Origin of the sequence: Corynebacterium crudilactis (genome assembly GCF_001643015.1) — a bacterium.
Taxonomy (GTDB): domain Bacteria; phylum Actinomycetota; class Actinomycetes; order Mycobacteriales; family Mycobacteriaceae; genus Corynebacterium; species Corynebacterium crudilactis.
Genome location: NZ_CP015622.1, coordinates 1,672,475 through 1,730,145 on the forward strand (window position 1 = coordinate 1,672,475; position 57,671 = coordinate 1,730,145).

49 protein-coding genes and 7 tRNA genes (1 of these 56 cut by a window edge) are annotated in these 57,671 nt (G+C 51.9%); 13 read left to right on the forward strand and 43 right to left on the reverse strand.

Going from position 1 to position 57,671, the window contains the following annotated elements:
• Positions 1 to 90 precede the first annotated feature (90 nt).
• The gene (locus tag ccrud_RS07865; RefSeq protein ID WP_066565896.1) at positions 91 to 507 is read right to left on the reverse strand and encodes a prepilin peptidase; all 417 of its coding nucleotides are present in this window, start codon (positions 505 to 507) and stop codon (positions 91 to 93) included.
• 36 nt (positions 508 to 543) lie between these two features.
• On the reverse strand, positions 544 to 849 hold the full coding sequence (locus ccrud_RS07870; RefSeq protein WP_066565897.1) for an ArsR/SmtB family transcription factor: 306 nt from the start codon (positions 847 to 849) through the stop codon (positions 544 to 546).
• Positions 850 to 903: 54 nt separating this feature from the next.
• On the opposite strand from ccrud_RS07870, the gene ccrud_RS07875 reads away from it, so the two are divergent.
• Genes ccrud_RS07875 through ccrud_RS07885 form a run of 3 tightly spaced genes read left to right on the forward strand, consistent with a single transcriptional unit; the run spans position 904 to position 3,744 of the window.
• Positions 904 to 1,998, forward strand: coding sequence for a FecCD family ABC transporter permease (locus tag ccrud_RS07875; RefSeq protein ID WP_066565899.1), 1,095 nt, complete (start codon positions 904 to 906; stop codon positions 1,996 to 1,998).
• Between the two features lie 19 nt (positions 1,999 to 2,017).
• Positions 2,018 to 2,989 (forward strand): ABC transporter substrate-binding protein, encoded by a 972-nt coding sequence (locus ccrud_RS07880; protein WP_066565901.1) that lies wholly within the window; start codon positions 2,018 to 2,020, stop codon positions 2,987 to 2,989.
• On the forward strand, positions 2,986 to 3,744 hold the full coding sequence (locus tag ccrud_RS07885; RefSeq protein WP_066565905.1) for an ABC transporter ATP-binding protein: 759 nt from the start codon (positions 2,986 to 2,988) through the stop codon (positions 3,742 to 3,744). Before ccrud_RS07880 ends, ccrud_RS07885 begins: the two co-directional genes overlap by 4 nt.
• A gap of 214 nt (positions 3,745 to 3,958) precedes the next feature.
• On the opposite strand, the gene ccrud_RS07890 is transcribed toward ccrud_RS07885, so the two are convergent.
• From ccrud_RS07890 to aspS, 7 genes are all read right to left on the reverse strand, one after another.
• The gene (locus ccrud_RS07890) at positions 3,959 to 4,783 is read right to left on the reverse strand and encodes a shikimate dehydrogenase (RefSeq protein WP_066565908.1); all 825 of its coding nucleotides are present in this window, start codon (positions 4,781 to 4,783) and stop codon (positions 3,959 to 3,961) included.
• A gap of 17 nt (positions 4,784 to 4,800) precedes the next feature.
• Positions 4,801 to 5,970: an endolytic transglycosylase MltG gene (gene mltG / locus ccrud_RS07895; protein ID WP_066565910.1), complete on the reverse strand. Its 1,170-nt coding sequence runs from the start codon at positions 5,968 to 5,970 to the stop codon at positions 4,801 to 4,803.
• A complete protein-coding gene (ruvX, locus tag ccrud_RS07900; RefSeq protein ID WP_066565916.1) occupies positions 5,967 to 6,515 on the reverse strand; it encodes a Holliday junction resolvase RuvX in 549 nt (182 codons plus the stop codon). The genes mltG and ruvX overlap by 4 nt, the downstream gene beginning before the upstream one ends.
• 222 nt (positions 6,516 to 6,737) lie before the next feature.
• A complete protein-coding gene (gene alaS / locus ccrud_RS07905) occupies positions 6,738 to 9,404 on the reverse strand; it encodes an alanine--tRNA ligase (RefSeq protein ID WP_066565917.1) in 2,667 nt (888 codons plus the stop codon).
• 114 nt (positions 9,405 to 9,518) lie between these two features.
• Positions 9,519 to 10,898 carry a replication-associated recombination protein A gene (locus ccrud_RS07910; protein WP_066565918.1) on the reverse strand — a complete coding sequence of 460 codons (1,380 nt, stop codon included), beginning with the start codon at positions 10,896 to 10,898 and terminating at the stop codon, positions 9,519 to 9,521.
• 64 nt (positions 10,899 to 10,962) lie between these two features.
• The gene (locus ccrud_RS07915) at positions 10,963 to 12,162 is read right to left on the reverse strand and encodes a phosphotransferase family protein (protein ID WP_066565922.1); all 1,200 of its coding nucleotides are present in this window, start codon (positions 12,160 to 12,162) and stop codon (positions 10,963 to 10,965) included.
• Positions 12,163 to 12,356: 194 nt separating this feature from the next.
• Positions 12,357 to 14,168 carry an aspartate--tRNA ligase gene (aspS, locus tag ccrud_RS07920; protein ID WP_066565927.1) on the reverse strand — a complete coding sequence of 604 codons (1,812 nt, stop codon included), beginning with the start codon at positions 14,166 to 14,168 and terminating at the stop codon, positions 12,357 to 12,359.
• Positions 14,169 to 14,410: 242 nt separating this feature from the next.
• Between aspS and ypfJ the strand changes: the two genes are divergently transcribed.
• Positions 14,411 to 15,292: a KPN_02809 family neutral zinc metallopeptidase gene (ypfJ, locus tag ccrud_RS07925; protein ID WP_425394192.1), complete on the forward strand. Its 882-nt coding sequence runs from the start codon at positions 14,411 to 14,413 to the stop codon at positions 15,290 to 15,292.
• A 72-nt stretch (positions 15,293 to 15,364) separates the two neighbouring features.
• On the opposite strand, the gene ccrud_RS07930 is transcribed toward ypfJ, so the two are convergent.
• From ccrud_RS07930 to ccrud_RS07940, 3 genes are all read right to left on the reverse strand, one after another.
• Complete coding sequence (locus ccrud_RS07930) at positions 15,365 to 18,013, reverse strand: SNF2-related protein (RefSeq protein ID WP_074025476.1); 2,649 nt, start codon at positions 18,011 to 18,013, stop codon at positions 15,365 to 15,367.
• Between the two features lie 372 nt (positions 18,014 to 18,385).
• Complete coding sequence (locus tag ccrud_RS07935) at positions 18,386 to 20,245, reverse strand: YhgE/Pip family protein (protein ID WP_066565928.1); 1,860 nt, start codon at positions 20,243 to 20,245, stop codon at positions 18,386 to 18,388.
• Positions 20,245 to 20,895, reverse strand: a complete 651-nt coding sequence (locus tag ccrud_RS07940) for a P-loop NTPase family protein (protein WP_066565930.1) — start codon at positions 20,893 to 20,895, stop codon at positions 20,245 to 20,247. The genes ccrud_RS07935 and ccrud_RS07940 overlap by 1 nt, the downstream gene beginning before the upstream one ends.
• A 112-nt stretch (positions 20,896 to 21,007) precedes the next feature.
• Here ccrud_RS07940 and ccrud_RS07945 point away from each other — a divergent pair, with 112 nt between their 5' ends.
• From ccrud_RS07945 to ccrud_RS07960, 4 genes are all read left to right on the forward strand, one after another.
• Positions 21,008 to 21,607 (forward strand): TetR/AcrR family transcriptional regulator, encoded by a 600-nt coding sequence (locus tag ccrud_RS07945; RefSeq protein ID WP_066569722.1) that lies wholly within the window; start codon positions 21,008 to 21,010, stop codon positions 21,605 to 21,607.
• Positions 21,591 to 22,307, forward strand: coding sequence for a hypothetical protein (locus ccrud_RS07950; protein ID WP_066565932.1), 717 nt, complete (start codon positions 21,591 to 21,593; stop codon positions 22,305 to 22,307). Before ccrud_RS07945 ends, ccrud_RS07950 begins: the two co-directional genes overlap by 17 nt.
• A gap of 97 nt (positions 22,308 to 22,404) precedes the next feature.
• The gene (locus ccrud_RS07955) at positions 22,405 to 23,520 is read left to right on the forward strand and encodes a CE1758 family FMN-dependent luciferase-like monooxygenase (protein ID WP_066565934.1); all 1,116 of its coding nucleotides are present in this window, start codon (positions 22,405 to 22,407) and stop codon (positions 23,518 to 23,520) included.
• A 25-nt stretch (positions 23,521 to 23,545) separates the two neighbouring features.
• Positions 23,546 to 24,226 carry an FMN reductase gene (locus ccrud_RS07960; RefSeq protein WP_066565935.1) on the forward strand — a complete coding sequence of 227 codons (681 nt, stop codon included), beginning with the start codon at positions 23,546 to 23,548 and terminating at the stop codon, positions 24,224 to 24,226.
• Between the two features lie 234 nt (positions 24,227 to 24,460).
• Here ccrud_RS07960 and ccrud_RS07965 read toward each other — a convergent pair whose 3' ends face one another.
• From ccrud_RS07965 to ccrud_RS07975, 3 genes are all read right to left on the reverse strand, one after another.
• Positions 24,461 to 26,149 carry a glycerol-3-phosphate dehydrogenase/oxidase gene (locus ccrud_RS07965; protein ID WP_066565939.1) on the reverse strand — a complete coding sequence of 563 codons (1,689 nt, stop codon included), beginning with the start codon at positions 26,147 to 26,149 and terminating at the stop codon, positions 24,461 to 24,463.
• Between the two features lie 69 nt (positions 26,150 to 26,218).
• The gene (gene hisS, locus ccrud_RS07970; RefSeq protein WP_066565942.1) at positions 26,219 to 27,508 is read right to left on the reverse strand and encodes a histidine--tRNA ligase; all 1,290 of its coding nucleotides are present in this window, start codon (positions 27,506 to 27,508) and stop codon (positions 26,219 to 26,221) included.
• Positions 27,509 to 27,580: 72 nt separating this feature from the next.
• On the reverse strand, positions 27,581 to 28,222 hold the full coding sequence (locus ccrud_RS07975; RefSeq protein ID WP_066565943.1) for an MBL fold metallo-hydrolase: 642 nt from the start codon (positions 28,220 to 28,222) through the stop codon (positions 27,581 to 27,583).
• Between the two features lie 128 nt (positions 28,223 to 28,350).
• Between ccrud_RS07975 and ccrud_RS07980 the strand changes: the two genes are divergently transcribed.
• From ccrud_RS07980 to ccrud_RS07990, 3 genes are all read left to right on the forward strand, one after another.
• A complete protein-coding gene (locus ccrud_RS07980) occupies positions 28,351 to 29,193 on the forward strand; it encodes a peptidylprolyl isomerase (protein WP_066565944.1) in 843 nt (280 codons plus the stop codon).
• A 447-nt stretch (positions 29,194 to 29,640) separates the two neighbouring features.
• The gene (locus ccrud_RS07985; RefSeq protein WP_066565946.1) at positions 29,641 to 30,174 is read left to right on the forward strand and encodes a putative Ig domain-containing protein; all 534 of its coding nucleotides are present in this window, start codon (positions 29,641 to 29,643) and stop codon (positions 30,172 to 30,174) included.
• Positions 30,175 to 30,379: 205 nt separating this feature from the next.
• Positions 30,380 to 30,640, forward strand: a complete 261-nt coding sequence (locus ccrud_RS07990; RefSeq protein WP_066565948.1) for a hypothetical protein — start codon at positions 30,380 to 30,382, stop codon at positions 30,638 to 30,640.
• 80 nt (positions 30,641 to 30,720) lie between these two features.
• On the opposite strand, the gene ccrud_RS07995 is transcribed toward ccrud_RS07990, so the two are convergent.
• The 11 genes from ccrud_RS07995 to ccrud_RS08045 form a co-directional block, all read right to left on the reverse strand.
• Positions 30,721 to 33,003, reverse strand: coding sequence for a RelA/SpoT family protein (locus ccrud_RS07995; RefSeq protein ID WP_066565950.1), 2,283 nt, complete (start codon positions 33,001 to 33,003; stop codon positions 30,721 to 30,723).
• Between the two features lie 33 nt (positions 33,004 to 33,036).
• On the reverse strand, positions 33,037 to 33,591 hold the full coding sequence (locus ccrud_RS08000) for an adenine phosphoribosyltransferase (protein ID WP_066565953.1): 555 nt from the start codon (positions 33,589 to 33,591) through the stop codon (positions 33,037 to 33,039).
• 3 nt (positions 33,592 to 33,594) lie between these two features.
• Positions 33,595 to 35,196 carry an ABC transporter substrate-binding protein gene (locus tag ccrud_RS08005; RefSeq protein ID WP_066565954.1) on the reverse strand — a complete coding sequence of 534 codons (1,602 nt, stop codon included), beginning with the start codon at positions 35,194 to 35,196 and terminating at the stop codon, positions 33,595 to 33,597.
• Positions 35,197 to 36,220: 1,024 nt separating this feature from the next.
• The gene (gene secF, locus ccrud_RS08010; RefSeq protein WP_066565955.1) at positions 36,221 to 37,417 is read right to left on the reverse strand and encodes a protein translocase subunit SecF; all 1,197 of its coding nucleotides are present in this window, start codon (positions 37,415 to 37,417) and stop codon (positions 36,221 to 36,223) included.
• A 2-nt stretch (positions 37,418 to 37,419) separates the two neighbouring features.
• Positions 37,420 to 39,345, reverse strand: a complete 1,926-nt coding sequence (gene secD, locus ccrud_RS08015; RefSeq protein WP_066565957.1) for a protein translocase subunit SecD — start codon at positions 39,343 to 39,345, stop codon at positions 37,420 to 37,422.
• Positions 39,346 to 39,589: 244 nt separating this feature from the next.
• Positions 39,590 to 39,970 carry a preprotein translocase subunit YajC gene (yajC, locus tag ccrud_RS08020; protein WP_066569724.1) on the reverse strand — a complete coding sequence of 127 codons (381 nt, stop codon included), beginning with the start codon at positions 39,968 to 39,970 and terminating at the stop codon, positions 39,590 to 39,592.
• Between the two features lie 48 nt (positions 39,971 to 40,018).
• Entirely contained in the window at positions 40,019 to 41,110 is a 1,092-nt protein-coding gene (gene ruvB / locus ccrud_RS08025; protein ID WP_066565958.1) for a Holliday junction branch migration DNA helicase RuvB, read from the reverse strand.
• Between the two features lie 6 nt (positions 41,111 to 41,116).
• The gene (ruvA, locus tag ccrud_RS08030) at positions 41,117 to 41,737 is read right to left on the reverse strand and encodes a Holliday junction branch migration protein RuvA (protein WP_066565961.1); all 621 of its coding nucleotides are present in this window, start codon (positions 41,735 to 41,737) and stop codon (positions 41,117 to 41,119) included.
• A gap of 30 nt (positions 41,738 to 41,767) precedes the next feature.
• Entirely contained in the window at positions 41,768 to 42,424 is a 657-nt protein-coding gene (ruvC, locus tag ccrud_RS08035) for a crossover junction endodeoxyribonuclease RuvC (RefSeq protein ID WP_074025481.1), read from the reverse strand.
• Positions 42,425 to 42,566: 142 nt separating this feature from the next.
• Positions 42,567 to 43,322 (reverse strand): YebC/PmpR family DNA-binding transcriptional regulator, encoded by a 756-nt coding sequence (locus ccrud_RS08040; RefSeq protein ID WP_066565962.1) that lies wholly within the window; start codon positions 43,320 to 43,322, stop codon positions 42,567 to 42,569.
• Between the two features lie 265 nt (positions 43,323 to 43,587).
• Positions 43,588 to 44,436: an acyl-CoA thioesterase gene (locus ccrud_RS08045; RefSeq protein ID WP_066565968.1), complete on the reverse strand. Its 849-nt coding sequence runs from the start codon at positions 44,434 to 44,436 to the stop codon at positions 43,588 to 43,590.
• A 104-nt stretch (positions 44,437 to 44,540) separates the two neighbouring features.
• Here ccrud_RS08045 and ccrud_RS08050 point away from each other — a divergent pair, with 104 nt between their 5' ends.
• Entirely contained in the window at positions 44,541 to 45,026 is a 486-nt protein-coding gene (locus tag ccrud_RS08050) for a DUF3817 domain-containing protein (protein WP_066565970.1), read from the forward strand.
• A gap of 337 nt (positions 45,027 to 45,363) precedes the next feature.
• Here the strand turns inward: ccrud_RS08050 and ccrud_RS08055 are convergent, their stop codons facing one another.
• From ccrud_RS08055 to ccrud_RS08130, 16 genes are all read right to left on the reverse strand, one after another.
• The gene (locus ccrud_RS08055) at positions 45,364 to 45,825 is read right to left on the reverse strand and encodes a hypothetical protein (RefSeq protein WP_245670196.1); all 462 of its coding nucleotides are present in this window, start codon (positions 45,823 to 45,825) and stop codon (positions 45,364 to 45,366) included.
• Between the two features lie 248 nt (positions 45,826 to 46,073).
• Positions 46,074 to 46,538 carry a hypothetical protein gene (locus ccrud_RS08060; protein WP_066565976.1) on the reverse strand — a complete coding sequence of 155 codons (465 nt, stop codon included), beginning with the start codon at positions 46,536 to 46,538 and terminating at the stop codon, positions 46,074 to 46,076.
• Position 46,539: 1 nt separating this feature from the next.
• Complete coding sequence (locus ccrud_RS08065; protein WP_066565978.1) at positions 46,540 to 47,625, reverse strand: glycosyltransferase family 4 protein; 1,086 nt, start codon at positions 47,623 to 47,625, stop codon at positions 46,540 to 46,542.
• Positions 47,626 to 48,573 (reverse strand): phosphatidylinositol mannoside acyltransferase, encoded by a 948-nt coding sequence (locus tag ccrud_RS08070; protein ID WP_066565980.1) that lies wholly within the window; start codon positions 48,571 to 48,573, stop codon positions 47,626 to 47,628.
• A 30-nt stretch (positions 48,574 to 48,603) separates the two neighbouring features.
• Entirely contained in the window at positions 48,604 to 49,263 is a 660-nt protein-coding gene (gene pgsA, locus ccrud_RS08075; RefSeq protein ID WP_066565982.1) for a phosphatidylinositol phosphate synthase, read from the reverse strand.
• Positions 49,263 to 49,871 (reverse strand): ATP adenylyltransferase, encoded by a 609-nt coding sequence (locus ccrud_RS08080; protein ID WP_483772853.1) that lies wholly within the window; start codon positions 49,869 to 49,871, stop codon positions 49,263 to 49,265. Before ccrud_RS08080 ends, pgsA begins: the two co-directional genes overlap by 1 nt.
• A 37-nt stretch (positions 49,872 to 49,908) precedes the next feature.
• The gene (gene thrS / locus ccrud_RS08085) at positions 49,909 to 51,969 is read right to left on the reverse strand and encodes a threonine--tRNA ligase (RefSeq protein WP_066565988.1); all 2,061 of its coding nucleotides are present in this window, start codon (positions 51,967 to 51,969) and stop codon (positions 49,909 to 49,911) included.
• A 231-nt stretch (positions 51,970 to 52,200) separates the two neighbouring features.
• Positions 52,201 to 53,424 carry a Dyp-type peroxidase gene (locus ccrud_RS08090; RefSeq protein ID WP_066565990.1) on the reverse strand — a complete coding sequence of 408 codons (1,224 nt, stop codon included), beginning with the start codon at positions 53,422 to 53,424 and terminating at the stop codon, positions 52,201 to 52,203.
• 25 nt (positions 53,425 to 53,449) lie between these two features.
• Positions 53,450 to 54,013 carry a copper chaperone PCu(A)C gene (locus ccrud_RS08095; protein WP_066565991.1) on the reverse strand — a complete coding sequence of 188 codons (564 nt, stop codon included), beginning with the start codon at positions 54,011 to 54,013 and terminating at the stop codon, positions 53,450 to 53,452.
• A 21-nt stretch (positions 54,014 to 54,034) separates the two neighbouring features.
• On the reverse strand, positions 54,035 to 54,655 hold the full coding sequence (locus ccrud_RS08100; RefSeq protein ID WP_169816470.1) for a copper resistance CopC family protein: 621 nt from the start codon (positions 54,653 to 54,655) through the stop codon (positions 54,035 to 54,037).
• Between the two features lie 410 nt (positions 54,656 to 55,065).
• A tRNA-Gly gene (locus ccrud_RS08105) sits at positions 55,066 to 55,138 on the reverse strand.
• Between the two features lie 33 nt (positions 55,139 to 55,171).
• Positions 55,172 to 55,246, reverse strand: a tRNA-Val gene (locus ccrud_RS08110).
• 10 nt (positions 55,247 to 55,256) lie between these two features.
• Positions 55,257 to 55,327 (reverse strand) — tRNA-Cys (locus ccrud_RS08115).
• Positions 55,328 to 55,372: 45 nt separating this feature from the next.
• A tRNA-Gly gene (locus tag ccrud_RS08120) sits at positions 55,373 to 55,445 on the reverse strand.
• A 33-nt stretch (positions 55,446 to 55,478) separates the two neighbouring features.
• Positions 55,479 to 55,553: transfer RNA gene (locus tag ccrud_RS08125), tRNA-Val, on the reverse strand.
• 33 nt (positions 55,554 to 55,586) lie between these two features.
• Positions 55,587 to 55,659: transfer RNA gene (locus ccrud_RS08130), tRNA-Gly, on the reverse strand.
• Positions 55,660 to 56,004: 345 nt separating this feature from the next.
• On the opposite strand from ccrud_RS08130, the gene ccrud_RS08135 reads away from it, so the two are divergent.
• A tRNA-Val gene (locus ccrud_RS08135) sits at positions 56,005 to 56,079 on the forward strand.
• Positions 56,080 to 56,173: 94 nt separating this feature from the next.
• Here the strand turns inward: ccrud_RS08135 and ccrud_RS08140 are convergent.
• Positions 56,174 to 57,671 carry the 3' portion of an SLC13 family permease gene (locus ccrud_RS08140; RefSeq protein WP_066565992.1) on the reverse strand. The gene runs 8 nt beyond the window's last position, so 1,498 of the gene's 1,506 nt are visible here — the last part of the coding sequence; its start codon lies off the right edge, out of view — the gene reads right to left on this strand; it ends in the stop codon at positions 56,174 to 56,176.

Genomic DNA, 57,671 nt, shown 5'->3' on the forward strand with positions numbered 1-57,671 from the left:
GCAACAACCCCAAGCACATGGCTTGGGGTTGTTGCATTACCAGACCAGGCTATCGAGGGAACCTGCTTAAGAACAGCTAACTACCAAAATCTATCCACAAATAACAAGGGCACACGCACTCGCCACAACCATGCTTGGCCCATGGGGAACAGAACCAGGTCGCTTAATCTTTCCCATGATTACCAAAATCGCACTGACAAGGGCAGAGATTAGTGATGCACCCACAATTGTGAAGAAGACTGCTGATATCCCCCAAGACATCACTACCGTGCCTAATCCGAGCGCGAATTTAATATCTCCCCCACCTATACCTCCAACTAATACGGCGGTTACAAAATAAATTCCGGCCCACAACAGCCCGCCCAGAATCCACGTTGGATCAACCACCAAGGCCCAGAGGGTAATCACTGCTGCTCCAGGCAGGGTGAGAAAATCTGGTAACCGTCGCTGTCTGATGTCATAAATACTTAAAATCACGCACCATAACCCCACTATAAAAATCCCCATATGTAGTTTGACTGGCCAACACACGGTTTGGTTCCCTCAATGGCGGTGGGTGCCCCCAAGCTGATGAAGCAACGTGTGGGTTGTGGCGTCGACAAGCTTGTACCTTGTTACGCGCCCTTCCTTGAAGGACTCCACCACGCCGTTTTCTGCAAGCAGTTGCAGCGCGGCGGATGCCGTGGGCAGGGTAACTCCGACGGCTCCGGCAAGCTCCGAGACAGTCGCTTCTCCGGGACCGTGATAGTGCAGTGCCAGCAGGAGACGCAATCGTGTGCGATCGCCCAGCAATTTGAATTTTGGCGCCCACTCATCAGCAAGCTGCAGGAGATGAGACTGGTGCTCCATAAGTAATCTCTTTCGCTAATAGTCAAACAATCATTTGAGTGTTAGTGTTTTCTCATGCTTCACACGGCACGCAAACAGCGTGGCACCCACACGAGCTTCCACGAACTTGGACTCAATACTAGTCGGCGTAGGGCAATTAACTGGACACTGGCACTCAGCGTAGTGCTGCTTTTCTCCATGTTCTGCGGAGTTCTCATTGGTGCCACTGGCACCTCAGCAACATCTACCTGGACTGTGATTAGCCACCACCTATTTGGCAGCCCTCTCAACGGTGCACATGCAGTTTCTTTAGATGCCATCATTTGGGATATTCGCACTCCCCGAGTGATGTTGGCCGCAGCCGTGGGAGCAGGGCTGGCTATAGCTGGCGCAATCATGCAGGTACTCGTACGCAATATGCTGGCAGATCCCTATATTCTTGGCGTAAATTCCGGCGCAAGCTGTGGCGCTGCGGCAGCACTTCTGTTCGGCGTCGGAGCAGGATTCGGCGACTATGCTCTACAAGGCAGTGCATTTTTAGGTGCACTGGTGGCCTCTGCACTGATCTTTTTCGTGGCTAAATCAGCAGGCCGCATTTCTTCCACACGACTGCTGATGTCTGGTGTCACTATTGGCTATATGCTCTCTGCTGCCACCAGCTTTTTGATTTTCTCCTCAGATTCCGCCGAAGGTAGCCGCTCTGTCATGTTTTGGCTATTGGGATCTTTAGGATTGGCAGCTTGGAATGGTCCGATGGCGATTATCTTTATCATCGTGGGACTTACCTTGGCCTTGCTCATGCTGATGGGACCACAACTAGACGCGTTAAACTCCGGTGATGAAACAGCACTAACCCTAGGAATTTCCCCAGACCGGCTGCGCATTTTCCTTCTCATCGCATCCTGTTTGCTTGTTGGATCCATCGTTGCGATGGCTGGCAGTATCGGATTCATTGGCCTCGTGATCCCCCATTTAGCCAGGCGGCTTGTCGGCGGGAAACACCGTCTCATGCTTCCGATTTCCGCAATTATGGGTGCGATCTTGCTTATTTGGGCAGATATCGCAGCACGCACACTTCTTGCTCCACAGGAAATCCCCATCGGCATTATCACCGCACTCATCGGCGCACCTTTTTTGTTGATCTTGGTCCGCCGCATGCACTCTGCTTAAGTTTTTTAGAAAAGGAAACATGCGTAAATTTCTCTCGCCCTTAGCTGTCCTTCTAGCACTTGGGTTAACATCTTGTGGCACAGAAACTGCCCCTGCCCCACACATGTCAGGTCAAGGCATTGAGGTTGAAAACTGCGGAAACTCTTATACCTTTGATCAGGCGCCAGAACATATTGCACTGATGAAAAGCGCAGCCGTACCCACCCTTGATGCCTTGGGGGTGCTTGACCAAGTCGTGGCAAAAGCAGGTGCCTTTCCACAAGGATATTACGATGCTGAATTGGAAAAACGTGTGGAAAAAATTCCCACGTTATCCGATAAAATCGATGCCAGTGGACATGTACTTATCTCCAAAGAAATCGTCGTTGCTGCCAATCCAGATATCGTTCTAGGTGAAACAGACACCATCAATCGAGCGTCCATGGCGGCATCCAACGTTCCAGTTCTAGAAGAACCAGTTTTCTGTGGTGCCCTCACAGGTGATGTGAGTTTTGATGATGTCTGGTCTCAAATTTCCACCTATGGAACTGTCTTTGATCGTTCTACCGAAGCAGACGCATATGTGGCTGAACTTCAAATCCGAGTAGCAGATTTAGAGGCACGCGTGATTGATTCCGATAAAACCGTGGCAGTTCTCTACCCCACCATCGGAGGAGGTGTCACCTATGCCTACGGACGCGGATCTATGGCTAATCCGGTGGTGGAAAAAGCTGGATTACACAATGTTTTTGATACTCAATCCGAGCGTATTTTTGAAGTCACTGCAGAAGAACTAATTGCTAGAAACCCTGATTACATCATTGTGCTGCACAGTGATGGCGATCCCGCAGATGTCGTGGCAGAAATAGGACATCTACAAGGCTCTGCGGCGCTTAGCGCTCTACAGGAAGGCAAAGTTTTGCCCATGCTGATGAATTTTGCAGAACCCCCAACTCCCCTGGCTGTTGATGGCTTTGAGCAGGTTATTAACTTTGTAGAAACGCATCCATGATTAAAGCAACGAATCTGTACCACAGCTTCGGCGACTCCGTGGTTATTGATGGCGTCTCCCTGCTTCTTCCTGAAAAAGGAACCGTCAGTTTAGTTGGCCCAAACGGCAGCGGCAAAACCACGCTGTTGCGCACCCTCTATGGTGCACTGCGCCCAACAGAAGGAGACATACAGGTTGATGGTGTGGAGCTTGCTCGGATTCATCGCAAAGAGATCGCAAGAAAAATGGCGGTAGTTATCCAAGAACATGATTCCGATCTGCCCATGACAGTGGCTGATCTGGTGTTATTGGGCAGGCTCCCCCACCAAAAGATGTTTGCGGGCCAATCTGAAGAAGATCAACGGTTAGTAAAAGAAGCGCTCCTTCGTGTCGGCGCCCTGCATTTAGCCAACCGACAATTTGCTGCACTTTCCGGCGGCGAACGTCAACGCGTGCTCATTGCCCGTGCCCTAGTACAAGATGCCACACACATTTTGCTTGATGAGCCCACCAACCACCTAGACATCCGCTACCAACACGAGGTGCTACATCTCATCCGCGAACTTGCCACCAGTGCTGTGATTGTCCTTCACGATCTCAATCTTGCCGCCACCTACAGCGATCACATTATCTTGTTGGATAACGGAAAAGTGGTCACTCAAGGCTCCCCTTCTGAAGTCTTGACACCAGAACATTTAGAACCGGTTTACGGTGTCCAGGTGGATCGTTTTGATCTTGGCGAAGACATACATCTGCGTTTCACAAGGAAAGTGTAGAGGTCTGGGCAAAAACTAAAGAGCGACTTCACAACAACGACTTCTTACCTTCGACTTCTCGTGGTCGACTTCAGTCGGGTTTTTCGAAAACCATAGTGAAGTCGAATATGAGAAGTTGAGCTCGAGAAGTCGAAAGGGCGAAGTCGAACTTAAAGTCCCGCGAATCCCCAGATCACTAAAGCCCCGCGAAGAACCAAACACTAAAAGCAGACAGCTAGTCCGAGATGCTCAAAGATTCCTCTAGTGCTTTTCGCATGGCATCGCGTGGTGCTTCTTTGCCGGTGTATTGCTCAAATTGACCATAAGATTGGTGTGCCAACATCACGTGTCCGCCGACTGCTGGGAAGCCAGCAGCGCGGGTGGTTTCGACCAATGGGGTTGGCCATGGATCATAAATCACATCGAGGACTGGAGCGATTGCCAAGCTCTGTTCGTGGCCTGCAATAGCTGATGATGGAACAGTTGAGATCACCACATCGGCATTTGTGGGGGCTGCGCTGATGGGGGCGTAAGACAATGTGGTGGGGGTGGCGTCGAAAAGCGCTTGTAGTTCGCTGGTGCGATCTGAGCGGTTAAGCACCGTGATATGTGCAACCCCTGCTTCGATAAGGGTCCAGATGGCGGGGCGGGCGGTGCCGCCGGAGCCGATGACTACGGCGTACTTTCCGTTAAGGGAAGTGCCATCCAGCAACTCGCCTAGGGCCCCTTTGATGCCATCAACATCGGTGTTATCTGCGCGCCAGCCTTCATCGGTGCGCACCAAGGTGTTGGCGGATCCGATGGCACGTGCACGGTCGGTGACCACATCTGCAAAATTCAAGGCTGCGAACTTTGCCGGCATGGTGACCGAAAACCCGCGGTAGCTCTCATCTACACCGGAGACAATGCCCTCAAGCATCTCTTCTGTGCATTCGAAGCGATCATATGCCCACTGATCTAATCCGAGTGCCACATAGCCTGCATTATGCAGGACTGGTGATTTGGAGTGTTCAATGGGAGAACCCAGAACTGCTGCCCGGTGCGTAATATGAGAGCCCAATTTCTATCCTTTAATCTCTATCGGTTGCTATCGAGAACACCACTGTTGAGTGCGTGTGCAATGTCCTCTTCATGTTGTTCAAAGGTGTCATTGAATACGGTGGTGCCATCAGTATCAATGGTGACAAAGTACAGCCAATTTCCTTCAGCTGGGTTTTCCATGGCTTGAAGTGCCTCAGTGGAGACCGCGGCAATTGGGGTATGTGGCAATCCGTCCATGGCGTAGGTGTTCCATGGGGTGACTGTTTGGCGGTCCTCGTCGGTGGTGGCAACTTCTTGCTCCGAGAGTCCGTAGTTCACAGTGGAGTCGAACTGAATCTGCATTGGCTCTGCAAGGCGGTTCAAGATCACACGAGCAACCTTGTCAAAATCGCCTGCTGGTGCTTCGCGCTCAATCAAGGAGGCTGCAGTAAGCAATTCATAAGGCGTTAGGCCAATCGCATCGGCGCGACCAGTGATATCAGTATCAGTGAAATGTTGCGCGGAACGCGTAATCAGATCAGTCAGAATTGCCTGCGCATCATTGCTTGGATCGACCACGTAACGACCAGGCATGATCAGGCCTTCAAGGCGTTTTGGATCATTTCCACGTGCTTCTACTGCTGCGATTGCCCACTCCGGAACACCCAATTGTGCTGGTGGAACGGTGGATGCAACCTGCTGAAGATCCTCAACTGTAATGCAGTTAGCAGAACCTTCTGTGCATGTTACTGCGGTAATTTGGGAGTACACACCAAGACGAGTGCTTCCGCCGACCACAGTGACATCCATCAATGTTGCGCCACCGTGGATATCAAGCAAATCCACTTGATTATTTGGATCAAGCAAAGCTGAAACCGCGGCGGCAGCATTCATTTGTTCTTGCAAACGGTAAAATCCCGGCTGGACGCTGCCTGCATTCGGGTTATTATTGGCCGCAGTTTGGAAAGCCGAGTTGGTGGCTACGATATCGCGTTCTTCCAGCTCTGGTCCAAGTTGTGAGATTGAGGAACCTTCAGGGATTTCCACCAATTGGATTACGCCGTTACCTGCGCCCTCATAGTCATGTGGGGTGCGGTTTGATGTTGCTACACCGATGTAAATGATGGCGCCAATGATAAGAATAAGTGAAGCGATAGTCACGGAGATAAACCGTTGGCGTCGCTTTACATAGACGGGTTCCATCCGGCGGTTTCGGATTTGAGTCATCCTGGGAAGTTTCCCTTCTCGTCGAAATCTATGGTGTCTGTGGATTCAGGTTCCGTTACTCGAGTACGAGCATCCAGCCACGTTTGGAGGATTTCTACAGCGGCAGCTTGATCAATGACTTTGCGTCCTGCTTTTTCGCTTACCCCTGATGCGCGCAAGGCTTGCGTAGCTACAACGGTGGTGAGGCGTTCGTCGCCAAGCCTTACCGGAATATTTTTTCCAGCATTTTTGAGGCGGCGACGCACACGAAACGCGATCTCTTTTGCATGTTTTACGCTGGCGGAACCATTTCCTTGCAGGTCTGTGGGTAAACCTACGATGACTTCTACAGCGTTGTACTGTTCAACCAGTTCAATCAACCGATCAACATCGGCCAAATCTGGGCCTTTGAAACCAGTTTCCCGAGGCACTGTCTCCACGGGCATAGCGAGGCGGGCATCACGATCAGAAGCTGCCACACCGATACGCACGGTACCGACATCTAAACCAAGGCGCCGGCCTGGGCCTGGATCAGCGTGACCGGGTATATCGGCGGAGACCTTCATATAAAATTCGCTAGCCTTTCATTAAAAACTGGTTAAGTAAATTATGTGTTGCAACGCACAAAGACAAATTTAGCCTTTAAGCCTAGACAATGGGGCGAAGACACGTCTGAGCGTGATTGATTAACGCAATCAGTACGATTGGCTCTAAAGCCTACAATGCCGGGATTCTCTGAATGAGAGAACCCCGGCCATGTAAAGATCAACCGAAATTAATCTCGGTGATTATAGTGCTTCGATCTCAGCACGGACTGCACCAAAGCCAGCTTCCAAACCTGCAATGGTAGCGCCGGAGCCTTGAGCAAGATCAGCCTTACCGCCGCCACGTCCGTCGATGTAGGAGCCAATGAGCTTAACCAAGTTGCCGGAGTGAGCGCCCTTTGCCACAGCTGCCTTGGTAGCTGCTACAACAAATGGGACCTTGCCAGCGTTATCGGAAGCAAGCACCACAACGCCCTCGCGGGCACCGAGCTTATCCTTCAAGGTGGTTGCGATGGTGCGCAGGTCACCAGCGTTGGTGTTGTCCTTGACGCGCAGCAGCAAAGTGCTCACACCAGAGATGTCTTGAGCGTTGTTCAAAAGATCAGCGGTCTGTGCCATCAGCTGCTGGCGGTGCAGAGCTTCAATTTCCTTCTCTGCAGCCTTGAGCTTGTCTACCAATGCAGCAACGCGCTCGGGAAGCTCATCAGAAGAAGCCTTCAGGGAGCTTGCCAGACCTTCTGCCAACGCACGCTCCTTGGAGAGGTAGTTGAAGGAGTTCAGGCCGGAGTAAGCCTCGATGCGGCGGACACCAGAACCAATAGAAGACTCGCCCAACAGTGTTACTGGACCAATCTGAGAAGAGTGATCCACGTGGGTACCACCACAAAGTTCCATGGAGAATGGTCCACCGATTTCCACCATGCGCACGGTGCTGCCGTAGTTTTCGCCGAACAGTGCCATAGCACCCATTGCCTTGGCCTCTTCGAGGGAGGTTTCCATGGTGTTGACAGCCCAGTCAGTATCCACAGCCTCATTGGTGATGGCCTGAATCTGCTCCACCTGTGCTGGAGTCAGCTGATCAGTGTAGTTGAAGTCAAAACGCAGGTAGCCTGGCTTATTCATGGAACCAGCCTGCACCGCAGTTGGTCCAAGAACCTGCCGCAAAGCGGCATGGATCAAGTGGGTTGCGGTGTGTGCCTGGCGTGCAGCATGGCGCCATTGCTTATCGACGCTTGCTACTACTTCATCACCAACCGCGAGTCCACCGTTTGCCACAAGAGCCTTGTGCACCCACAGCTTCTTGCCGATCTTCTGTACATCGTGGACATCCAACACGGTCTCACCAAGAAGGATCTGACCGCGATCGCCTAGCTGTCCACCAGATTCTGCATACATTGGTGAGTGATCAAGGATAACCTCAACCTCTTGGCCTTGCCTAGCCTCAGAAATCTTAGCGCCATCAGCAAGCAAACCAAGCACCTTGGACTGGGAATCCAATTCCTCAAAACCAGTGAAGACAGTTGGGTTGTTATCAACCCATTCGCGGTAGATGCTCAAGTCAGCGTGTCCGTGCTTCTTTGCCTGGCTATCAGCCTTAGCGCGGGAACGCTGCTGCGACATGAGGGAGTCAAAGCCCTCAACATCGACCTCAAGGCCAGCTTCTGCCGCCATTTCCAAAGTCAGATCAATTGGGAAGCCGTAGGTATCGTGCAGTGCGAATGCCTGTGCACCAGCAACAGTGGTAGAACCTGCAGCCTTGATGGAGGTTGCTGCTTCTTCGAACAGATGGGTACCGGAGACCAGAGTCTTCAAGAACGCACGCTCTTCAGTCACTGCAACGCGCATGATGCGCTCACGGTTCTCGGCGATTTCTGGGTAAGACGGAGTCATGGTGTCCATGATCGTGTTCATGAACTGCTCCATGGTCTCACCGGTTGCACCGAGCAGGCGTGCAGAACGGATAATACGGCGGATCAAACGGCGCAGGATATAACCGCGGCCTTCGTTGCCTGGAGTAACGCCATCCAGAATAAGCATCATGCCAGTTCGGGAATGGTCAGCGATCACGCGGAAACGGATATCTGCAACGTTATCGGAACCGTACTTGGTGCCGGTCAGTGCCTGTGCCACATCGATGACTGGGCGCAGCAGGTCAGTTTCGTAGACGTTTTCTACGCCCTGCAAAATGCACGCTACGCGCTCCACACCCATGCCGGTGTCGATGTTCTTCTTTGGCAGATCACCAAGGATTTCAAAGTTATCCTTGCTGATACCCTGGCCGCGTTCCTTTTCCATGAAGACCAAGTTCCAGATCTCCAGGTAACGGTTATCATCAGCAGCTGGGCCACCTTCTTTACCGTACTTCTCGCCACGGTCATAGTAGATCTCAGAGCATGGGCCACACGGTCCTGGAACACCCATGGACCAGTAGTTATCAGCCATGTCCAAACGCTGAATGCGCTCTGCTGGGACACCGATCTTCTTCTCCCAGATCTCTGCTGCCTCGTCATCATCAAGGTAAACAGTGACCCACAGGCGCTCTGGATCTAGGCCATAGCCGCCCTTGTCAACAGAGTTGGTCAGCAAACCCCAAGCATGAGCAATAGCGCCCTCCTTGAAGTACTGGCCGAAGGAGAAGTTACCTGCCATCTGGAAGAAAGTGTTGTGACGGGTGGTGATGCCCACTTCTTCAATATCCAGGGTACGGACGCACTTCTGGATAGAGGTAGCGGTGCCGTTAGCAAAAGGTGGGGTTTGTTGTCCCAAGAAATATGGCTTGAACGGAACCATACCTGCGTTCACGAAGAGCAGGTTAGGGTCATCGAGAATCAGTGACGCACTAGGTACCGCCTGGTGGCCGGCATTGACGAAGTGATTGGTGAAACGCTCCCTGATCTCATGGGTCTGCACAGCGGTATCCTGCCTTAGAACTTCTCGAATTGTTTTAGCGCATGCAAAAAACACACGCCTAAATTGGTCTGTTGGTAACTTTACCCGCCATCACTAGGCGTTGAGCAACCCGGGTTACTTGGTACCACGGATTATGCGGCGGAGTCTTCCAATATACTCTGTAATCCGCTTTTCTCCGCCGTGGGATGTGGGCTGATAATACACTCGGTCACGCAGCTCTTCAGGGAGGTATTCCTGGCGTACCACTCCCCTGGAATCATCATGCGGATAGAGATATCCCACAGCATTGCCCAATTTTTTAGCACCTTCATAATGCCCATCCCGCAAATGAGCAGGAACAGTGCCAATATGCCCCTGTTTCACATCGCTTAACGCAGCATCCATCGCGGTAATCACGGCATTTGATTTAGGGGCAAGCGCCAAATGGATTGTTGCCTGCGCCAAGTTGATGCGAGCTTCCGGCATACCAATTAATTGCACAGCTTGAGCAGCTGCAATGGCTACTTGCATAGCGGTGGGATCAGCCATGCCAATATCTTCACTGGAATGCACCACCAAGCGGCGAGCAATAAACCGTGGATCCTCACCCGCATCGATCATGCGGGCTAAATAGTGCAAAGCTGCATCCACATCTGAGCCTCTAATAGATTTAATCCAGGCACTGACCACGTCATAATGCTGATCACCATCACGGTCATAGCGCACCACTGCCCGGTTAACATTGGCCATCACTGTCTCAATGTCTAGCTCATCGCCATCACCCACTGCTTCTGCCGCGGCTTCAATATAGGTCAAACCACGGCGCGCATCTCCCCCGGCAAGAAGTACCAGCTGATCAATTGCTTCATCCGATGCAGTGATGCGCCCAGCCAAGCCCCGTTCATCTTCTAAAGCTTTGGTGAGCACAGTTTTAATATCTTCATCGCTCAATGATTCCAATTGAAGTATCAACGAGCGCGACAGCAACGGAGAAACCACTGAGAAAGAAGGATTTTCTGTAGTTGCGGCGACAAGTAAAACTATCCGGTTTTCCACTGCAGATAACAAAGCATCTTGCTGAGTTTTGGAAAACCTGTGAACCTCATCGATAAACAACACAGTGCGTTGGCCTAATTGAAGGTCCAAACGAGCACGCTCAATGACAGCGCGGACTTCTTTTACTCCAGAAGACAGCGCGGACATTGCCACAAAACGATCACCAGCTGCTGCAGAAATCAGCGACGCAATGGTGGTTTTTCCCGTACCTGGAGGGCCATACAAAATAACCGAGGCATCTCCTGATCCCTCGATGAGCCGACGCAATGGTCGCCCCTGCCCCAATAAATGTTGCTGTCCAACAACCTCATCTAAATGCCGAGGCCGCATACGAGCCGCAAGCGGAGCATGTCCGCCTGGGTGGAAATACTGCGCAGCAGCTTTTGAATTACTCACGCTGCTGGAGTTGCCTGCGGATCCCGGTGTTTCGGGTGTGTCAAAAAGTGAATCCTGGGCCATAGTGGACAGGTTAGTCGCTTGGACTAAAAACCCAAGCAACTAGCTCTTGCCTAATCCCATTTAACTAGTCCCGTTTAATAAACAGGCGCACGGCATCATCTGCGAAGCGAGCAACTTCTGGGAAACGTGCATCCAAGCCACGAGCAGCGAATCTTTGCAAAGCTTCAAAAGTTTCATGTAGATCCTGCTGAATCAACACATCGTCTTCAATAGGTCCCTGAACTATTAAGCCATCAAGATTAGAAAGATCAAGCGTAGTGCTTCCGTCTTCAGAGACATGTAGCAGGTTCAGCATGCCGCTAATGGAACCAAGCTTCATGAACGCCACGCTAGATAATGCCCAGCCGATCAATGCTGTCACAATACGAGCCTGCAGGCGTTCCTCGTTGTTAACATTGGGCCAAATTCCTCGCACTTCTTGGACCCACGCTTCGATGAGTTCATCAACTTCATCATCAGAAATAGGGCTGCTGAAAATAAACTGCGGGAAGCCGGCAATCACGCAGGCAACATCAAAGGTGGCATCCCTAAAACCAGCGACTTCATAGTCTAAGAAATGGGTGCGCTCAGCGACAATGATGTTGTCAGGAGACAAGTCAAAAGGAGTAAAAGCACGGTGACGGCCAGTAATCAGGCGACGTTTAGCAACTCGCGCAAATTCTTCCACTACTTCTGGGACGACAACGCCAGCATCAATAAGAATCTTCTTGCCCACATCGATAGCAGCCGGTAGTAATCTATCGCGGTTTTTCTGCATCTCTGCGGTAGCTGGGTATTTTGCCAGCATGCGGGTGAGCAAAATATTAAAGTCATCTTCGCGGTCTGCGGTAGCGGCATGCAAACTGCCCAAAGATTGTCCAAGGTTACGCAGAATCTGCATGCGTTGATCCCCTGTGCGCTGGTTTAAGAGCTCTGCAAAGGTATCGCCGTTGCCAGAATCTGAGATCACAATGATGCGCTGATCAATATCATGCGCCAAAATGACTGGCCCTGGACGGACATCTTCAGATAAAGAGGTAGTGAATTGATAAGACACAATTTCACGGAGCAAGGCTGAATCATCAAAGACATCATCAGTGCTCGGCACGTATTTTAAGACGACGGAACGCTGTTGGAGGAATGGGGAGTTTGCCACTCTAGCGCGCAGCACTGCTGAGGTGCCAGAACCGCTCAGCTGCTCCACATCAGAAAGTGTTTGTACACCGCCGTAGCGCTTAGACAGCAGGTCTTCTGCAATCGCAACAATTTCTTCGTGGCTCAGCATGGGCTTTCTCCTTATTACATCCGCCAACAAGCGTTGAACAGGACCCCTTGGTTTACCTGTTCTTCTAACTCCCGATTAACAATCAATGAACTTGATTGCCGGGCAGCTAAACTTTCCTCTTTCTATGGTACAGAGCACCATAGAAAGTAGGGGTGATTTGAATAACTTCACCCCTACTATTTACCTTTTGCTATTTAAAGCGCAGGTGCCTCAGCTTGCGCTTCAGCCTTTGGCTTTGGCTTAGCATCGATTCCGGCTTCCTTACGCTGCTGTGGAGTAATAGCGGCAGGAGCTTCAGTCAGTGGGTCAATTCCGCCACCGGACTTAGGGAATGCAATGACGTCACGGATGGAGTCGAAGCCACCCAGCAGGGAGACAATGCGGTCCCAACCAAATGCGATTCCGCCGTGAGGAGGAGCGCCGAATGCGAAAGCGTCAAGCAAGAAGCCGAACTTCTCACGTGCCTCATCGCCGGAGATGCCCATGACCTCGAAAACGCGTTCCTGGATGTCACGCTGGTGGATACGGATGGAACCGCCACCGATTTCGTTGCCGTTGCAGACGATGTCGTATGCATAAGCAAGTGCTTCACCTGGGTTGGTGTCAAAGTTGTCCAGGAACTCTGGCTTTGGTGAGGTGAATGCGTGGTGTACTGCGGTCCACTTGGAGTTACCCAGTGCAACGTCACCGGATGCGGTGGCATCTGCTGCTGGCTCGAACATTGGAGCATCGACGATCCAGGTGAAAGCCCAGTCGCCTTCCTTGATCAGGTCAAGCTTCTTGGCGATCTCGCCACGAGCTGCACCGAGCAGTGCGCGGGAAGACTTGGTATCGCCTGCCGCGAAGAAGATACAGTCGCCTGGCTCTGCGCCAACGTGTGCAGCAATGCCAGCGCGCTCTGTCTCGGTGATGTTCTTAGCAACTGGTCCAGCAAGCTCGCCATCTTCGCCAACGAGGATGTATGCAAGGCCCTTTGCGCCACGCTGCTTTGCCCAGTCCTGCCATGCATCAAGCTGACGACGTGGCTGGGATGCGCCACCTTTCATGACAACTGCACCGACGTATTCGTTCTTGAATACGCGGAAAGAGGTCTCCTGGAAGAACTCGGTGCACTCGGTGATTTCAATGTCGAAGCGCAGGTCTGGCTTATCAGAGCCGTAGCGACGCATGGCATCTGCGTAGGTCATGCGTGGGATTGGAGAGGTGATCTCGTATCCGATGAGCTTCCAGACCTCGGTGAGGATCTGCTCAGCTAATGCAATGACATCGTCTTGATCAACGAAGGACATTTCTACGTCGAGCTGGGTGAACTCCGGCTGGCGGTCTGCACGGAAATCCTCATCGCGGTAGCAACGAGCGATCTGGTAGTAGCGTTCCATGCCTGCCACCTGCAGCAGCTGCTTGAACAGCTGTGGGGACTGTGGCAATGCGTAGAAAGTGCCTGGGCGCAGACGAGCTGGAACCAGGAAGTCACGCGCGCCTTCTGGGGTGGAGCGAGTCAAGGTTGGAGTCTCGATTTCAGTGAAATCGTGGTTGTCCAGCACGGTACGTGCAGCCTTGTTCGCAGCAGAGCGCAGGCGCAGTGCGTTAGCCTGAACTGGACGACGCAGGTCCAGGTAGCGGTACTTCAAACGGGTCTCTTCGCCGACTTCACCAGCAGAGGAGGAATCCTCGATCTGGAATGGAAGTGGCGCGGACTCGTTGAGTACCTCGAATTCAGTGACAGAAACTTCAATGTCACCGGATGCCAAGTTAGGGTTCTGGGAACCTTCTGGACGCTCTTCGACAACGCCAGTAATACGAAGGACGAATTCGCTGCGCAGTGCGTGTGCACGCTCAGCTACATCCTCATTACGGAAAACAACCTGGGCAATGCCAGTACGGTCGCGAAGATCGATGAAGATCACGCCACCGTGGTCACGGCGACGGTTGACCCAGCCGGTCAGGGTAACTGACTGGCCTGCGTTTTCTTTACGAAGCTCGCCTGAGAGATGAGTGCGCAGCACGTTGGTGGAAGTCCTTCCGCTTGATTTGATCAGTCCTTAGGTTTCTGGAGCCTTAAAAATACACATTGAGCGCATAAAGACCGAGTTTTGAGTCCAGAAACAGACAACACACGCATTGTACCCGCCGTTGGGTTCGCCTTAAACCTTGAGTGGTTTAAATAAGTCCGCAGATTTTCAAATGCTTCCATTTTGTTACGTGCAAAGTGCTCTGTTTTACTACCTAATGTGCCATGATTTCATTCATGACGTTTCGTGGAGATGTAACTCGATCAGGCGGAAGCGCCCGCAAAAGTGGCGGCGGCCGTGGTATGGCAGTCGGAGGCGGCATCGGTGGCCTCCTCATCGTTGGTCTTTTCTTGTTGCTCGGTGGAAACCCAGGCGAGATTGATCAAATCCTCGGTGGAGATCAAGGCCAGGTGGAATCCGGTGAGGCTGGCAATTTTGATCATTGCCAGACTGGTGAAGATGCCAACACCAATGATGATTGCCGTTTGTACTACACCAGCTTCTCCGTGAATGAGATGTGGGCTGAAGTGCTTCCTGCACAGGCTGGCATCGAATATGTTGAACCAACCTTGTCCCTCTTCCAAAACACCACGCAGTCCGGTTGTGGCGCGGCTTCTGCAGCCACCGGCCCGTTCTATTGCCCTGCTGACCAAGATGCTTATTTTGATCTGACTTTCTTTGAGCAGATGCGCCAATTCGGTGCGGAAAATGCTCCGCTCGCCCAGATGTACATTGTGGCGCATGAGTACGGCCACCATATTCAAAACCTGGAAGGCACCCTCGGCCTGTCCAACTACAACGATCCAGGCGCTGAGTCTAACGCGGTCAAGATAGAACTGCAGGCAGATTGCTACGCAGGTATCTGGGCAAACCACGCCGATAAGGGCGCGGATGCCATGCTCGAGCCCATCACTGAATCAGAGTTGGACTCCGCGCTTACAGCAGCAAGCGCTGTGGGCGATGACAATATTCAAAAGCGCTCCGGTGGCGAAGTCAATCCAGAGAGCTGGACCCACGGTTCCTCACAGCAGCGCAAAGACGCTTTCCTCGCCGGCTACAACACCGGCCAGATGAGCTCCTGCGATTTCCTCCAGCGAGGCGCATACCAAGACGCTTAAAACATTGCTTTTCGACGCTTGACCCCAACCGTCAATATCACCGGCCACCCAACTTATGGGATGGCCGGTTTTTTATTTATCTGTTATGCCTAAACGTGCGCGTTCCTCATCAATAACACGTGCTGCTAATTGGGATTCGGTGATATCCACAGCATCGGGAATCTCTGCAGTTTCAGAAAGTCTTGCATAGACATCAAAGATATGGGTCTTGCCTGCCAAGATTACCAGCATCCGTTCATCGGCAGTTTCATCACCGATAAGGCGATGGACTTGCACGGTGGCGGTTTGTCCCATGCGGTGCACTCGTGCGACAGCTTGTTGTTCGATGGTGGGCTTTACTTGGGGTTCACAAATAATACACAAAGATGCCGATTGAATATTCAGTCCAACTCCCCCGGCAGTAATTTGTGCGATGAGGGCGGAGCCAGGCTTCGATTGGGATAAGGCGTCGACAAGCTCTTGGCGCTTGGTGGCTGGCACCTCGCCGGAAATGCGGCCGACCACCCGCTCGCCGAGGTGGTTTTCCAGCTCATCCAGCACGTCGAGGAAATAGGTAAAGATGAGCGCTTTGCGGCCATGTTCTTCCGCTTCATCAAGAAGTTCGAGGATGCGTTGCATTTTTGCAGACGCGCGCCGGGGCGCTGGTGAGAGCATGGCAGAGCGGCGCATACCCATCCAACTCCCCTGCCGAACTTGTTCATCATAGGCACTGCGGTCTTCTGCAGTGAGATCAATCCAATCAATGGAATCGGTACGCTCAGGAAGTTCGTCAAGCACATCAGCTTGATTTCTGCGCAAATACGCGGGCGCAATGCGTTCGCGGAAGTTCTCCGCCTGCATTTTAGCCATCCCGCGAGTAATCAGATCGGGCTGGATATAGCGCACCAAATTAACAAATTCCTCTACCTTGTTTTCCAGTGGCGTACCTGTCATCAACAAGGCGTAAGGCGCGGCATCAATGAGTCGGCGCAAGGCTTGAGTGCGTTTGGTCGCCGGGTTTTTAATCATGTGCGCTTCATCAGCAATCACCAAGCCTGGCGAGGGAATGTCCATAGCGCGAACGCCGTCGTAGGTGCAGACCGCAATGCCGTTGGTTTCTGACCACGCGTTGATCGCCTGTTGTTTGTTGTCTCCGTGGGCGATGAATACCGGGAGGTTGGTAAAGCGGGTGCATTCGCGTGTCCAGTTGACGATGACGGAGGCGGGTACGACGACGAGGGTGCGGAAGTCTTTTTCCGTGGCGCTCAGGTGTGCTGCGGTGGAGATGGCTTGGACTGTTTTGCCGAGTCCCATGTCATCGCCGAGAAGCACTTTCTTTTGAATGATGGCAAAACGTGCGCCGAAGGATTGGTATCCGCGGAGGTGCAGGTCGGTGATGTGAGTTTTGTTAAGGGTGAGTTCTCTAATTTTTTGGAGGGTAGTGGCGTCGAGGAGTTCATCGGCGCCCTCGATGTCTCTGCCCAGCAGTGTGGAGAGCAAGCCTTGGTAGTGCGCTGGGCGGGTGAGGTAGTCATCCCAGATGTCTGCGGGTGGGGTGGTGATTGTTTGTGGGTGGAAGAGGTTGGGGTTGGCATCTACCCACCGCAGATCATCGGTGAAGTGGTTGAAGTCCTCAGTTGCTGGGTTGATGACGATATAGGGATCAATGCTTGGTGGGATGTGTTCTACATAGTCAATGACACGGCTGCGGCGAGCGCGTTCTTCGGGCGTGATGGCTTCGGTTTGATCAAAGCGGGCCAGCACGTTTATCAAACGCATGGCGGGCGTGGTGGGTTCTTCACCGATAGTGGAGGTGTGTTGTCGGCTCAGTGCTTCTTGTTTCAGGGTTTCAGCTGCCGCTTTCATGCGTTGTGCGGTTTGCTGGCCAATACCTTGCACAGTGGTGAGGATGGACGTGTGGGTTTTCAGCACATCGGCAACAGTTACTACCCGAATGGACTCAAGTGATCCGAAGCGAAGCCTGTGATCAGTGACAGTGCGGAGCGCATCAATGGGGAGTTGTTCTAGAAGTATCTGAACGCGGAGCTCATTGATGGATCCCAGGAGCTTTTCAGCTTCTGCCTTGAGTCGATATTCCGAGTTGGGATCTTGGGCATAGCGTTGGACTACCCGGCGCGCCTGAGCAAGGGTTGCACCGTCCCAGGTGTCAAAGCTGGGGTGTGTCAGGTCTAGAGCTGTGGCGAGCAGGTGTTGCGCGTGTTCTATATAGCGCTCCCCTGTTCCGTGGATCCCGGGTAATACTGCAACACCTTGTTGTTGGCGGGTATGCGCGGTACCGGCGCCTTCGAGTATTCGAGAGACAACACGTGTGGCTTCTGCGTTCTCATCGAGTTTGACCATGAGGTCAAATGCGGCTTGATCACCCGCTTGGACTTTGGCGGGGTTGAAAAGTCTGCGGAACATGCCGCCTTGGCCTTCGTTGATGGTGCTTACAAGGCGTGGAAGCACGGCAGTAGACGCGATGAAGTCTGTGAGGGTTGCTTGTGTATTAAGGCCCTCGAGGAAGACGGTGACGTAAAGGTTGTCAGGCCAGGTGATATTGCGAGCTGGGATCAGATAAGTATCTATCCCCAGTGTTCCTTTATCGCCTATTCGGACTGCGCTGGGTGCTTTGAGGAGCCGAAGCAGATGGTTTGCTTGTTCAGCAAGCCCAATGGTGTGTTGTGCTCTGTTGAGTAATCCAGATATTTGTGCCCGGTCCATAGCGTTTGATTGTGCCATTAACCCATATAGACCGGGGCGGAAGGAAGAAACTTAGATGTTGAGTTCTGGGGCAATAAGAACATCACGATTGCCGGTATCACCTCGCTGGGGATTCGATTATCCCTCTATACACATCGGTTACACTTCAATTAATCATTAAGCCCGCACCAGTACTCCTGGGCGCGGGCTTAATACCTTTCTAAGCATGACATTGCCTCGACAAGGCTGCTCATGAAAGGGACCATCCGATCCAGCAACCTCCACGAATAACTGGAGTTCCCTTACATCACGAAATAACCTACAATTCCAACCAACATGGCCGGCCCTCCCTTTTCACGGGGATATGGGCCGGTTTTTCCATTTCAACGCTGATGACTCTGCATGAGCATCTTAGATGTTGAGTTCTGGGTGGTAGTCCTTCATCCGGAGCACTTTGTTTGTTCTATTGGCCAGGGTGGAGATGGTGAACATGAGTACCCAAACGAAAAGAAGTACCCAGATTGCTTGCATAAAGCGGGGGTCTGCGGATGGTGTCTGATTGAAGATCATTTGGCGCAGGAGGTTGACTGCGTAGGTGATGGGGTCATAGGTGTGAAACCAGGTGAAAAATGCTGGTTGTGTTTCTGGAGGGTAGAGGCCTCCGGAGGCAACTAGCTGGAAGGACATCATGATGATGGAGAGTACTCGTCCGGCAGATGGTCCGGCGAGGTTATTGAACATGTGGGTAATCGAGATAAACACCCAGGAGATGCCGACCATGGAGAGCCAGAGTCCCACGGGGTGCGCAGGTGCCAGGTCCAGGAAGAAGTAAAGCACTACCCACATGATGGTTGCTTGTCCCAGTCCTAGAACAGCTGCTGGCAGATAACTTGCCAAGGTGCTGCGGAAGCCGCCCATGCGAGAGTCAAGTGCACGTCGGCTCAGAGGATGCAGGAGCATCCAGGTCACGGTGGCGCCCATGAAGAGTCCTACCACCATGAAAAATGGGGCAAGTCCGATGCCAAAGAGCGGAGAGATATCCCCTGCTTGTTGTGTATCAACTGGGGTGGTGATGGTGGTGTCTGCACCATCGGCAAATGCGGGGACTTGGCCTGCGCCATCGCTAAGTTTCAGCGCGAGCTGATTGGATCCTTCATCGAGCTGTACGGTGCCATCGCGCAGTGCTTGTGCACCCACAACAAGCTGCTGGGAGCCTGTGGCTAGCTGGCTTGTGCCATCTGCGAGGGTGCGGGCACCAATGCTGAGTTGGCTGGAACCATCTTTTAAGGTGCTTAAGCCTGTGGCTAGTTGCTGGGATGCACTGACTGCTGAGTCCACACCGGAACGGTAGGTGCTAGAGGGATCAGAGAGTTCAGAGGCGATGGTGGCAGCGCCATCGCGCAGGGTAAGCAGCTGAGTATTGATATCGGGAACAAGTGCGGTCAGCGGTGCGACTTGATCCACCAGTTGACCAACTCCATCTGATACTTGGGTAGCACCTTGGCCTAGTTGGTCAGTACCGGCGGACAGGCCGGTCAGGCCGTCGGCAAGCGTCTGGCTGCCTGAAGCTGCGGAGGCAAGGCCGGTGTCGAGCTGGCTGGCGCCGTCGGCAAGCGATTGCGCTCCGGTATTGGCACTGGCGATGCCCTCACTCAAGGTGACTGCGCCATCAGCAAGCTGGACAGCGCCTTCATTGGCGGAACCCAGGCCATCACTGAGCACGGTCGCGCCATCGGCTGCTTGGTTCATGCCCTCGCCGATGGTGGAGAAACCAACGAGCATATTATCCACGATGCGTACGCCAAACTCGGAGTCCATCGTGTTGACTACTTGGTTGACCACCTGATTGCCCAGCATGGAGGCGATGAAGCCATTGCTGTTGTTAAACACGGCATTCACCGTGGCAGGTGCCGGAGAATCGCTGGTGACACTAGCGATGGAATCACTGAAATCTTGCGGGATCTCAATGCCAAAATAGTAGGTGCCATCATTAATACCCGCACGGGCTTCTTCAGCGCTGACTTCAATGAACTTGATATTGTCCTGCTCCAGGAGATTTTCCACGACCTGCGCGCCGGCATCAAGCTCTCCCTCATCCACATTGACCACAGCCACGGGTAGCTTAGACAGCCCGCCAATCGGGTCATAGTACGCGGAGACAAACACACCGCCGAACAACAACGGCAGCAGCATGACCACAACAAAGCCCAAAGGCGGGAGTTTTCCCCGGCCAAAGCGCTTTAATTCAGAACCAAAATGTAGAAATGCCATTAGTTTCTCGCCCCCGTGACGGTGTGTGCGATATCTGCCAGGCCATCGCTATCTGGATTGGTGGACACAATCACCACAGGCAGCTCGCGTGAGAGGTCTTTGAGTGCGCGCACAATATCCGTGCGCACCTCCATGCTGCGCACCTGGTCGGGATCATCCACAACCAGCAGTTGCGCATCCGGCCGCGACAATAGCGCCAGCGCAATGCGCAACTTAAAGCGCTCCAGCACGCTGAGCTCACCAATAAGGGTTTGCGGATTCAGGTTGAGGCCAAGCTGCTTTTCGACGTCCACCCACCGCCCGGCATCATCAATGTCGCGGGGCACCATCAGGTACCAGGGGCTTGACCACGCGAGGTGTTCACGCACAACGGTGCGCACGCTCACGAGGCGTTCCAAAGAGTCAATTTCTGTCACACCGGCCAACGCGATGTGTTTAGCCAAACCCGAAGCTTTGGTTGGGGCGCCATGCAGCTCAATGCTTCCGGTGGTGGCACGCATGCGCCCGGATAGCACCAAAGAAAATGAGCTAGATTGCGATTCACGCCCAGTAACAAGCATGGTGAGACCGCTGCCAGGGGCAATCTCAACATCAGCGAACGCAGTGCCACGAATGGAGAGCCCGGAGCTTCTCAAAAAAGGGGTATTCATGTATCTTCTTCCGTAAGTGGAGGAATTACTATCAGTTAACGGAAGTTATTCTAAGACCACAACCACCCCCGCTGTCAACTAAAAGACTTTTAAAGCCATGAAGGGCACCGCCATGAGAGCAGATGCACGTAAACGCCGCGAACACATCATCACCACAACATGCGAGCTCTACCGCACCCACCACCACGATTCACTCACGATGGACAACATTGCAGAAGCTGCAGGCGTGGGCATTGCCACCCTGTACCGCAATTTCCCCGACCGCTTCGCCCTAGACATGGCCTGCGCCCACTACCTGTTCACCGTGGTGATCTCCTGGCAAGAACAAGCCATCAACACTTTCCCCACCAACCCGGCGCGCGTGTGGACCTCCTTCAACCAGACCCTTTTCGATAAAGGTTTAGGCTCTCTGGTCCCAGCATTAGCCCCAGAATCACTAGATGAGTTACCTGAAGATATCTCCGCGCTTCGCCAAACCACGGAAGACAATATCGCCACACTCATTGGGCTAGCGAAAGAGCAGGGATTAGTACACGCCAATATCACTCCAGGCACATACATTCTCGGATTAATTACTATTTCCCGCCCACCGATTACCGCCCTCGCCACTATCTCCACTAATTCTCACGCCCCATTACTGGGTCTTTATCTCTCTGGCCTGAAGCATGGCGCGATGGCAACTAGCATCGGGAAACATGACGAACACCCCTGATTTAGCAGTATCTTTTTTAGCCGCCTTCAATGACATCGAAGCTCATCTCCGCATACAACTGCGAGCCAAACGCTCCGATAGTTTCCGGTGGATGGTGCGCATTGCCGAGAAACAGCACCTGATCTCCAAGGAACATGCTGAAACGCTCGATGCTTTTGCCGAACTGCGCAATGCCATTAGCCACGGCCAATACAATGATCTACGCCCGATCGCCGATCCCCGCCCCGACACGGTAGAAGCCATTGAGAAGATCCGCTCGCTTCTTCTCAATCCACCTATAGCCCTAGATGTCTTACCTGAGCAGAAAGTACAGTCTTTCCGGCTGAATGATCCAATCAATAAAGCTCTAGACATTGTCCGCACAACAGAGATCTCCCAGTTTCCCATCTATGACGGATCTGAATATGTGGCACTGCTAACCACCAACACGATCGCCCGCTGGGTCGCTTCCGATCTACATGACAACGCACAACTTGATGCGCGCTCCATTAAAGAAGTGCTGGACTATGCAGAATCTTCTGACACGGCAGTCTTTTTACCGCGAACCTCAACAGCCCAAGAAATTATCGACATCATGACAGGACCCAAGCTCCCCTGGTCAGTGATCTTGACGGAGCACGGTAAACAACATCAGAAACCACTGAGGGTTGTCACCGGCCGAGACATGCGCGCCCTATTGGAATTGCTCAAGATTTACTAGTAAACAATGACAGGTTTTGTTGACACGTACACTAAATAATGCTAGTTTGGTGACATATCAACAACTTACTTAATTAGTTAATGAGAAGGAACACACCATGCAATTCGGAATTTTCACCATTGGCGATGTCACAGTAGACCCAACCACCGGCAAAGCTCCCACAGAGGGTGAACGCATCCACGCGATGACCCAAATCGCACTTAAGGCAGAAGAAGTTGGCCTTGATGTCTTTGCTACCGGCGAGCACCACAACCCACCATTTGTACCTTCCTCCCCAACTACTCACCTGGCCTACATTGCAGCCAAAACCGAAAAGCTTCTCCTCTCCACCTCCACCACACTGATCACCACCAATGATCCAGTAAAAATCGCTGAAGATTATGCCTTCCTCCAGCACCTTTCCGGTGGTCGCGTTGATCTTATGATGGGCCGTGGCAACACCGGACCTGTTTACCCATGGTTTGGTAAAGATATCCGCCAAGGCATCCCACTAGCTATTGAGAACTACCACCTTCTCCGCCAGCTATGGCGTGAAGATGTCGTCAACTGGCAGGGTAAGTTCCGCACACCGTTGCAGGGTTACACCTCTACCCCAGCTCCACTTGATGGCGTGGCACCATTCGTCTGGCACGGTTCTATCCGTTCCACTGAAATTGCAGAACAGGCTGCCTTCTACGGTGATGGCTTCTTCCACAACAATATCTTCTGGAACAAAGAACACACCGCGCAAATGGTTAACCTCTACCGCCAGCGCTTCGAGTTCTACGGACACGGCCAAGCAGACCAAGCCATCGTCGGCCTTGGTGGCCAGGTCTTCATTGGAGACAGTGAAGAAGAAGCAAAAAAGACTTTCCGCCCATACTTCGACAACGCACCTGTGTACGGACATGGACCTTCCCTCGAAGACTTCTCCAGGCTTACTCCACTAACAGTGGGCACTGCGGAACAAGTTATTGAACGCACCATGGAATTCGCCGATTGGGTGGGCGATTACCAGCGCCAGCTCTTCCTCATGGACCACGCCGGCCTCCCACTCGAGATGGTCCTCGACCAGATCGAACGCTTGGGCCGCGATGTTGTCCCAGAGGTACGCCGCCGCATGGAAGAGCGTCGCCCCGACCACGTGCCATCTAACCCGCCAACCCACCAGAGCTTGAAGTCCAACCGGAACAGCCCACACTTCCAGATCAACCCCGGCCAGCCCGCAGAATAAGCTAGATATCAACTAAGGAGACATAATGCGAAAACTCACAGTTGTTACTGCAGGCCTATCCAACCCCTCTACCACCCGCACAGTAGCTGACCAACTAACAAAGGCAGTCCAAACAGCAGTATCGGCGCGAGGTGAATCCCTCGATATCGAAGTCATTGAAATCAGAGATCTCATCTTCGACCTCGCCACCTCATTTACCAGTGCAGGTATGAGCTCTCCCGCGCTAGATGCTGCAAAGGAGCGCCTGGCCAACTCAGATGGCTTGATCGCAGTTACCCCGATCTTCAGCGCAAGCTACTCCGGCATTTTCAAAATGTTCTTTGATGTTCTAGACCCTAAAACCATCGTTGGTTTGCCCACCATCATCGCAGCATCCGCCGGAACAGCGCGCCATTCTTTGGTACTCGATCACGCCATCCGCCCACTGTTCACCTACCTTCGCGCAGTGGTAGTGCCCACAGGTGTATTTGCGGCCACCGAAGATTTCGGCACCGAAGCCGGCGCAGACTTTGAGCGCCGCGTCAACCGTGCTGCTGGCGAACTAGCCACCCTCATGCTGCAGGATTACTCCAGCGTTGAGGGACTGGGAGGCGCAACTGCCAACCAAGACGCCGGACTCTCCTACCGCCGTACCACCGGTGTGGCACCAGGAGAAAACTTCAACAGCTTTGCGGATCTGCTCAAAGGCCACGACGGCAACGGATAGCTCCAACTATGCACACACCCCTCTCAGTCGCTCAGACGAGCATCTAGGAGGGGCTCTTTTTTGGGGTGTTTGCGACTGTTGGGAATCTGGTGCGAAAATCCGTTCCAAATGCCTGGCGGTCCGCGAAAATGGAACGAAGATTTGCACCAAACTGTCAGCGGGATGCAAATTTTCGTTCCATTCCGAAGGCGGATTCAGATTTGGAACGAGAATTTGCATCCATACCCCGGCGCGTTAGCGATACGGCTTTAACACACCCTGAATTGCATCTTGCGTGGCGAGATAGTGCTGGGACTGGGCGTCGATAAGCGTATTTGACCACCCGGTGGCCTCTGCCATGACCTGCGCCGTCGCACGTACGGCCTCTGGTTTTACATATCCCAGCGTGCCGAGCACGATGCGGCGATCAAGCACATCAGCCAGATCGACGGCCGCTTCCTCGGCGACAGCAAAAATAACCTGTGCCGCGATATCAGGGTGGGCAGGGTCGAGCCGGCGCCCCAGGTGCGGTTGCTTTGCGACGAGATCCAGCACTTTTTCATGCTCAGTTCCATACAGTCTGGCTAGATGAACCCGGATATCTTCATCCAGGTCTAGCTCAGGGTGGCTGCGCAGCGCTGACTCAAAGGAATCTGCGACGGAGTCATAGGCCCCGAAAGAGGTGCTCAGGGGTAAATATCTGGAATCGAAATGCCGTAGCGGTGGCAAAACGGCAGCTTGGTGCTCCACGATATGTTCAATGACTTTATAGCCCATCACACGCGAGGTGGTCCACTTGCCTCCAGAGACAGACACTAATCCGTCAATGCCGACATCGGCGTGGTCGGAGATATCGAAACGACGCGAAGAAGTATAAGTATCACTGCCATTGTCCACGAGCGGACGTACACCGACGAGGGTAGAAACAATCTCGCTGCGATCTAGTGGTGTGGCCCGTACAGAGTCAATGGTTTCTAAGAGCAGATCGATATCGTGTTCATCAGCTACGGCATCATCGGCATCGCCATCAATCATGGTGTCGGTGGGGCCAATAAGGGTGCGTCCCATCCACGGATTCACAATGACGTGTTTGCCGTTTTTACCGCGCACAAACACGCCACTTTGACTGCCTAAATCCCCCGTAAGCAAATGCACGCCCTTGGATTGCCGCACTTTAATGTTGGTAACTTCTGCCAGATCTCCCAATGCTTGTGCAACCCAGGGACCCGCAGCATTGATCACCACTGGCGCATACACTTCCCGCGTGGTGTTGCTGAGCTGATCGGTGATCTCTACGCCCTTGACGCGACCTTCCTCCTCGTTCCGGAGAATGCGGGTGACTTTGGCATGGTTAATTGCCGTACCGCCATCGGCAGCAAAAGCCTTGATTATCGCCAATAAGAGACGCTCTGCGTGCAGATTTAAGGTGTCATCGTGTCGCCACGCACCTTTAAGCCCTTCCGGATCCAACCACGGTACTTCCTTGAGGAGAGCTTTTTTAGGAATCCACCGAAAACGCGGCGAATGGTTTTCCTTCGATTGCCCCTGGTTACGCTGCCACGCCATGGTTTCATACAGCGCAACACCGGCGCCTAATACGGGAGCCTTCGGCTCTGACCACTCAAAAGCCGTGAGCATAAAGCTCCGCGGTGTCACCAAATGAGGTGCTGCAATTCCTAAATACCGGCGCTCTTTTACAGCTTCTTGCACCACACCAAAATCATATTGCTCCAAATAGCGCAGTCCGCCATGAATCATCTTGGAGGTTGTGGAAGAGGTTCCCGAAGAAAAATCCTTCGCCTCAAACATCACGGTACGAAGCCCGCGACCTGCAGCATGCCGAGCGATTTGCACGCCGGAAATGCCACCACCAATCACAATGACGTCATACTGATCACGAAGCGGAGGGCCAATCCTGCGGGAATCAAAGTGTGGGCTCGTCATTTAGAAAAGCCTAATAGCAAAACCGTCAACCCACAGTGTGAGTTGACGGTTTAAATTTCTCTTAGTTATTTAGGCAAGTTTGCCCTGCAAGAAGGTCACAACCTCATCGAGTGCGATATCGTGCTGTTCGTGTGCACGCATATCCTTCACTGCGATGGTGTTGTTTTCTAGCTCTTGTTCACCAAGCACCAAGGTGTAGAGCGCATTGGAACGATCCGCACCCTTCATGGCACCCTTCAGTCCACGGTCGCCATAAGACATATCGGTAGCAATACCAGCGACACGCAGCTTGTTCACAATCGCAGCAAGAGCCTTCTTGGCGTCCTTGCCCAGTGGTACGCCATACACATCAACGCGGCGCTCAGCGCCAACGGTAACGCCCTCGGTTTCCAGTGCCAGCATGGTTCGATCCACGCCGAGGCCATAACCAATGCCGGAGAGATCCTGTCCGCCAAGTTGAGCCATCAGCCCGTCATAGCGGCCACCGCCACCGATGCCGGACTGTGCGCCCAAACCATCGTGGACAAACTCGAAGCAGGTCTTGGTGTAGTAATCCAGACCGCGCACCATCCGTGGGTTGATGACATACGGCACACCCATATCATCAAGCAAGCCAGTGACAGTCTCAAAGTGCTCACGGCAATCAGCATCCAAGTTATCCAGCATCAATGGTGCATCTGCAGTCATTTCCTGAACTTCTGGACGCTTATCATCCAACACGCGAAGTGGATTGATCTCAGCACGCTTGCGGGTTTCCTCATCTAAAGGAAGCGCAAAGAGAAAATCCTGCAGCTTTTGGCGGTATGCAGGACGGCAGTTGCGATCACCCAAGCTGGTGATCTCCAGGCGGAATCCGGTCAGACCAAGGCTGCGGTAAGAACGATCAGCCAATGCAATGATCTCTGCATCAAGTGCTGGATCATCCACACCAATAGCTTCTACGCCAACCTGCTGCAGCTGACGGTAACGTCCAGCCTGTGGGCGCTCGTAGCGGAAAAATGGACCCGCGTAGTTCAGCTTCACAGGAAGCTGTCCACGATCCAGGCTGTGCTCAATAACTGCACGCATCACGCCTGCAGTTCCTTCTGGACGCAAGGTTACTGAGCGGTCACCGCGGTCAGCGAAGGTGTACATTTCCTTGCTCACCACATCGGTGGACTCGCCGACACCACGTGCAAACAAGCCAGTGTCTTCAAAGATTGGCAGTTCAATATGCTCGAACCCGGCCTTGTGCGCCTGATCCACAAAGGAATCTCGGACTGCTAGAAATGCTGCAGACCTAGGTGGCGCGTAATCAGGCACACCCTTTGGCGCAGCAAATGACTGAAGCTTTTCAGACTTAGACTTATTTTCACTCACGATAATTAACGATACCTATTCGTCTTAGTTCTACGGAATTTAGCTGGCTTAAAAATACTTAAAGCAAAATACTTAAAGCGCCAGCAGGAAAGGATTCCCCACACGTTCTGCACGCATGGTGGTGGTTGGTCCGTGCCCGGGAAGGATTTGCAAAGAATCATCAAGTGGGAGAACTGCCGTGCGTAGTGATTCATTCATGACTTCGGCATCAGACCAGTCAAAGTCAGTGCGGCCGATAGAGCCTTTAAACAACACATCCCCTGAAAAGCAATACTCTTTACCGATGATCAAGGTACAACCAGGTGAATGCCCGGGAGCATGCGCCAGCTTAAATTCTTCGCCAGCCAAAGAAATGGTTTCACCATCTACGAGATCATGAAGCGATGCTGGATCCGGGGAGACCATGTTATCGGCGTCGAAAAGCATGGCCGTTTTTGTACCTGATCCCTTGTACGCCTCAAGGAAAAAGGCATCAGCAGGGTGAATATAAACAGGTGCGTTGAAACGCTTAGCCACCAGCCCCGCATCGCGGGTGTGATCAATATGTCCATGAGTTAACACAATTTTGTCAACGCTTAATTTATTCGTGGTGATGTACTCCACGAGATCATCATGCGCATGCATACCTGGGTCAATGATCGCAACCTCAGTTTCACCGCGCACCACATAGCAATTTGTTTTATACGGACCTGCCGCGAATCCGAGAATCTCCATGGATAAACAGTGTAGTGCGCTACCAGTGCTCCCCCATCATTCCCTCAAGGTGCACAGTTACGGTTAGGATAGAAAAGAATTTTTTTACGTTGGACACGCCTCAATCAAGTAGCAAGGGATCAAACTCTGTGAGTACTAATAAGGAACGACGCCAGCAGGCGCTTTCCCAGCTGGAGAAAGAAATCAAAAGCCGAGATCGCAAAGAAAAGACCAAGCCACTTTCCGTGGTCTTTGCTTCCCTAGCTGTCATTCTCGTAGTCGTGGGCGGCATTTGGTACGCAGCAACCCGCAGTGCGGAAGATGAAGTAATCACCGCTGACGAAACCTCCACCACTGCAGCAACCCCTGATTATGAGCGTCTATCCCTCACCCGTGCTTCTGCACTCGAGGACACCGTTACCTGTGAGTATCCAGACTCCCGTGAGCCTTCTAAAGAAGTCTCCAAGCCTGCAACTGACAACGTGTCTGCAACCGGCACTGTAACTGTTGATCTCAAGACCGCTCAAGGCACCATTGGTATGGAACTTGATCGCTCCGTATCCCCTTGTACCGTAAACGCCATTGAGCACATGGCGTCTGAAGGCTTCTACGATGACACCGTCTGCCACCGCATCACCACTTCCGGCATCTATGTTTTGCAGTGTGGCGATCCAAGCGGCACTGGTGCAGGTGGCCCAGGTTTCAGCTTCGCCAACGAGTACCCAACTGATGAAGCAGCCGATGTAAACACTCCTGTTATCTACGAGCGTGGCACCATCGCCATGGCTAACTCTGGCCCAGACACCAACGGATCCCAGTTCTTCCTTAACTACGAAGACTCCCCACTGGCTCCTAGCTACACCTACTTCGGCCAGATCTCCGAAGAAGGTCTAGCAACTCTCGACGCAATCGCTGAGGCTGGCGCTGAAGGTGGAACTGGCGACGGCGCACCTGCAGAAGAAGTTCGTATCGAATCTGCAACTGTTGCATAAGTTCTAAAGCACCATCACCGCACCACGGTTCTGAAACATTTCAGAACCGTGGTTTTTGCATACCAAAAGAGCAACCGTTTACACAGAAGAAATCAGATTTCTACGTTTGATTAGACCCATTTTTCTGCTTCATATGCGTTTAGCATTCTCGATAGACCTGAGTTAACGCATCGAGTTGTCTTATATTTATGCAGGCAGAGTTACGTAAATGAGTAGATACTTCCACCAATGCCTCAGCAACCCCAAAAAGGGGTAATAAACTAGCATGGAATTTTCAGCCGTTTTCAATAGAAGCGCTCTAGTCACCAAGAACAGGCCACATTAGTCACAAATGTCACTTTAGTAACGTAAAGCTTGAGTTTTGATCACAAAAGGCTTGCACGACTATAAAGGCACGGTTAAGGTGATCAGAGAAATTCCACCTCCCTGAAACGAAGGATCCAGGAAATGAAGCTTTTCTCCCGCACCTCACTGGTCGCACTTGGCACCGCTGCAGCACTTACCGTCTCCGGCATGACCGCTCCTGCATTCGCTGACGAGGCAGTGCTGGACACCCCTGCAGTTGTTGCAGACGTTACCGAAGATGAGACCCCAGAGGTAACCGACACTCTGAAGCTCGAGCAGCCTGCCACTATCATCGGCGTCCCAGGTAAGGCAATCACCCCTGTAACCATCAAGGTTACTGAAGGTGTGGCTGTTTCCTTCACCTCCTCCAACCTGCCTAATGGTCTTCTCATCAACAACAAGGGCGAGATCACCGGTACTCCAAAGAAGGAGTTCACCGGCTCTGCAAAGGTCATCGCTAAGAATGCTGCCGGCACCCAGGTAGAGGAATACGTCAACTTCGATATCAACGAAGAGCCAACCGGCTCCACTGACACCGACAACATCGGTGACTGGATCAAGATCATCACCGCAGTTATCGGTGCGCTGACCACCATCTTGACCTTCGGCTCCAAGCTGGACGGCTTCCTGAAGTAGTCTTTCTTCGTTTAAAGAATTCATCCTTTGTGAACCATCATTCACAAAGGATTTTTTATTTGTCTTTCCTTGCTAATCCCCTACTTCGCTATATTTCTCTTTAGCTAAAATTTATATTTTGACCTGCACAAATCACTTGTGCACTAGAGTTAGCAGACATAGAGTATCTTGCGTAGTCCATTAATAAGCCAAAAGGGGTTTAGCCATGAAGCTATTTTCTCGTACTTCACTCGTTGCACTAGGTACTGCCGCCACGATGGCAGCAGCCACTCTTTCAGCTCCCGCACAAGCTGAAGAGGTAGCACCAGCAGCACAGGTGACATACCTTGCAGCAAGTGATGATAATTCCAGCAGTTCCATCGACGTCGATAACATTTCTGATTACGTTCTCATCGTCACTGGCGTCGTGGGCATATTGAGCGCTGCGTTGACCTTCGCAACCGCTTTTGAGCGTTCAATGAAATAAACCTTCCATACGTAAAAAACCCGGGGTCCCTATCCGTCATGGGATAGGGACCCCCGGGTTTTATTGTGGGCCTAGAAAATCTAGCCGCCTGAAGTCACGCGGTATACATCAAAGACGCCTTCGGCATTACGAAGCTGTGTCATTAATGAACCCAACTGCTTGGTATCTGACACGGCAAAAGTAAAGCGCACTGTTGCCACTCGATCTTCGGAGCAATGGGAATTCATTGCAGTAACTGATACCTTTTGCTCGTTGATGACACGAGTGAGTTCAAACAATAATCCAGCACGATCAAGTGCTTCTAGTTGCAAGGTAGCAGAGAAGATAGATCCGTGGCCTTCAGATGCCCAAGCGACAGAAACCATGCGCTCTGGTTCTTCTTTAAGTTTCTCTGCATTGGTGCAATCGGTGCGGTGGACAGAAACTCCGCCGCCGCGGGTGACAAAGCCAAAGATTTCATCACCAGGAACTGGCATGCAGCATTTGGCCAGCTTCGCCATGACATCTGGGCTACCTTCAACCATGATGCCGGTGCCGCTCTCCGCTGTGTTTCGGGAGTTAACCAGCTCACTGAACGGAGTGCGTGCCACCAATGCATCTTCAGCATCTTCTTCGTCTCCGAAAATAGCCATAAGACGGTTGACCACATGCTGCGCAGATATAGATCCAGAGCCAATTGCGGTGTAGAGCGCATCCACGTCTGGGTAGTGCAGTTCTGTCGCCACTGTCTTCATAGAAGCCGCGGTGAACAAGCGGTGTAGTGGAAGTCCACCACGTTGGATAACTGCTGCGAGAGCATCGCGGCCGGCTTCCAGGTATTCTTCACGGCGTTCCTTGGCAAACCACTGACGAATCTTCGCCTTGGCTCGTGGCGAGACCACAAAGTCTTGCCATCCCCTACTTGGGCCGGCATTTTGGTCCTTGGAAGTAAACACTTCGACGCGGTCACCGGATTTAAGTTGGGTCTCTAAAGCGACCAACTTTCCGTTGATCTTGGCACCGATGCAGCGGTGTCCCACTTCGGTGTGTACGGCATAAGCAAAATCCACCGGAGTGGAATCAACTGGCAAGTTGACCACATCACCTTTAGGTGTGAACACGAAGATCTGCTTGGAAGTGAGATCATAGCGCAGGCTATCGAGGAACTCGTTAGGATCCGCTGCTTCTTTTTGCCAATCCAGCAGCTGGCGCATCCACGCCATTTGATCAACTTCGGATTGTTCTCCGTTGTGGTTGCCCTTGGTTTCTTTGTATCGCCAGTGCGCTGCAATGCCGAATTCAGCGTTGTAGTGCATATCGTGGGTGCGAGCTTGCACCTCAAGTGGCTTGCCACCTGGCCCCATCACTGTGGTGTGCAACGATTGGTAGACACCAAAGCGTGGTGAGGAAATATAATCCTTGAAACGCCCAGGCAAAGCATTAAACAGTGAGTGCACGACACCAATGGCGGCGTAACAGTTATTCACGTTATCCACCAAGATGCGGATACCAACGAGATCAAAGATATCGTCGAAGTCACGACCCCGCACGATCATCTTTTGATAAATGGACCAATAGTGTTTCGGTCGGCCGAGTACTTCAGCTGCGATGTTGTTTTCGCGCAGGCCACCATTGACCTGATCTTTAATTTCTTTCAGGTACCGATCCCGCGATGGTGCACGGTCGGCTACGAGGCGCACGATCTCCTCATACTTTTTGGGATACAAAATAGCGAAGGAAAGATCTTCCAATTCCCATTTTATGCTCGCCATACCCAGGCGGTGTGCCAGGGGTGCAATCACTTCAAGGGTTTGGCGTGCCTTTTTGGCTTGTTTTTCAGGCGGCAGGAACCGCATGGTGCGCATGTTATGCAAGCGGTCTGCAACTTTAATTACGAGCACGCGTGGATCTTGGCTCATTGCCACGATCATTTTGCGGATCGTTTCGGCCTCCGCGGCAGCACCTAGTGCGACTTTGTCTAGCTTGGTGACGCCGTCGACAAGCCTGGTTACTTCTTCACCGAAATCTCTCGTGAGATCATCCAGTGAATAATCCGTGTCTTCCACGGTGTCATGTAGAAGGGCGGCAATCAGCGTGGTGGTATCCATGCCAATTTCCGCAGCAATCGTTGCCACAGCCAGCGGGTGTGTGATGTAGGGATCGCCAGATTTCCTCATCACGCCTTCGTGGAGACGCTCCGCTATGTCATATGCCCGTTCCAACGTTTGCGCATCTGCGCGTGGATGGAATTGCCGGTGAATGCTCAGCAGCGGATCCAGCACGGGGTTCGTGCGGACTCGGTTTCCAGTAAGGCTGCGGGCAAGCCTGGCTGACATGCTCCGCACGCCAATGGAAGATTTCTGCGGGTTGCGCTCCAGACTCATTTTTCCTGCCGCCTCTCTACATAATCCTGTTAGTTAAGGATTGTTGACCACAATGACAGGCCTATCACCGAGACGGTCCCTACCACCAAGGCCTTCGACCTCAATGGCGAGAATGTATCCGGAGACATGTCCATCACAAGATTCAATTAGTTTACGTGCAGCGCCCAATGTGCCACCTGTTGCTAGCACATCATCTATCAATACGATGTTTTTGCCAGCGATGTCAATTCCTTCGCTTGGCAGTTCCAACGCTGCTTTACCGTATTCAAGTTCATACTCCTGGGTCACCACAGGTGGGGGGAGCTTACCCTTCTTGCGGATCGCCAATACACCTAGGCCAAGTTTGTATGCAACAGCAGATCCAAGAAGGAATCCACGTGCATCCAAGCCACCGATGATCTCTGCATTCAATTTTTCTGCAGCTTCAGCCATGGCATCTACCAATGCTGCAAAAGATTCTGCATCTCCTAAAACTGGAGTGAGATCTTCAAAAAGCACACCTTTTGCTGGGAAGTCCTGTACATATCGGGTCTTCTTAGCCAGGGCTTCACGTGCCCTCTCGAAGGTGCTTAATGCCTGTTCGGTCACTACTTATTCCTCACTTCTGGACCAACGGTCCATGTTCCAACCGATACCGGCTAGGTCTGTATTAACAACAACGTTACCGACTGTGCGATCTATCACAAACACTCGGGGTTGCGCCGCCAAAGGAATTGATGGAACTTCTGCCCATAATTGCTCTTCGGTGCGCCTGGTCGACTCCGGATCAGTGCCGATAGTATTTGCATTTTCAAACTCTCGATGCGGGTCTACGCTGCGCAAAACTGCATCAAGCGTGCCATCGAAATACTGTTCATACCCCCATTCGCTAACCTCAGTGCGACTGAGATCATTAAGGCTTACCGCCTCTTGCGATGCATCAATAACAGTGATTCCGGCAGGCTCACAACTTACACGTATAGCTTCCACCATGGCTGCTTTTCGTTCGTCTGGACCGTCATATCCAATGCGGATTTCCTGTCCGGCAAGCGTGGAGGCTTGTCCCAGATCCACTGCGATATGTCGAGCTGGCAAATCTCCAATTTGTTGCACCACAGGGTTTTGGTGACGCACCGAGTGCACACCAACGGCAGGTACTTCGATTCCAGAGATACTTGTCGACGCCGCAGCCACCGCTTGTTGGTCAACGCAAGCCGCAAATGCCTGCCGGGCCTCCGGAGCGTAAAACACTCCAGCACTGGCCAGCGTCAGCTGTTCAGTTAAGACACCCACTTCCTCCTTGATGTCATAGCGATTTTGCGGATCATCGCGATGGACCCATGGTTCACTCTCCCATGCCACCACATCGGCGATCTGAAGGTTCCCAGCATTTGCGATAGCGCTCAGGTCTGAACCTTTGGGCCACACAGTAATCTCTTTTTCCACTGCCTGATCACCGCTGTAAAACTCATTGCGCACAAGTTTCACTTCTCCGAAGGCACCGACAGAATCAACCTTATAAGGACCAAAAGCCACCTGAAGTTCCGGATCAAAAGAGGAAAGCTGGAAGCCTTCACTCCACACCCGAGCGGGCTCCACCAACACTTCAGGATCCTTGTCCTTCAAAGCCACATTAAGCTCCCCCAAAGTCATGCCTGCTTTTGACGCAACTGCATGCGCAGGCAATAAAGCACCCTGCTCAAACAAATAACGCCAGCGCTGCCCAAGATCTTCTTTGAACACCAACGTGGCTGTTTTAGAACCTGTTACACAATCCACGCGCTCAATTTGGGCAGCAAGCGGCACATGCGATTGAAACAGCTCTGGCATCTGCCCTGCAGTAGCGGCAAGCAGGAAATCATCACACACCACAGGCTGACCATCTGAATAAGTGGCATCATCATTAATCGTGTAGATCACCTGACGATTAATACCCGGCAACACCTGCGTGGAGGCAAGATCTGTGTTCGGGATCATCTGACCAGAAGGGCCCTGAACATACACCCCTGGATACACTCGCGCAGACAATAAACTCGCATCAGTGGCCACACCCAGAAGCGAAACCGCATTTGTCGTAGCCAATGAAGAGTTCACTGCATAGCCAAACAAGCTAGTTTCATGGCTGGTCGGCTCCGGCTCCCCTTCACCACAACCTGCCAACACTAACGCTGCAACCAACATGATCACAGCGCTGCGTGACTTCCGAAACAACATGTGCGAAGTACCCAGCCTTTCCCCGAATCTTAATAGAACTGTAATTATACGGTTTTTGTACCGGGGACAACCAAATCTAGCAATTACCTACATGACGACTTCGCATTCTTAATTCCGGTCAGGGTTCATGCCATCTAACAGAGCCCAACTATCCCCAGAAAGAAGGCTCTTCTTTTTACAGAAGAAAGAGAGCTGCTACGGCAGTTTGCCACAGCTATCCCTACCACTTAGCGCCAGAAACTCATCACATTGACCAACAAGGAAAAATACTCCCCGAGCGCGTCTTAAGAGGTTGGCATTTTAGGATAAGTGGTTGGGCATGGCCTAGGTGCATTTAGGTGCTCACAAGCGATTCTGGGCAGTCGCTTTTCAGTCCAAACTCTTAAATTTTACAACCTGAAAAAGCACATCGATATTCCCTGACCTTTTGGCCAAATACAAGGTTAATCAGATCTGGATATTTGACCTAGCGACCAAAAAACAGAAAAACACTCCCGCTTGGTCGCTAGGACAAGTGTTCACCTAAGTAACTCAGGTGAGTGCTGAAAAACTACGACCAACCCCCAGATCACGTTGATCAGTAGGTCAAAATGACTCAAGTCGAGATTTCATCACTCTTTGGAAAGCACTACTTGACTTGAGCGTGCGGGAATACTCGAGTTAGACTCCCCTGCTTGTTTAAGATGCAAATTCTCGTTCCAAATCGCTGAAAAAGTAGATTTTGTGGCAGATTTTTGCATCTTCAGCGCGGTGTTATGCAAATACTCGTTCGATTTAGAAGTTGCCCAAGCCAGTTGAGGCAGATCCTTGCACCAGAATCTCACAGGATTCTCAATAGCCCCACATGCCCCACAAGCCACCGCGCCTAAACGTCCATTTAAGCGCTTAATGGACACCGTTTGATACGAATATGCATTTTAGATATTCAATCCCTTAAATCGACACACAGCTACATTGCCCAGAATGAAGAAAATCCCGCAGCACACAAAGTCTGCGGGATTTTTCTTAGTTCACCAAAGAGGGATTAGCTTCTACCTGGTCGCCAGGTTCCACTGGAATGTGGATCCTCACTAACAGGTTTGCTCACCGTGCGTTTTGCAGGTGCAGCAGAAGTCTCAGTGTCGCTTTCGATGTTGACCACTGCAGCACCGTCGGTGCTGGGCTGTGGGGAGGCGTCGAGAAGCGTGGTTTTGCCTTCGCGCAGTGCCATGACCTCGGCGGTGTGTGCTTTGGTTTTGCTCAGGCGGTTTTTCAGGCTCACGAGCAGTGGGGTTGCTAGGAAGACCGAGGAGAAGGTTCCTTCGATAACACCGATCAGCTGGATCAGTGCGAGGTCCTTCAGGGTGCCCACACCCATCATCCAGACAGCGACAACCATCAACGCGATAATTGGCAGCGCAGAAATAATGGTCGTGGAAATCGAACGCATGAAGGTTTGGTTGACAGCCAAGTTAGCTTGTTCCGCATAAGTTCGTCTGCGGCTGCCTTCAAACCCTGCGGTGTTTTCGCGGACTTTATCAAAGACCACGACGGTGTCATAGATGGAGAAGGTCAGCACTGTGAGCAAACCGATGACGGTTGCTGGGGACACTTCGAGTCCGATGACAGCGTAGATGCCGGCGATGACGATGCCGTCAACAAATAGTGCTGCCATGGCGGCAATGGCCATTTCGCGTTCCAGGCGGAAAGCGATGTAGATGGCTGCGACAACAAGGAAGGCAACCAGAGCCAGCACCATGCGCTTGGTGATGGTGGAACCCCAAGATTCCGACACGGTGGAGTTACCAATGGCATCAGGGCTTGGCTTGCCTGCAGAGTTCAGTGGCTGGAACTCCTCATAGATAGCCAAACGTGCCTTTTCGATGTCTTGATCGCCAAGGCGCTCGGAGTGGATCTCCAAGGTGCGAGCATCACCAGAACCGACAATCTGCACGATTTCTGGGGTGATACCAGTGGCCTCAATGAAAGTTTCTTCCACCTGCTCGGTGGAGTAATCAGCAGCTGGCATGCTCATCTTGGTGCCACCCTGGAAATCAATACTCAGGGAGAAACCACGGATGGCAATAAACAAGATGGAAATGATCAGCAAAATGCCGGTGATCCAGTACCATAGCTTGGTTTTTGCAATGAAGTTAATGCCACCGTCACCGGTATAGAGACTGTTAAACCAGCCGCTCTTTTTGGCTGCTTGTGTGCCTTCAGGCTTGCGTGATTCAGTCATGGTTACTTCTCCTCCTCTTCGTTGGTAGACGGTGTCTGCTGCGCTGCGGAACCAGCTGCGGAACCAGCTGCAGAACTTGCTGGCACTGCTGCGGCGGTGCTAGCTCCGGCGGTGTGCAACTTCTTCAAATACTCTGGCTCATCCAATTCGCCATTTGCGCGGCGTTCATCGACAAGTGTCATCACTCGACCCATGCCGTTAACGGATGGCTTGGCAAAGAACGGCTTACGGGATGCCAGGATAACCAGTGGTGCGGTAATCAGGAAGGTAACAACCAGGTCGAATACGGTGGTCAGACCCAGGGTGAAGGCAAAGCCTTTAACTTCACCAACAGCAAGCAAGTAAATCACGACGGCGCCCAGCAGGGTTACCATATTGCCGGTGACGATGGTGCGTTTCGCACTCTCCCAGGCGCGCGGTGCGGCAGATCTAAAGGAGCGACCCTCGCGGATTTCATCCTTGATGCGCTCATAGAACACCACGAAGGAGTCAGCGGTGGTACCGATACCAATGACCAGACCTGCAATGCCAGCTAGGTCCAGGGAGTAGCCAATCCAACGTCCAAGCAGGATCAGTAGGCCGTAGACCAAGACACCCGCTGCGAACAGTGTGAACAGGGAGACGAAACCGAAGATACGGTAGTAGGCAAACACGAAGATTGCGACCAGGGCGATACCGACGGCACCAGCAATAAGACCAGCCTTCAAGGACGCTGCGCCCAATGATGGAGGAACAGTGGTGGTCGTGCCGCCACGTTCACCGTTTTCACCTGCGAAGCTCAGTGGTAGTGCGCCATAGCGCAGGTTATTCGCCAAATCTTGCGCTTCGGTTTGGGTGAAATCACCGGTGATAGAGGTAGCAGATCCCACTGGGGTTGCTGATTGGATCACTGGAGCTGAGATAACTTCCGAGTCCAAGGTGATGGCAATTTGCTGCTGCAGGTATTGGCTGGTCAAATCTGACCAGGTTGCAGAGCCTTGTTCGCTATCGCCTGATTTGAAAGCGAAGTTAATTTCCATCTGACCACTCTGCGCGTTGAAGCCACCGGTGATCGGACGATTGGTATCGATCTCATTACCAGTCAGACGCACACCGTTTTCCTCATCAGTTTCACCGCGAAGCAGTGGAGCTGGGTCGAGGACGTAGACGCCACCAACAGATGGGTCACAGGTGACCAACGGCAACCGAGGATCATCGGTGCCTGCCAAAGGATCCATCTCACCAGAAGAACACTGCATCAAAGAACTTGCAGCGATCTGCGTGGTGGGATCGAGTGATTGGCGATCAGTGCGCAGCATGTCCGTGATTTCTTGACGGCGCGCGGTAGCCTCAATGGAGTTTGCTGGCTCTTCCATCGGAGTGGACGATACCGTGATTGGCTCCGGAGCGGTTGCTTCTTCACCTTCCGCGGTTGCAGCTTGTCCAACGGCGTTGTTCATCTCCTCTAAAGAGGCATTTGCTTGCTCCGTGGTGATGACGCCGTATTCCACCCACCTGTTGGCCATTTCTTCGAGCTGTGGCATCAACGTGGTCATATCAGGCATGCCGGCCTGACCGACAGGACGGAACAGCAGCTGCGAGGTTTGTCCCAAAGACTGCGCCTGCGCAGTATCTTCACCTGGAACGGTGATCACCAACGTATTGCCGTCTGCAACCACACTCGCACCGGACACGCCCATGCCATTGACACGGTTTTCCAGAATGGTACGAGCCTGAGTCAGCTGATCCTGCGTTGGCTCCTGTCCCTGAGGCACCAGCGTGACTCGAGTTCCGCCTTGCAGATCAATTCCCAATTTCGGTGTTGCAGAACGATCGCCTGTCAACAGCACCAATGCATAAACTCCAACGACGATGAGCACGAACAGCGCAATTGCGCGTTTTGGCCATCGTTCCCAGGCGCTAGCGGCACTCTTTTTTTGCCGAGCCAAGAAAGTCTCCTTAATTTTTAAAGCAACCAAAAACCACGCTTGTCGACGCCCACCTCCACCCAGTCGCCCGGGCTATGCCGGGCGCAGGGTTTAAAAGCGGACAAGTAGTGTTTAACCCAAAACATGCTACGCCATGATGGCAGCTTTGCCTTGCCATACAACTGTGAGTCTGGCTACCACATTAAACAGCACCCTTACGCACATGAAGTGTTCAGCGAAAGGGTGCTCAAGTTATTATTCTTTTTTAACGATTTTCCGGGTGTCCGTCTGCACGATCATCAAAGTTATTGTCAGTTTGTGGATCCACATCATCGATCTCTGAGCGATCATCAAACAACGTAGGCTCCTCCACGATCTGTGGCGCATCAGCCTTGAATAGCACGCGTACCACAGCCAGCTTTTCAAAAGTGCTAACAAATCCTGGTGCGATCTCTAGATCAACAGTGTCTGCAGTAGTGGAGACAACAGTTGCGTGCTGGCCAGCGGTGGTGACAATGCGATCGCCTGGCACGACAGAATCCTGCAGCTTTTGGATCTCAGTCATCCGTGCACGCTGGCGACGACTCATGAGGAAGGTAGGAACGATAAAAATACCTAGAAGAATAATCAGAAAAATAATGTCCATGATTAGCCAGTTTGCCAGACCAATAAACAACCTGGCTACCCAAGGTGCCTAATAATCTCCGATGGTGCCTTCTGGCGGTTCCAATCCCAGGTGTCTCCAGGCAGCAGCTGTGGCAACACGACCGCGCCCAGTTCGTGCAATCATGCCTGCACGCACCAAATAAGGCTCACACACTTCCTCTACGGTTGCAGGCTCCTCACCGACTGCCACAGCCAAGGTATTAACCCCGACAGGTCCACCGCCGTGTCCACGGACCAGGGCGTTGAGCACTTCCCTATCCAGACGATCTAAGCCCACTTCATCCACATCAAACACAATCAACGCAGCATGAGCTGCACCCATGTTGATATGGCCATCTGCATGGACTTCTGCGAAATCTCGGACACGGCGCAACAAGCGGTTCGCAATACGAGGCGTGCCACGAGAACGTGAAGCAATCTCTACTGCCGCATCATCATCAATGCCAACATCCAGAATTTTCGCTGTTCTTTTCACCACCTTGGTCAGATCATGCACATCATAAAATTCCATTTGTGCAGTAAAACCAAAACGATCACGCAACGGACCCGTCAGCATGCCTGAACGGGTGGTTGCGCCAACCAAAGTGAATGGAGGGATTTCCAAAGGAATCGATGTTGCACCCGGGCCTTTACCCACGATGACATCAATGCGGAAATCTTCCATCGCCATGTACAGCATTTCTTCAGCAGGACGCGCAATGCGGTGGATCTCATCAATAAATAAGACATCACCTTCCATGAGGTTGGACAGCATCGCGGCTAAGTCACCAGCGCGTTCCAACGCCGGCCCTGATGTCATGCGCAAACTGGTACCCAGCTCCTGCGCAATAATCATGGACATAGTGGTTTTACCCAATCCCGGAGGGCCAGAAAGCAGCACGTGATCAGGAACCACACCACGCTGCTTTGCGCCTGTGAGCACCAAAGAAAGCTGATCCCGCACCTTGGGCTGACCAATAAACTCGGCTAAAGATTTAGGACGAAGTGTTACTTCTGCATCATGCTCTTCTGGCTGCAGATTGGCATCGACATTAGTATCCGGTGCACGGCCTGCTCCCCCATTACGACGAGGTGGAATTCCTCCCGGAATCTCAAACTCTGTTTTTTCCACATCGGACATAAAGGTCTACTTTCCGCTGAGTTTTGCCAACGCAGCACGCAACGCACCGCTAGTATCCAAGCTCGGATCAGCCGTCAAGACAAAGGTCACTGCATCATCAGACTGCTTTTCGCTAAAGCCCAAACCAACCAACGCCTGCGATACCTGCTCCACGACCACTGCCGATGCAATAGATGCACCAGACAACGGTATTTGCTCTCCTGCTTCGTCAACAACACCCGCAGTAAATGCTGTGACTTTATCTTTCAGCTCTACAATCAAGCGATCTGCCATCCGCTTACCCACACCAGGCACGCGCTGCAAGGTTTTTGCATCGCCAGCAGAAATAGCCTGCGCAATTTCTAAAGGACTTAACACTGATTCGCACGCAAGTGCAAGACGCGGTCCCAGGCCAGAAACAGTCTGCAGCACCGAAAACATCTCACGGGATTCATTATCAATAAAGCCATATAATTTCATGGCATCTTCACGGACCACCATCGTGGTGAGCACCAAGGCTTCTTCGCCACGTATAAGCCGAGACAGCGTCGTGGGAGTAGTAACTACCTCATAGCCAACGCCATTGCATTCAATAACTGCGGAGCTAAGACCAATGTTAATAACGGTGCCGCGAAGTGAGGAAATCATAATGACACTCCTTAAATGTAGAGTTTTTAACTAGTTATCAGTTCGTTGAAACTGGCTGGGGTGAGCTGCTTTGGCGGAATCAAGTGCACTATTTCCCGCGGTAGCAGCATTGTGCGTAGATTTTGCTTTACCCAATTTGCCCTGTTGTACCCGCCGATGTTTTTCTAATTCCTGTACAGAATACTGTGCACGCATCAGCATCGGGGCTCGCCAGCAATGACATACCGCCAAAGCTAAAGCATCCGCTGCATCTGCAGGTTTCGGAGCTTCACTCAAACCTAAGATGCGGGTGATCATGATTGTCATTTGCTTTTTATCTGCACGGCCATTGCCAGAAATAGCCTTTTTCACTTCACTGGGGGTATACATGTGCACAGGCAATCCACGCTCAGCGGCCGCCAACATGAGCACACCTACAGCATGCGCGGTATTCATCACCGTGGAAACATTGCCACGCTCAAAAATACGCTCAATTGCGACAACATCTGGAGTGTATTCATCCATCCACTCACCCGCAGCTTTACTCAACCGCAAGAGGCGTTCAGCAAGCTCTGCTTCTGGTGGTGTGCGAACCACACCCACGGATACCGGATAGACGGTGCGCCCGCGACCCGCTTGAACCACAGATAGGCCACAACGAGTAAGCCCTGGGTCAATTCCCATGACTCTAAGCCCTTCGTGGTTCATCGCAGTTACTAATCCTTAAAACGACGTTAATGCGTAGTTGCTACGCGCCTCATTCATTTTTAGCACATAATTGCGATCACCCCGCTATCCACTGCAGTTTAGCTGCAGGGATAGCGGGGTGAAAGGAGTTTAAAGAAACGAATTAGTCTTTTTCTAGCTCTGCCAAAACCTCATCGCTCAAGTCGATATTGGTGTAAACATTTTGCACATCATCGGAATCTTCCAATGCATCCACAAGCTTAAAGACCTTGCGGGCACCTTCTGCATCCAGTGGAACTTCCACAGATGCACGGAAATCAGAATCTGAATCTTCAACTTCAATGCCAGCTTCGACCAAAGCATCGCGAACAGCCTGGATATCAGTTGGGGCACAGGTGATCTCGAAAAGATCACCGTTATCATTCACTTCTTCAGCACCGGCGTCTAGGACAGCCATCAGCACGTCATCTTCACTCAGGTCGCCCTTTTGGACAGTGATGACACCGGTACGGGTGAACATATAAGAAACCGAACCGGATTCACCCAAGTTGCCGCCGTTTTTGGTCATTGCGGTACGAACTTCGGTAGCTGCACGGTTGCGGTTATCAGTCAAACACTCGATAAGCATCGCAACACCGTTAGGGCCATAGCCCTCGTACATGATGTTCATCCAGTCAGCGCCGCCGGCTTCTTCGCCGGAGCCACGCTTACGTGCACGTTCGATGTTATCGTTCGGCACAGAAGACTTCTTGGCCTTCTTGATCATGTCATCAAGAGTTGGGTTTGCAGACGGGTCTCCACCGCCTGTACGTGCCGCAACTTCGATGTTCTTGATCAGCTTGGCAAATTCCTTGCCTCGCTTGGCATCATTAGCAGCTTTCTTGTGCTTGGTTGTCGCCCATTTTGAGTGGCCAGCCATATGCTCCCTTTCGTCGTCTAGCTTCCATCATCCACCGATGAATCCTTGGTCACGCACATTAAAAGCACCTGAAAAACACCACTATTTCAGTGGTGCTTATTGTGGATACATTCAACCTGCGTTGCGGTGGCGAAGCCGGGTAGCTTCCATGGAAACGGAGTTGGTAGTTGGAACTGATATACCAGTATACGCAAAGGTCAAATGAATAATCCTTAGGGTGGCTAAATTTCTGTCGGATTACCGGATTTTGCCAACCGAAAGGCTTTTAATCTTGACGCAATGGAATTGATTGCGCGCCTTTACGAAGCGTGCGGGTCATGCCTTCTTGATTCACAATTGCCACCAAATCGCCTTGTTGATTAAACAGTCGACCATGCGTCAAAGAACGACCGCCAAAAGCTGACGGTGAGCGCTGATCATAAAGTAGCCATTCATCGACTCGGAAGGGGCGGAGGAACCAGACTGCATGATCAAGGGATGCCATCTGCATTTTCTCATCAGGATGTGGCACCAATGCGCTGTGCAGCAAGGTCATATCTGATAGATAGGTCAAAGAGCACTGGTGGAACGTAGGATTATCCGGTAATTCTGAGGTGCATCGGATCCACACGGCTTGCTCTGTCGCAGTTAAATCGCTCAGCTCTAGCTGTGATTGAGGAATAACGCGGATATCCCACTCCGCCCACTCAGCTAACACGCTTTGGCTCGATACCGGCATGCGTTCCACTACTCCGGTGATCTCATCTGGGCCAGGAACTTTACGCATTTTATCCATGTGTTCAATACCTTCATCACCGCGATGAAAACTTGCCTGCATGCTAAAAATAACTTCGCCATCTTGAACGCCACGAACAGAGCGCGTGACATAGCTTCGACCATCTCGGACACGGTCAACTAAATAAATCGCAGGCTGCGTGGGATCACCTGGAGCAATAAAATAACCGTGCAAAGAATGGACGGTATAAGCATCATCCACAGTGCGTGTTGCAGCAACCAATGCTTGGGCTGCGACTTGTCCACCAAAGGTCCTCGCCAAATAGGATTCAATAACTGGACCACGGTAAATATCGCGGTCGATTTTTTCCAAGCTTAAAATATTTTCAATGGTTTTCACTGATCACTCCTGCTTTTAGGTATCTCGTGAGGTTGTTCACAAACACTAGCCTGCGCTTATTCACAATAAGGTGAAGTTCAAACGTTTAGGTTACGGTAAGAGCCATGACGCCACAGAAACTTCACCGTTTTGCAGCAATTTTGGAAATGTTTACCTGGACCTTGCTGATCATCGGCATGATCCTAAAATACAGTGGAATAACTGAAGCTGTTACCCCTATTGCCGGCGGTATTCACGGCTTTGGCTTCCTCTGCTTCGCAGCCATCACGATCACAGTGTGGATTAACAACAAGTGGACTTTCCCTCAAGGCCTCATGGGCCTGATTGTTTCTGTCATCCCTTGGGCAGCGTTGCCATTTGCGCTGTGGGCAGATAAAAAGGGACTTGTGGCCGGTGGATGGCGCTTTTCTGATAGGTCTGAGGTTCCAGCTACTTTCTTCGACAAGATTTTAGCCCAATTGATCAGGCACCCGCTGCGCTCCATTGCGATTCTTTTGGTGATCATCGCCATCGTCTTTTCCGCGCTCTTGGCAATGGGACCTCCTTATGATCCAGACGCCATTGCAGGAACTGTTGACTCCAGCAAGTAATAACTAAACAAGCACGCCACCGTTTGAGATATTTCTCAAGGCGGTGGCGTTTTTATTTGGAGATTGCGCGGATAGGCTGTTAAAAGGAGATCACGGAGTGGTAAAATGCAGGCACGTGTGCTCCTGGATAGTGCACGGGAGCATTACATAATTTGATCACCATGTTTCTCGTATGCATTCATAGCCACAGATCTCTCTTCCATTGAATGGTGAAAAGAGTAGTCAATGACCACGAGATAATCCTCGTGGTCATTGACTAGGTGCAGTTGCTTAGAATCTTAGAGGTATGCGAGATCCTCTCGAAGACGCAATCGTGTACTTAAGTTCGATCCACACGCTACTTGCGACAATGAAGAAATGTACTCTCATCAACTATTCGTGAGCTTTCAAGATTCCCCACATAGATTTGATCTACACTCAACCCCTGAACATCCCTAACATACGCTGACACCTGTGAGGTTTGAGTACTCTCGCCCTCGACGTGTGCATTAACAATAATTAGCGCATCAGGGTCTGTTGGCAGGCCTTCACCTGCTATAACAGTCCAGCTCGGATCTAAGTTTTTGGGATCAACTATGAAAGGATCGGCACGACCGTCGGGATCACTCAATTGAAGATACACCGGGTTTTCCTGGGGCGGTAAATCCTGGGTCATGGGGCCCGCCATGTCTACCGTATCAATAGGCAGACCACACGGCTGCACACGAACAATAAGGTCACCAGATTCAGACACCGAAAAACCAGCGCGCCCTTTAACATTGATGTCTCCCAAATAATTGCCGCATCCTGAAACAGCCACACCACAGATTATCAAGGCTGACAAAGTCTCGATTCGCCGATGCTTCATCGTAACTCCATCTTCAAGTGCACCTATCGGTAAAAATAAGGTGCGGTATTGTTTGGTTTCTCACCTGCAAACATAAGAGTACTTTCTTATACAGATTTACTCCTGGATTTTGTCAGAAAAGGTTTTTGACGGTCTAAAAGATATCAATCTCTACAAAACCATTGCAGTGATAAAAATAAACTGTCTATCCGCACAGTCTCTTAATCAAGCAGATCTGTATCCAGGAGTTCAAAGTACTCAGGCAACGGTGCTGTTCCGCCCAGCCTAAGCGAACGCACTGCAATCCGTGTCCGCAGATTTCTCGTATCACTGACTGCTTCGTTGTAAAAGCGGTGAGCTAATTCAACGCGGGTGGCTGCATCAATAATGGAATCTGGCAATGCGGTACCGTGCTGCAAAATGAGTTCAGAAATTTCTCGTTCTGCGCGGGCGCGTTGTAAAAATCGGGAGTACTCCAAAGGAATCATCTCTGCGCGACGCGAGGCTTCTCCCGCATTTGGCAAAAGCGCCCCCACTAATACGGCGCGACGATCAAGTGCTGCTTGGAGGGCTTGTCGTGCGGAATCGGTGCGGATATGAAGTCGGTTCAGACGTTGTGCGGTGAAATATGCCCATAAGAGGCAGGCTGTGATGAGGACAGCGGCAAGAAGATAAACAAGTATCATCTCATCCAAGCCTTACTTTATCGCTAGCGATGGTTTCATATACTGCCATGACCTGTGTGGACACCGTCGACAAATCATAAGCACTGGCGCGCGCTACTCCCGCGCTAATCAGTGTGTGGCGGGCGGAGGGGTCGTCGATAAGCAGTTGCAGTTTTTTGGCCAAATCGGCATCTGAGCCGGTTTTAAACAGCATGCCAGCAGGCTGCTCTGATTCTGAGTCAGTAACCAGGGAAAATGCCTCGAGATCACTAGCTACCACCGCGCATCCTGCAGCCATTGCTTCAACGAGGACAATACCGAAGCTTTCTCCACCGGTGTTTGGAGCAACGTAGATGTCTGCGCGGCCGAGGATCTCTGCTTTTTCTTGGTCGCTGACACGTCCGACGAAGTTAATGCCGGGGAGATCGCGGGCAGTGCCGCCACCAATCACAGTGCAGGTAAAAGGGCGGTCGAGCCTAGTCAACGCGCGCAATAAAATATCTAGACCTTTGCGTGATTCATCAAGGCGTCCGAGGAACACGATCTCTACCGGATCATTTGGCTTCGTTGTGCGCGCAGCCTGAAACGTTTGAGTTTCCACTCCATTGGGAATAAGCACTGGGTCTCCCCCAACTTGTTCTACCTGCCAGCGCCTGGCCATTTCCGAAACAGCAATGCCGGCGCGCACCTTTTCCAGCATCGGAGACAACACCGGCAAAAAAGCTTTGAGCAACTTCGAACCATTGCTTGAGGCGTGATAGGTAGCTACGATCGGACCTTCGGCAAAGCGGAGCGCTGCCATAGAAAAACTTGGTGAATTCGGCTCATGGATGTGGAGCACATCAAAATTGCCCTCACGAAGAAACTTCCGAACTACTCGAAACATCTTTGGCCCAAAACTTAAACGAGCAATCGAGCCGTTATAGGGAATGGGAAAGCTGCTGCCACCACGCACAACGAAATCCGGCACGTCCACGCCATCACTACACGGTCCAAGAACTTGAACTTCATGGCCTTGGGCAATAAAAGTTCTCGCTAAATCAAGGATATGCGCTTGAACTCCCCCAGGTTCATCAAAAGAATAGGGGCAGACCATCCCAATTCGCACCTATTTTTCCTCCTCTGAGATACCTAATTCGCCAGCGTGTTTCGCGCGCTGCAGCCTTTGTGGATCCAAATCACCAAACCACAGTGGCTGCAACATATGCCAGTCTGCAGGGTGCGCCGCAATATTAGCTGCAAAAAGATCGGCAATTCTTTGCACAGTATCTGACAGATTATCCACGTCAACGGCATCAGAAACACTTAATCCCCAGCCGGAATCACCGTCATCTTCAAACCAGGAATGGACCACATGAAGGGCCGCACCGGTTTCCAGAGCTAATTGCGCAGGACCTGCTGGCATCGAGGTTTTCTCGCCGAAAAATACTGTTTCCACTCCGGAATGCCGCAAATCGCGCTCCCCGAGCAAACACACTATTCCACCTTGCATCAGGGTTTCTTTAAGTTTTTCAAAAGGCGGGCGTTGTCCACCTGTCAATGGCAAAACCTCAAAGCCAAGGCTTTCTCGAAACGCAACAAAAGCTTCAAACAAGCGTTCTGGCTTGACTCTTTCTGCCACTGTGATGAATTGGCCGTGATAGCCCACCAAAAAAGTTCCGGCCATATCCCAATTTCCACTGTGCGGCAGAGTCAGGATAACGCCTTTTCCTTTTCCCAAAGAGGCATCCAGCATGTCCAACCCCACCACGCCTTGGTGTAGCTGAGCAAACAACTGTGGATCTTTAGAGGTCGTGGGCAGCCGAAAAGCTTCGAGCCAATAACGCGCATAGCTGCGCATTGCTTGTTTCACCAAAGACTGCGTGACGTTTTCAGGGCCCACCACGCGCGCTAAATTGGCGCGCAGTTGCCCCATGCCTTTACCGCTTTTCGACGCCCGATCCGCACCGAAGTTAAATATGCCTCGTGCGATAGGCAAAGGAAGCACGCGCACAAAACGCCAACCAGCTAAGTAGCCAAGCGCGCTCAAATTGTCCGGTGCGAAGAAATCTTTCATTCTCACGTGATGCTCCCTTAAAACCTGGTGCTACTTCGTAGTGCTGTAATCTGCTTTCGCACCTGCTGGTGCTTTGGTGAACTCTTTAGCTAGAGGAGATTTTCCGGCCAGCACCAAGCGCTGCACAACGGTATAAATACTGCCGGCAGCCAGCGCCCACAAGGCCACGTCAATGGCATAAGGAACACCCAAACCGGTCAATCCCAAACCAACGAGACTCACGATCAAACGCTCGGGGCGTTCCACTAAGCCGCCATCCATGGTAAATCCAGAGGCTTCTCCCCTGGCCTTGACATAGGAAATTACTTGCGAGGCAACCAAACACACCAGTGATGCTGCCACCAATGGTTGCGGTGCATCATAGGTGTAGACCAGCCACCAGGTGATAGCTCCGAAGAGGGCGCCATCGGTGATGCGATCACATGTGGCATCCAAGGTGGCACCAAATTTTGTGCCACCGCCTTGCATACGTGCCACAGTGCCATCGATCATGTCGAAAGCAGCAAAGAGCCCGGTCAAAATAGCAGCCCATACCAGATGTCCCGTAGGGATCAAGAGGAGAGCGACACCGACAGTCAAGGTAGCGCTAGCCACGGTGAGCTGGTTTGGCGTCACTTTCAGTTTGATCATCAACTTAGCCACTGGCTCGACGATGACCTGCGCAGGCTTTCGTCCATGAAGTCCCAGCATCAGTGCTCCTTCGGTGCTGCGTTGTAAATCGCTGAAGACAGCGTCGGATCAACGATGCCAGGTGCGCCCTCAAGCTCGCCCCATGCAGTGGCAAGCATTGCTCGAGTTTCCCTCAAGGTTTGAGGAAGTACTTTCACGCCATCAATAACAGTCATGAAATTAGCATCACCAGACCAGCGCGGCACGATATGAGTATGGAGGTGATCACCCACAGATCCGCCCGAAGCTTTGCCAAGATTCAGTCCGACATTAATCGCATCAGGACGAGATACGTTTTTCAACGCTTTGATGGCGGTTTGGGTAAATAGCATCATTTCTGCAGATTCCTCTACAGAAAGATCCTCAAGGTTCTTTTCTTTACGAAAAGGGATCACCATCATGTGTCCAGCGTTATAGGGATACAAATTGAGCACGCAATACACAAGCTCTCCCCTAGCCACAATCAAACCGTCTTCATCGCTGAGCTTGGGCACCTCGATAAAGGGGTCCCGCTTGGTAGCACCATCTGCTTTCGCATCAGTGCCACCTGGGCGATTTTTGATATAGCCCATCCGGTAGGGAGCCCACAGACGTTCAAGCCTGTCGGGCTCCCCAACGCCCTGATCAATATAGACCTGGGCGTTATCGGAGGAACTTTTATCGGTATTACCTGCGAGCTGCAATGGATTCCTCGCTCGGCTGGTCATTGATGCGATCGCCGATCCACGCAGAAATTACTGCGACTGCTTCATCGACTGGAACGCCATTGACCTGAGTGCCATCCAGGAAGCGGAAGCTGACTGCTCCTGCTTCCACGTCACGCGCACCGGCGAGCAACATGAATGGAACCTTGCCGGTGGTGTGGTTACGGATCTTCTTCTGCATGCGATCATCAGAGGTATCCACATCAGCACGGATGCCCTTTTCACGCAGCTTTGCGGTGATTGCTTCCAGGTGTGGGATGCAATCATCAGCAACTGGAATACCCATAACCTGGTGTGGAGCCAACCATGCTGGGAATGCGCCAGCGTAGTGCTCCAGCAAGACACCGAAGAAACGCTCGATGGAACCAAACAGCGCGCGGTGGATCATAATTGGCTGCTTCTTGGATCCGTCCGAGGAGGTGTACTCCAGGTTGAAGCGCTCAGGCATGTTGAAGTCCAGCTGCACGGTGGACATCTGCCAGGTACGGCCAATGGCGTCGCGTGCCTGCACAGAGATCTTTGGACCGTAGAATGCTGCGCCCTCTGGGTCTGGTACTAGTTCCAGGCCAGACTTGGTGCCCACACGGCTCAAGATTTCAGTGGAGCGCTCCCAGATTTCATCAGAACCAACAGACTTCTTTGGATCACGGGTGGACAGCTCTAGGTAGAAATCATCCAGACCGTAGTCGCGTAGCAGGGACAGGATGAAGTCCAGCACAGTGGTCAGTTCTGCTTCGAGCTGATCTTCGGTGCAGTATATGTGCGCATCATCCTGGGTGAAGCCACGGGCACGGGTTAGGCCGTGGATAACACCGGACTTTTCGTAGCGGTAGACGTTACCGAATTCGAATAGGCGCAGTGGCAGTTCACGGTAGGAACGTCCACGGGAATCGAAGATGAGGTTGTGCATTGGGCAGTTCATAGGCTTCAGGTAGTATTCCTGGCCCGGCTTGGTGACATTGCCTTCTTCATCATATTCCGCATCCACCTGCATTGGAGGGAACATGCCATCCTTGTAGAAGCCCAGGTGTCCGGAGCGTTCAAAAAGATCCTGCTTAGTGATGTGAGGGGTGTTCACAAAGGAGTATCCCGCTGCGATGTGGCGGCGACGGGAGTGATCTTCCATCTCATTGCGCACAATGCCACCATTAGGGTGAAATACTGGCAAGCCGGAGCCCAAATCATCTGGGAAAGAGAACAAATCAAGTTCAGTACCTAGACGGCGGTGGTCACGCTTCTCAGCTTCAGCAAGCATGGTTTGGTAAGCATCAAGGGATTCTTTGTCCTCCCATGCAGTGCCGTAAATACGCTGCAGGCCAGCATTGTCCTGATCGCCACGCCAATAAGCAGCAGAGGAACGGGTCAGTGCGAATGCAGGAATATAGCGAGTGGTTGGGATGTGCGGTCCACGGCACAGATCAGACCATTCAACTTCGCTGGTGCGAGGGTTGATGTTGTCATATGCGGTGAGTTCGCCAGCGCCAACTTCAGTTGCTTCATCAGAGTTAGGGTCAACATTGCCCTTGTCCTGGATGAGCTCGAGCTTATAAGGCTCATTTTTAAGTTCTTCAGCAGCAGCTTCAACAGATTCATAGACACGGCGCTCAAACTTCTGGCCGGTCTTGATGATCTTCTTCATCCGCTTCTCAATGGTCTTGAGATCTTCTGGGGTGAAAGGCTCTGCAACATCAAAATCGTAGTAGAAACCGTTTTCGATGGCTGGGCCAATGCCCAACTTGGTACCTGGGAATTCTGCCTGGACAGCCTGTGCCAGCACGTGAGCGCAGGAGTGGCGGATTACTGCTCGGCCGTCATCAGTATTTGCAGGTACAGCGGTGAACTGCGCAGTAGTTTCTGGAACGTGGGACAGGTCTTTGAGCTGTCCTTCAGCATCTTTTGCACAGACAATGGACTCTGGGCCCTTGTTTGGCAGGTCTAGTTCACGCATTGCCGCACCAATGGCGGTGCCTGCAGGAACTTCAAAAACAACGAGGTTTTGTACTGCGGTATCTGGGGTGTTCACGAAAATTGCGCTCCTTCGTGCGCTCACGTGGGAAAACGGCATACCTGGCCGCCTCCCACTAATTCAAGGTGCGCAGTTGACCTGGCGTTGTCCTCCGATAAAAGGGCAATCACCGCAGGTATTTCTGATGGTGCGTGTGTGTCTTTGATATGGCCTATGTCAGGCGTCCTACTGATGACGCATTAATAGTTAAAGAAACACACAGCCGGTGGCCAACTGTCGTTCCATATCCTACCGCGTAGCGTGATCTTGAAGGAGTCCGGCACCCCAAAATTCATCCTGAAGCGGATCCTGTGGATTTGTTCCCGGTGGCACAAAGAATACTGCCGAACCAATGTGAGTAATCCACTGGTTTAACCGGTCCATTTCGTCCAAGCGCCTCTGGATGGGTGTGAATTGTTTATCTGGGTTCTTTTGGAAACAGATAAACACCAAACCTGCATTAGAGAGCTCTTCTGAGGTGGGATCAGGTGGCAGATCGTAGTTGAATACGCGGCGCAAAATCACTTGCTCTGGGTGGTTCTCCGGAGCACGCGAACGCGCCATGTGGCTTGCCGGATCAATCACGGGCAGACCATAAGAATCTCGCGCACTATAATCTGGGTCCGCAAATTCATCGCCGCCTGTTAGAGGTGCGCCAGTATCGAGCGTGCGCCCCATCGAGACTTCCCGGGAATTTCTATCGAGAATTTCCCATTCATCCAAGTTCATCGCAATGCGGCGCACCACCATGCAGGTGCCGTCATTCGCCCACTGCGGACCATCACTAATCCAGGCTGCTTGCTGGATTTCTTCTTTACTTCGCGGATTGACTGTGCCATCTTTTTGGCCGAAAAGGTTCCGTGGAGTCTCATCGTGTTCATTTACGCCATGAGCATTGAGGAATCCTTGTTGCATCCACCGCGTTGCTGCATAATCCACTCCTGAGCGGATCATATGCCTGGTCGCATGGCTGAGAGTCACTGGATCATCGCAACAAATCTGCAACACCAGATCAGCCTCGCCCCATTCGGGACGCAGTTGATCGCGTTCAAATTCAGGAATTGGTTTGAGCCAGTCGGGACGCAGATGAGACAGCTGGGAGACGTCGAAAAGCGAAGCACCGAAGCCGCAGGTAATAGTGAGGTTTGCCGGCGACGTTGCCATCTCCGGCTCCAGGCTGCCCAGCGGCGTGGTGCCAGCGCATAGCGCGCGGGCATCCTCAGTCCACACGCGCATCAAGCGCACCAGCGCCTCCCGATCCACGCCCGGCCGCAGTGTAAAGGCCACCAGGTTCAAATTCGCCTGATGCGGCGTCGCAATGCCGGCCTGATGGCGGCCATCAAACTCCACCACCTGGCCTTTTAAGCTTATCGACGCAGCCTCCGGTTCATTCGCCCCAGCACTACAACCAGCTAACGCGGAGACACCAGCCAACAGACCGGTACCACCCAGGAAACCCCTGCGGGAAACCATCTCACTCCTTTAATTAAGGAACCACTTAATGGCTCATGTGTCCTTCGGCATCGTCATTGCCGTAATCTTCATCGCCAGCAGCAATCGTGCGCGCCGGAATTGGATCCAGAGCAACCTCAGAACCATCAGCCAACTGCAAAGTAACCGCTACTTCGTCTCCAGCTGCAATAGGATTAGCCAAGCCCAGAATCATCATATGATCGCCGCCTGGCGCAAGCTCAATGCTCTCGCCTGCTGGCACCACAAATCCACCCGGCTTTTCCTGCATGACGCCATCGACAACCTCATGGATTTCAAAGCTTGCAGCATCCACATCAGCGCTAAAACCAGTGACATTGACATCATCTTCAGAGTTGTTCACCAAAGTGGCAAACACCGCAGTCATGTCACTGCCTTCCACAGAAGCACGAACAACAGCATTCTCAGTGCTAATAACAGCATCGGTGGTCTGCACATTAGTTGAGGTTGCCGTGGTGGACGGCGCAGTAGCGGCATTATCAGCAGTGGAATCGCTTTGATTCGCAGGTGAACACGCAGCCAAAACCAACGCACTGCTCAACAACGCACCTGCGGCAAAAATCTTCTTCATATGAGATTTACTCCTCTTAAATTATTTCTGATTACGGTTTTTAGCGATCATCATGACAATCGCACTGCCCACGACAAGCGCAGCCACAAGGCTCAAAATCCAATTCCACGGCGCAGGAATCCCGGAAGTTTCATCTCCATCTTCCACTGCAGGAGTTTCCTCCACGGAGGTTTGTGCAGCGCTAGATGAAGATGATGTTGGTGCAGCTTCCCCGCCACCAGCTACTTCAAACCCAATTGAGCCCTTGGTAGCGTGACCATCTGAAGAGGTAATCTGGAATCCAAGAATGTATTCACCAGGACCAGCATCCACATCACCTGGCACCTCAAAGCTCAAATGCTGCCCCTCAAGCTGTGGGGTTCCGGAAGCCAAAACCTCACCCGATGCCACATCACTGAGCGCAACAGTGGTGAACAGATCCTGCGGAATGCCAGAAAACTCCAGCTCAATGGTCCCTGGGAACTCCTCAACGACACTGCCATCTTCAGGAGTAGACCCAGTCACTACATCATGAGCTGCAGCGTACGGTGCTAGCAACATAGACATTGAAGCAATACTCACTGCTCCAGCAAGTGCCGCCAACTTTTTAAACGGTACTGTTACTAGATTTTTCTCTGAAGCCACATTCAACCTCTCATGCATGGGCGAAACCTCTTTCCGCCGGGGATGGACGCTGCTGTAACTTTTGCGCCCGTCTAGTTGTCGAAATCTTCCAGCACTTAGTTCCCCTCCTCTTCAAATAAAGCGGAGGTTACCAGTAGGTAAATAGAGTCTATCCAGCTTGGAGGCACTTTTTACAGCAATGTGATCTAGGCTACGTTCGCCTGGGGTATGTGCCTGGTCTAGGTGGTTCGCCTCAACTTCGACTTCACGGGAGCGACTTCTCACGCTCAACTTCTCACCTTCGACTTCACTAGGTTTTTTCAAAAACCCGACTGAAGTCGTTCCCGCGAAGTCGAAGGTAAGAAGTCGCCATCACGCAAAACTCTCCCCTGCGTTCCAACCGGAAAAACAAAAGCACCTATGGAAACTAATCCATAGGTGCTTATTTGAGCGGATGACGAGACTCGAACTCGCGACCCTCACCTTGGCAAGGTGATGCGCTACCAACTGCGCTACATCCGCATGAATATTGTTTAAAGAGGTTATTCTTCCTCTTGGTGCGCGATACTGGGATTGAACCAGTGACCTCTTCCGTGTCAGGGAAGCGCTCTCCCGCTGAGCTAAACGCGCTCGAACTGCGAGGTGGAAACGGGAATCGAACCCGTGTGCACGGTTTTGCAGACCGTTGCCTCACCACTCGGCCATTCCACCGCGGCGTAAACCAACCACGCCAAAGGTACAAGGTAAACGTACCAGAGCGGATGACGAGACTCGAACTCGCGACCCTCACCTTGGCAAGGTGATGCGCTACCAACTGCGCTACATCCGCATGAATATTGTTTAAAGAGGTTATTCTTCCTCTTGGTGCGCGATACTGGGATTGAACCAGTGACCTCTTCCGTGTCAGGGAAGCGCTCTCCCGCTGAGCTAAACGCGCAGGACATTTCATCGATTGGCCCGGTGAAATGAGAGCGGATGACGAGACTCGAACTCGCGACCCTCACCTTGGCAAGGTGATGCGCTACCAACTGCGCTACATCCGCATGCACTACTTAGAACTTGTTTCTATTTGTTACCGTTCGTTGCGGTGCTTGAATAACTTTAGACTGAACGCTCATCACAACACAAATCCCCATGTCAATGCCATAAAAGCACAGGTGAAACCCTAGCGAAAACCCAATTCCTAAATCACACCGATGTCATTTCCCAAGACAGTAAAGAAAAGCGAGAATATTTCACCAATGTTCGTCGCTACAAATTCAAAAACGTGGCGACATCCAATCTCCATCCATAAGAACAAGAATTTCTCTCTTATATAGAAGCTGGGTGAAAGTTGAATCGATTATGAATATTCAAAACTTCCGTGTTAACTTCTAAACACACCCCAAGGTCCTATGGCTCAGTGGAAGAGCGTTCCGTTCACACCGGAAAGGTCGCTGGTTCGAACCCAGCTAGGACCACCAGATAAACCCCCTGGAAACAGGGGGTTTTCGTCGTTTCATATCAATGACCATCGATAGCTTTCAGAGGACGAAGGTCCCAGCTCCTGGGTTAATGTCAGCCAATTCCAACCATAGTTGCCACAGTTGGGAGGAAAAATATGATGAGCGCTCCCCCGATGATGTCAAAGCTAATTCCAGTTCGAATCATTCGTGCAATGGACACACAGCCTGAACCGTAGACGATGGCGTTCTGCGGTGTGGAAATCGGAAGCATGAACCCAAATGACGCACCGAATGTAGCCGCCATAGCTGGGATAACTGGATCAATACCTGCTGCTATGGCAAGTGGAACCACTATGGGAACGGTAACTGCTGCCGCAGCAGTGTTGCTTGTAGTTTCAGAAATCAGGATGGCCAACAACACCGCCATGCCAGTAATAACAACAGCGCTTGAAACTCCAAGCATGCTGTTAAGCCCGGATCCGATCGATTCTGCGAGGCCAGATTTTCCAAGCATCGCTCCGAAAATCATGCCGCAACCAAACAAAATGATTGTTCCCCAATCAATCTTTGCTGCATCCGACCAATCCAGGGTGTATTTCAGCTTCTTTGGCTCTACTGGGAGGACGAATAGAAGGACAGCGCCAAGGACTGCGACAATACCTTCGTTAAGGCGTTCATCAACAGCTTCATAGATTGCAGAGTCGACGCTCACGATCATGCCAAGGATTGCAGGGAAGATCCACAAAAACACGGTTATTGAGAATGCAATGATTGTGTTTATTTCTGCACGTGACATGCGCCCTTGTTGCTTCTTTTGCTCGGCAACGAATTCTGCGACTCCTTCAATACGTCGCGTTTCTGGACGGTTAACTATAAAGAGGATCACCGTCAAAGCCACCATCATGCAAATACAAATGGGCAGTGCTGTCATGACCCATTGACCGAAGGAAATGCGTACGCCAGTTGCCTCTTCGATGAGTCCGCGCCCAATCAAGTTTGGTGGGGCTCCAACTGGGGTCAAGAGACCACCGATGGACGCACCATAAGCTAGCATCAGCATCAACGCGGCACCTACTCGTAAGCGAAGTGGGTCAAAGTCTTCTTTTACTATCCCCTTGTCCTGCATAAGCTGCGCAATCACGGTTAATATTCCCAGCGCAGTCGGTAGAAGCATGGCTACTGTCGCAGTGTTGGACACAAAGGCTGAAAGTACACAAGTAATACCACCAAAAGCCAAGATGATGCGGACCGTTGAATTCCCAACTCCAGGTAGTCCAAGTACAAAGAACGCTAAACGCTGGGCCACGCCATGTTTGAGCATGGCTTGCGCCAGGATAAATGCTCCGATGAACGTGAAAATTGTGGTTGATCCAAATGGTGCCAAAACTTCAGAAGCAGGTGCCGCACCAATGACTACTAAAAGCCCAACGCCAAACAATCCGGTAACCGGAATCGGAAGAGTTTCACACAGCCACAGCAAAATCACACCAACCAAGACAGCTGCGACTTTCTGCTGTGTCGGATCCATCCCTTCTGGAATGAACATCATGGCCAAGAAGCCAAGTGGGGCGAGGATAAACCCTGAAACCCGGCGAATGGTTTCAAACTTT

Coding starts and splice junctions, on each gene's coding strand:
- ccrud_RS07865 (WP_066565896.1), bottom strand. CDS start 507: ATGGGGATTTTTATAGTGGGGTTATGGTGCGTGATTTTAAGTATTTAT.
- ccrud_RS07870 (WP_066565897.1), bottom strand. CDS start 849: ATGGAGCACCAGTCTCATCTCCTGCAGCTTGCTGATGAGTGGGCGCCA.
- ccrud_RS07875 (WP_066565899.1), top strand. CDS start 904: ATGCTTCACACGGCACGCAAACAGCGTGGCACCCACACGAGCTTCCAC.
- ccrud_RS07880 (WP_066565901.1), top strand. CDS start 2,018: ATGCGTAAATTTCTCTCGCCCTTAGCTGTCCTTCTAGCACTTGGGTTA.
- ccrud_RS07885 (WP_066565905.1), top strand. CDS start 2,986: ATGATTAAAGCAACGAATCTGTACCACAGCTTCGGCGACTCCGTGGTT.
- mltG (WP_066565910.1), bottom strand. CDS start 5,970: ATGACTCAAATCCGAAACCGCCGGATGGAACCCGTCTATGTAAAGCGA.
- ruvX (WP_066565916.1), bottom strand. CDS start 6,515: ATGAAGGTCTCCGCCGATATACCCGGTCACGCTGATCCAGGCCCAGGC.
- ccrud_RS07910 (WP_066565918.1), bottom strand. CDS start 10,898: ATGGCCCAGGATTCACTTTTTGACACACCCGAAACACCGGGATCCGCA.
- ccrud_RS07915 (WP_066565922.1), bottom strand. CDS start 12,162: ATGCTGAGCCACGAAGAAATTGTTGCGATTGCAGAAGACCTGCTGTCT.
- ypfJ (WP_425394192.1), top strand. CDS start 14,411: ATGACGTTTCGTGGAGATGTAACTCGATCAGGCGGAAGCGCCCGCAAA.
- ccrud_RS07930 (WP_074025476.1), bottom strand. CDS start 18,013: ATGGCACAATCAAACGCTATGGACCGGGCACAAATATCTGGATTACTC.
- ccrud_RS07935 (WP_066565928.1), bottom strand. CDS start 20,245: ATGGCATTTCTACATTTTGGTTCTGAATTAAAGCGCTTTGGCCGGGGA.
- ccrud_RS07940 (WP_066565930.1), bottom strand. CDS start 20,895: ATGAATACCCCTTTTTTGAGAAGCTCCGGGCTCTCCATTCGTGGCACT.
- ccrud_RS07945 (WP_066569722.1), top strand. CDS start 21,008: ATGAGAGCAGATGCACGTAAACGCCGCGAACACATCATCACCACAACA.
- ccrud_RS07950 (WP_066565932.1), top strand. CDS start 21,591: ATGACGAACACCCCTGATTTAGCAGTATCTTTTTTAGCCGCCTTCAAT.
- ccrud_RS07955 (WP_066565934.1), top strand. CDS start 22,405: ATGCAATTCGGAATTTTCACCATTGGCGATGTCACAGTAGACCCAACC.
- ccrud_RS07960 (WP_066565935.1), top strand. CDS start 23,546: ATGCGAAAACTCACAGTTGTTACTGCAGGCCTATCCAACCCCTCTACC.
- ccrud_RS07965 (WP_066565939.1), bottom strand. CDS start 26,149: ATGACGAGCCCACACTTTGATTCCCGCAGGATTGGCCCTCCGCTTCGT.
- ccrud_RS07975 (WP_066565943.1), bottom strand. CDS start 28,222: ATGGAGATTCTCGGATTCGCGGCAGGTCCGTATAAAACAAATTGCTAT.
- ccrud_RS07985 (WP_066565946.1), top strand. CDS start 29,641: ATGAAGCTTTTCTCCCGCACCTCACTGGTCGCACTTGGCACCGCTGCA.
- ccrud_RS07990 (WP_066565948.1), top strand. CDS start 30,380: ATGAAGCTATTTTCTCGTACTTCACTCGTTGCACTAGGTACTGCCGCC.
- ccrud_RS07995 (WP_066565950.1), bottom strand. CDS start 33,003: ATGAGTCTGGAGCGCAACCCGCAGAAATCTTCCATTGGCGTGCGGAGC.
- ccrud_RS08005 (WP_066565954.1), bottom strand. CDS start 35,196: ATGTTGTTTCGGAAGTCACGCAGCGCTGTGATCATGTTGGTTGCAGCG.
- secF (WP_066565955.1), bottom strand. CDS start 37,417: ATGACTGAATCACGCAAGCCTGAAGGCACACAAGCAGCCAAAAAGAGC.
- yajC (WP_066569724.1), bottom strand. CDS start 39,970: ATGGACATTATTTTTCTGATTATTCTTCTAGGTATTTTTATCGTTCCT.
- ruvB (WP_066565958.1), bottom strand. CDS start 41,110: ATGTCCGATGTGGAAAAAACAGAGTTTGAGATTCCGGGAGGAATTCCA.
- ruvA (WP_066565961.1), bottom strand. CDS start 41,737: ATGATTTCCTCACTTCGCGGCACCGTTATTAACATTGGTCTTAGCTCC.
- ruvC (WP_074025481.1), bottom strand. CDS start 42,424: ATGAACCACGAAGGGCTTAGAGTCATGGGAATTGACCCAGGGCTTACT.
- ccrud_RS08040 (WP_066565962.1), bottom strand. CDS start 43,322: ATGGCTGGCCACTCAAAATGGGCGACAACCAAGCACAAGAAAGCTGCT.
- ccrud_RS08050 (WP_066565970.1), top strand. CDS start 44,541: ATGACGCCACAGAAACTTCACCGTTTTGCAGCAATTTTGGAAATGTTT.
- ccrud_RS08060 (WP_066565976.1), bottom strand. CDS start 46,538: ATGATACTTGTTTATCTTCTTGCCGCTGTCCTCATCACAGCCTGCCTC.
- ccrud_RS08070 (WP_066565980.1), bottom strand. CDS start 48,573: ATGAAAGATTTCTTCGCACCGGACAATTTGAGCGCGCTTGGCTACTTA.
- pgsA (WP_066565982.1), bottom strand. CDS start 49,263: ATGCTGGGACTTCATGGACGAAAGCCTGCGCAGGTCATCGTCGAGCCA.
- ccrud_RS08090 (WP_066565990.1), bottom strand. CDS start 53,424: ATGGTTTCCCGCAGGGGTTTCCTGGGTGGTACCGGTCTGTTGGCTGGT.
- ccrud_RS08095 (WP_066565991.1), bottom strand. CDS start 54,013: ATGAAGAAGATTTTTGCCGCAGGTGCGTTGTTGAGCAGTGCGTTGGTT.
- ccrud_RS08100 (WP_169816470.1), bottom strand. CDS start 54,655: ATGCATGAGAGGTTGAATGTGGCTTCAGAGAAAAATCTAGTAACAGTA.